The 41,705-nt window shown below is 50.0% G+C and carries 41 protein-coding genes and 1 pseudogene; 12 read left to right on the plus strand and 30 right to left on the minus strand.

Annotated elements, in window-relative coordinates; genetic code table 11:
- Window positions 1-45: 45 nt before the first annotated feature.
- Both ACQY8X_RS10470 and ACQY8X_RS10475 read right to left on the minus strand, forming a co-directional pair.
- A complete protein-coding gene (locus ACQY8X_RS10470) occupies window positions 46-900 on the minus strand; it encodes a PA4780 family RIO1-like protein kinase (RefSeq protein ID WP_428035086.1) in 855 nt (284 codons plus the stop codon).
- Between the two features lie 165 nt (window positions 901-1,065).
- On the minus strand, window positions 1,066-2,241 hold the full coding sequence (locus tag ACQY8X_RS10475; protein WP_428035087.1) for a p-hydroxyphenylacetate 3-hydroxylase oxygenase component: 1,176 nt from the start codon (window positions 2,239-2,241) through the stop codon (window positions 1,066-1,068).
- Window positions 2,242-2,625: 384 nt separating this feature from the next.
- On the opposite strand from ACQY8X_RS10475, the gene hpaA reads away from it, so the two are divergent.
- Complete coding sequence (gene hpaA, locus ACQY8X_RS10480) at window positions 2,626-3,552, plus strand: 4-hydroxyphenylacetate catabolism regulatory protein HpaA (RefSeq protein WP_428035088.1); 927 nt, start codon at window positions 2,626-2,628, stop codon at window positions 3,550-3,552.
- Between the two features lie 218 nt (window positions 3,553-3,770).
- The gene (locus ACQY8X_RS10485) at window positions 3,771-4,700 is read left to right on the plus strand and encodes a flavin reductase (RefSeq protein WP_428035089.1); all 930 of its coding nucleotides are present in this window, start codon (window positions 3,771-3,773) and stop codon (window positions 4,698-4,700) included.
- A gap of 85 nt (window positions 4,701-4,785) precedes the next feature.
- Here ACQY8X_RS10485 and ACQY8X_RS10490 read toward each other — a convergent pair whose 3' ends face one another.
- Both ACQY8X_RS10490 and ACQY8X_RS10495 read right to left on the minus strand, forming a co-directional pair.
- Window positions 4,786-5,625 (minus strand): class III extradiol dioxygenase family protein, encoded by an 840-nt coding sequence (locus tag ACQY8X_RS10490; protein ID WP_091355393.1) that lies wholly within the window; start codon window positions 5,623-5,625, stop codon window positions 4,786-4,788.
- Window positions 5,618-5,983 carry a protocatechuate 3,4-dioxygenase gene (locus tag ACQY8X_RS10495; protein ID WP_428035090.1) on the minus strand — a complete coding sequence of 122 codons (366 nt, stop codon included), beginning with the start codon at window positions 5,981-5,983 and terminating at the stop codon, window positions 5,618-5,620. The genes ACQY8X_RS10490 and ACQY8X_RS10495 overlap by 8 nt, the downstream gene beginning before the upstream one ends.
- Before the next feature lie 149 nt (window positions 5,984-6,132).
- On the opposite strand from ACQY8X_RS10495, the gene ACQY8X_RS10500 reads away from it, so the two are divergent.
- The 3 genes from ACQY8X_RS10500 to ACQY8X_RS10510 all read left to right on the plus strand — a co-directional run bounded on the left by ACQY8X_RS10500 (window position 6,133) and on the right by ACQY8X_RS10510 (window position 8,133).
- The gene (locus tag ACQY8X_RS10500) at window positions 6,133-7,020 is read left to right on the plus strand and encodes a helix-turn-helix domain-containing protein (RefSeq protein WP_428035091.1); all 888 of its coding nucleotides are present in this window, start codon (window positions 6,133-6,135) and stop codon (window positions 7,018-7,020) included.
- 132 nt (window positions 7,021-7,152) lie between these two features.
- The gene (locus ACQY8X_RS10505; protein WP_428035092.1) at window positions 7,153-7,560 is read left to right on the plus strand and encodes an immunity protein Imm33 domain-containing protein; all 408 of its coding nucleotides are present in this window, start codon (window positions 7,153-7,155) and stop codon (window positions 7,558-7,560) included.
- A 153-nt stretch (window positions 7,561-7,713) separates the two neighbouring features.
- On the plus strand, window positions 7,714-8,133 hold the full coding sequence (locus ACQY8X_RS10510) for an Hsp20 family protein (protein ID WP_428035093.1): 420 nt from the start codon (window positions 7,714-7,716) through the stop codon (window positions 8,131-8,133).
- Window positions 8,134-8,309: 176 nt separating this feature from the next.
- On the opposite strand, the gene ACQY8X_RS10515 is transcribed toward ACQY8X_RS10510, so the two are convergent.
- The 3 genes from ACQY8X_RS10515 to amrB are packed head-to-tail and all read right to left on the minus strand — an operon-like array spanning window position 8,310 to window position 10,144.
- A complete protein-coding gene (locus tag ACQY8X_RS10515) occupies window positions 8,310-8,801 on the minus strand; it encodes an O-acetyl-ADP-ribose deacetylase (RefSeq protein WP_428035094.1) in 492 nt (163 codons plus the stop codon).
- Entirely contained in the window at window positions 8,788-9,378 is a 591-nt protein-coding gene (gene amrA / locus ACQY8X_RS10520; RefSeq protein WP_428035095.1) for an AmmeMemoRadiSam system protein A, read from the minus strand. Before amrA ends, ACQY8X_RS10515 begins: the two co-directional genes overlap by 14 nt.
- The gene (gene amrB / locus ACQY8X_RS10525; RefSeq protein WP_428035096.1) at window positions 9,365-10,144 is read right to left on the minus strand and encodes an AmmeMemoRadiSam system protein B; all 780 of its coding nucleotides are present in this window, start codon (window positions 10,142-10,144) and stop codon (window positions 9,365-9,367) included. Before amrB ends, amrA begins: the two co-directional genes overlap by 14 nt.
- Window positions 10,145-10,203: 59 nt before the next feature.
- On the opposite strand from amrB, the gene amrS reads away from it, so the two are divergent.
- Together amrS and ACQY8X_RS10535 are read left to right on the plus strand one after the other, a co-directional pair.
- A complete protein-coding gene (amrS, locus tag ACQY8X_RS10530; protein ID WP_428035097.1) occupies window positions 10,204-11,292 on the plus strand; it encodes an AmmeMemoRadiSam system radical SAM enzyme in 1,089 nt (362 codons plus the stop codon).
- Between the two features lie 280 nt (window positions 11,293-11,572).
- Window positions 11,573-12,616 carry an IS110 family transposase gene (locus ACQY8X_RS10535; protein WP_428035098.1) on the plus strand — a complete coding sequence of 348 codons (1,044 nt, stop codon included), beginning with the start codon at window positions 11,573-11,575 and terminating at the stop codon, window positions 12,614-12,616.
- Window positions 12,617-13,073: 457 nt separating this feature from the next.
- Here ACQY8X_RS10535 and ACQY8X_RS10540 read toward each other — a convergent pair whose 3' ends face one another.
- The 23 genes from ACQY8X_RS10540 to leuC all read right to left on the minus strand — a co-directional run bounded on the left by ACQY8X_RS10540 (window position 13,074) and on the right by leuC (window position 36,789).
- Window positions 13,074-13,487: a hypothetical protein gene (locus ACQY8X_RS10540; protein ID WP_428035099.1), complete on the minus strand. Its 414-nt coding sequence runs from the start codon at window positions 13,485-13,487 to the stop codon at window positions 13,074-13,076.
- A 530-nt stretch (window positions 13,488-14,017) separates the two neighbouring features.
- Entirely contained in the window at window positions 14,018-14,230 is a 213-nt protein-coding gene (locus ACQY8X_RS10545) for a hypothetical protein (RefSeq protein WP_428035100.1), read from the minus strand.
- Between the two features lie 62 nt (window positions 14,231-14,292).
- Window positions 14,293-14,793, minus strand: a complete 501-nt coding sequence (locus ACQY8X_RS10550; protein WP_428035101.1) for a hypothetical protein — start codon at window positions 14,791-14,793, stop codon at window positions 14,293-14,295.
- Window positions 14,794-14,892: 99 nt separating this feature from the next.
- The gene (locus ACQY8X_RS10555; RefSeq protein WP_428035102.1) at window positions 14,893-15,771 is read right to left on the minus strand and encodes a toll/interleukin-1 receptor domain-containing protein; all 879 of its coding nucleotides are present in this window, start codon (window positions 15,769-15,771) and stop codon (window positions 14,893-14,895) included.
- A 118-nt stretch (window positions 15,772-15,889) separates the two neighbouring features.
- A complete protein-coding gene (locus ACQY8X_RS10560; protein ID WP_428035103.1) occupies window positions 15,890-16,363 on the minus strand; it encodes a DUF6998 domain-containing protein in 474 nt (157 codons plus the stop codon).
- 98 nt (window positions 16,364-16,461) lie between these two features.
- The gene (locus ACQY8X_RS10565; protein WP_428035104.1) at window positions 16,462-16,869 is read right to left on the minus strand and encodes a hypothetical protein; all 408 of its coding nucleotides are present in this window, start codon (window positions 16,867-16,869) and stop codon (window positions 16,462-16,464) included.
- A 98-nt stretch (window positions 16,870-16,967) separates the two neighbouring features.
- A complete protein-coding gene (locus ACQY8X_RS10570) occupies window positions 16,968-17,789 on the minus strand; it encodes a DUF3800 domain-containing protein (protein WP_428035105.1) in 822 nt (273 codons plus the stop codon).
- 446 nt (window positions 17,790-18,235) lie between these two features.
- On the minus strand, window positions 18,236-19,183 hold the full coding sequence (locus tag ACQY8X_RS10575) for a tRNA dihydrouridine synthase (RefSeq protein WP_428035106.1): 948 nt from the start codon (window positions 19,181-19,183) through the stop codon (window positions 18,236-18,238).
- A gap of 112 nt (window positions 19,184-19,295) precedes the next feature.
- Window positions 19,296-20,513: an O-succinylhomoserine sulfhydrylase gene (locus ACQY8X_RS10580; protein ID WP_428035107.1), complete on the minus strand. Its 1,218-nt coding sequence runs from the start codon at window positions 20,511-20,513 to the stop codon at window positions 19,296-19,298.
- Between the two features lie 45 nt (window positions 20,514-20,558).
- On the minus strand, window positions 20,559-22,073 hold the full coding sequence (gene purF / locus ACQY8X_RS10585; protein WP_428035108.1) for an amidophosphoribosyltransferase: 1,515 nt from the start codon (window positions 22,071-22,073) through the stop codon (window positions 20,559-20,561).
- Between the two features lie 54 nt (window positions 22,074-22,127).
- Window positions 22,128-22,637 (minus strand): CvpA family protein, encoded by a 510-nt coding sequence (locus ACQY8X_RS10590; protein WP_428035109.1) that lies wholly within the window; start codon window positions 22,635-22,637, stop codon window positions 22,128-22,130.
- A gap of 69 nt (window positions 22,638-22,706) precedes the next feature.
- Window positions 22,707-23,258: an SPOR domain-containing protein gene (locus ACQY8X_RS10595; RefSeq protein ID WP_428035110.1), complete on the minus strand. Its 552-nt coding sequence runs from the start codon at window positions 23,256-23,258 to the stop codon at window positions 22,707-22,709.
- A gap of 2 nt (window positions 23,259-23,260) precedes the next feature.
- Entirely contained in the window at window positions 23,261-24,553 is a 1,293-nt protein-coding gene (gene folC / locus ACQY8X_RS10600) for a bifunctional tetrahydrofolate synthase/dihydrofolate synthase (RefSeq protein ID WP_428035111.1), read from the minus strand.
- Window positions 24,554-24,626: 73 nt separating this feature from the next.
- On the minus strand, window positions 24,627-25,523 hold the full coding sequence (accD, locus tag ACQY8X_RS10605; RefSeq protein WP_428035112.1) for an acetyl-CoA carboxylase, carboxyltransferase subunit beta: 897 nt from the start codon (window positions 25,521-25,523) through the stop codon (window positions 24,627-24,629).
- A gap of 31 nt (window positions 25,524-25,554) precedes the next feature.
- The gene (gene trpA / locus ACQY8X_RS10610) at window positions 25,555-26,358 is read right to left on the minus strand and encodes a tryptophan synthase subunit alpha (protein ID WP_428035113.1); all 804 of its coding nucleotides are present in this window, start codon (window positions 26,356-26,358) and stop codon (window positions 25,555-25,557) included.
- Between the two features lie 23 nt (window positions 26,359-26,381).
- The gene (gene trpB, locus ACQY8X_RS10615) at window positions 26,382-27,569 is read right to left on the minus strand and encodes a tryptophan synthase subunit beta (RefSeq protein ID WP_428035125.1); all 1,188 of its coding nucleotides are present in this window, start codon (window positions 27,567-27,569) and stop codon (window positions 26,382-26,384) included.
- Between the two features lie 25 nt (window positions 27,570-27,594).
- Window positions 27,595-28,215 carry a phosphoribosylanthranilate isomerase gene (locus ACQY8X_RS10620; protein ID WP_428035114.1) on the minus strand — a complete coding sequence of 207 codons (621 nt, stop codon included), beginning with the start codon at window positions 28,213-28,215 and terminating at the stop codon, window positions 27,595-27,597.
- A 57-nt stretch (window positions 28,216-28,272) separates the two neighbouring features.
- A complete protein-coding gene (gene truA / locus ACQY8X_RS10625; RefSeq protein ID WP_428035115.1) occupies window positions 28,273-29,202 on the minus strand; it encodes a tRNA pseudouridine(38-40) synthase TruA in 930 nt (309 codons plus the stop codon).
- A gap of 59 nt (window positions 29,203-29,261) precedes the next feature.
- Window positions 29,262-31,676: a FimV/HubP family polar landmark protein gene (locus tag ACQY8X_RS10630; protein ID WP_428035116.1), complete on the minus strand. Its 2,415-nt coding sequence runs from the start codon at window positions 31,674-31,676 to the stop codon at window positions 29,262-29,264.
- 570 nt (window positions 31,677-32,246) lie between these two features.
- On the minus strand, window positions 32,247-33,362 hold the full coding sequence (asd, locus tag ACQY8X_RS10635; RefSeq protein WP_428035117.1) for an aspartate-semialdehyde dehydrogenase: 1,116 nt from the start codon (window positions 33,360-33,362) through the stop codon (window positions 32,247-32,249).
- A 188-nt stretch (window positions 33,363-33,550) separates the two neighbouring features.
- The gene (leuB, locus tag ACQY8X_RS10640; protein ID WP_428035118.1) at window positions 33,551-34,633 is read right to left on the minus strand and encodes a 3-isopropylmalate dehydrogenase; all 1,083 of its coding nucleotides are present in this window, start codon (window positions 34,631-34,633) and stop codon (window positions 33,551-33,553) included.
- 72 nt (window positions 34,634-34,705) lie between these two features.
- Entirely contained in the window at window positions 34,706-35,353 is a 648-nt protein-coding gene (leuD, locus tag ACQY8X_RS10645; protein WP_428035119.1) for a 3-isopropylmalate dehydratase small subunit, read from the minus strand.
- Between the two features lie 20 nt (window positions 35,354-35,373).
- On the minus strand, window positions 35,374-36,789 hold the full coding sequence (leuC, locus tag ACQY8X_RS10650; protein ID WP_428035120.1) for a 3-isopropylmalate dehydratase large subunit: 1,416 nt from the start codon (window positions 36,787-36,789) through the stop codon (window positions 35,374-35,376).
- 165 nt (window positions 36,790-36,954) lie between these two features.
- On the opposite strand from leuC, the gene ACQY8X_RS10655 reads away from it, so the two are divergent.
- The 5 genes and pseudogenes from ACQY8X_RS10655 to ACQY8X_RS10675 form a co-directional block, all read left to right on the plus strand.
- Window positions 36,955-37,836, plus strand: a complete 882-nt coding sequence (locus ACQY8X_RS10655; RefSeq protein WP_428035121.1) for a LysR family transcriptional regulator — start codon at window positions 36,955-36,957, stop codon at window positions 37,834-37,836.
- A gap of 49 nt (window positions 37,837-37,885) precedes the next feature.
- A complete protein-coding gene (locus tag ACQY8X_RS10660; protein ID WP_428035122.1) occupies window positions 37,886-38,821 on the plus strand; it encodes a poly(R)-hydroxyalkanoic acid synthase subunit PhaE in 936 nt (311 codons plus the stop codon).
- Window positions 38,818-39,891 carry a class III poly(R)-hydroxyalkanoic acid synthase subunit PhaC gene (gene phaC / locus ACQY8X_RS10665; RefSeq protein ID WP_428035123.1) on the plus strand — a complete coding sequence of 358 codons (1,074 nt, stop codon included), beginning with the start codon at window positions 38,818-38,820 and terminating at the stop codon, window positions 39,889-39,891. The genes ACQY8X_RS10660 and phaC overlap by 4 nt, the downstream gene beginning before the upstream one ends.
- Window positions 39,892-40,008: 117 nt before the next feature.
- Window positions 40,009-40,830: an adenosylmethionine decarboxylase gene (gene speD / locus ACQY8X_RS10670; protein WP_428035124.1), complete on the plus strand. Its 822-nt coding sequence runs from the start codon at window positions 40,009-40,011 to the stop codon at window positions 40,828-40,830.
- A gap of 404 nt (window positions 40,831-41,234) precedes the next feature.
- Window positions 41,235-41,573 (plus strand): annotated as a pseudogene (locus ACQY8X_RS10675) (DJ-1/PfpI family protein); the annotation flags it as partial.
- Between the last annotated feature and the right edge of the window lie 132 nt (window positions 41,574-41,705).

Below are 41,705 nucleotides of genomic sequence, written 5' to 3' on the forward strand. Positions count from 1 at the left end.
AACAGCCCGTAGAGGGTCGCTCTGCCGGAGACGGCTTAACGCAAATTACATCTCTTCGGCCTCTTTCAGCCGTTCCTGCCGCTCGCGTTCCTCCTGCATCACCGCTTTGATCTCCTCCAGTACCGAATCAACATCGGCACTATCGGCATCACCATCATAGAGGCCGGTCAGCTCAGTTTCAGGCTTCAGCTCCCCCTCTTCGTACAACGCCCACATCTCCTCACCATAGCGGGACAGGCTCAGTACCGGGGCAAACTGGGAGTAATAGCGGGTCATATTATTGACATCACGCAGCAACATTGCCCGCGCGCTGTTGTTCGCCGAGGCATCAACCGCCTGCGGCAGATCAATCACCACCGGGCCGTACTCATCCACCAGCACGTTAAATTCAGACAGATCGCCATGTACAATACCTTCACACAACATCAGCTTAACGTAGTGCATCATCACGGCATAATCTTCCAGCGCCTGCTCTTCAGTCAGCAACACATCCCCAAGACGAGGCGCAACATCGCCCTGATCGTCAACCACCAGCTCCATCAGCAGAACACCATCGATGCAACCATAGGTTTCCGGCACACGCACACCCGCCCGGTAGAGTCTGGCCAGCGCATCTACTTCGGCATTTTGCCAGATCTCTTCCTGCTGTTTACGACCGTAGGCAGAGTTTTTTTCCATCGCCCGGGCACGCCGGCCACTACGGACCTTGCGCCCCTCCTGATATTGCGCGGCATTTTTAAAGCTTCGCTTCACCGCATCTTTATAGACCTTGGCGCAACGAATCTGACCGGAGCAGCTGACGATATAGATATCCGCTTCTTTACCGCTCATGAGTCGGCTAATAACTTCGTCGATCAAACCTTCATCAATCAGTGGCAGAAGAGATTTTGGTGCTTTCATGCATACCTGTATTATAAAAAACCTGTTATTAGCCGATAGTGGCAAAACTAAGTTAGCAATACTAACACTTTTAAGATTTTTTTAGCCCGTATCCGGTCTTCATATTGATCATTATCAGACAAAAAAAAGCCCGCGAAATTCGCGGGCTTTTTAAAAAGTGGAAAATTACACCATGGTTGGATCAGGATCCATCCCCATTAGCGAGCGTCCCAGAATCTGCTTACAAACGTCGTAATCGGTATACGCATGGGCAGCTGTCATATTGCAGTCACGCCACAGACGCTGAATTTCGTTGTCGTGAATCCAGGTAGTACCACCCGCTACCTCGAACAGCCGGTTTACCGCCTCACAACACATCTTAATCGCATAGGCCTGATTGGTACGCCAGAAAGCCAGCTCGGCATCGGTTGGGTAGCGTTTCTGCTCACCAAACTCTTTATGCTCGTCCCAGGTTTTTTCCATAAACGCCCGCGCCGCAGCAACCTGATGAGTGGCCTCGGCCAGACGCATCAGCGGTGGAATCTCTTTGCCACTGCTGGCCAGTGTATAGGCACGGGTACGGTTTTTCGTCATCTCGGTATAAACCGTCAGCATCCGCTCTGCGATACCCAGTGCCATAGCCGCAAAGCCACAGGCGAAGTAAGGACGGTACGGGGTGTAATAGATCTTGCTGTCAGGGTATAAACCAAAGCCTGAAGACTGACCACTCATCATCGCCTTGGCGCGTTCAATACGGTGCTCAGGAATAAAAGTATTCGGTTTGATCTTCAACGTCTTAGTGCCTGAAGGCTTCATGCCCGCAGAGTACCAGTCATCTTCAATCTCATAATCACTGGATGGAACAACACCGAAACAGTAGTCTTTTTCACCGGTCTCTTTGTTGTCACGCAGGAAACCCAGAATGGCCCACTGAGCATGATCACAGCCAGAACTCCAGCGCATATCTCCGTTGAAGATAACACCGCCTTCACACTCTTCAGTTTTACCAAAAGGAGCAATTGAACTGCTGGCCACCGCATCCGGATTTTCACCCCAGAACTCATCCTGAGCCTGTTTTGAAAACATCGCCATCTGATGACTATGGGTAATCAACAGACTGAAAGCCCAGGCAGTACCGCCACAGGCACCGGCAAGTGCGGCAATACAATCGGTCACTTCAGGTAATGACAACTCCATGCCACCATAAGCCTTTGGCTGAAGAGCACGATGGAGATTAATTGATTTTAACAGGCGAATATTCTCATCCGGCACTTTACGCTCTTTTTCAGCCTGAACCGCATTTGCCGCGATAGCAGGAAGAATCTTTTTGAGCTCACCCAGCATTGGATTTGGTCTTTCCATTACTCATTACCTTTCTGATTATTGTTTTCGTAACAGCTGTTTTGCCTGAACTCCTTTTATCAGAGCACCAGAAACAACCCAGCGATCAAAAGCATGAATACATTATTGATGACAGGCAGGCAGAATAAAATGGATCTTTCATAGTCTAATTTGCACTTTCCATAGTTAACATATGAAGTATAATTAGATTTGGATTTATTCCAGAAAACAGTAAAAGCCTTATATTTAGTTGTTTTCACATAAACATGACAATATGCAGATCGATAGCTTTTGACATAGCTTGTACAAATCCATATACAAGCAACATTACTTTCATATCTTACATTAGTCACTATAGTTAAGTATTACTGAGTCACCAAGTCCATGACCGAGATAGCAGAAAAGATGAGTAGCAGATCCAGCCCACTCGCCCAAAGCGACACGGCATCCGCCGATATTCCCAATATCGATATCGGACAGGCGTACGATCAGCATTACATCGATGCTGAAATACATTATGAACACCTGGAAAAGCTGGCCGATTTCTTTGGCCGCAATATGCCGGTGCATCATCATGATCGCTTCTATCAGATTCATGTCATTCTTAACGGAACCGTTCGTGTACATCTGGATGAAACCAGCTACACCGTCGAGGGCCCGATGTTTTTCCTCACTCCGCCAACAATTCCCCATGCGTTTGTCACAGACAATGACGCCACCGGCCATGTGATTACGGCAAGGCAACAGCTTGTGTGGGAGTTGATGGGAGGCATGGGCCCCACCCGCTGGGGGAATAACGGCATTATGAACACCCCCCTGTGCGTAGCACTATTCCCCGAACAGGATGCTAATGCCAAACAGATGCTCTATCTGCTAAGTCAGATGGCGGATGAAAATGACCATAACAGCATCGAGCATACCCTGGCTTTAAAAGCGCTGTTACAGCTGGTACTGATAGATATCGCCCGCCTTTCGGATCAGACCCATCAGAAACAGAAAACCCGGAAGGAAGATGTACGTATATTTCACCGCTTTAATGAGTTAATTGAAAACCACTACCAGGATCATCTGGCCCTGGCCCAGTACTCCGATATGATCAGCGTCACCGAGGCGCGGCTGAATGAGATATGCAGACGCCTGGCCGGACTCCCTTCTAAACGCCTCATCATGGAGCGCCTGATGCAGGAAGCCCGTCGTTTGTTAACCTACTCCTCGGCCCCCATTACGGAGATCAGCTATCAACTGGGCTTTAAAGACCCGGCTTACTTCGCACGCTTCTTTCGCAGAAATGCAGGCATTACCGCAAGCCAGTACAGAGAAAATAAAAATTAGCTTTATTTTCAATAATATAGGTACTATATCTAGTGCAAGCAGCCATATACTCTAACTAATTTTCCTATGAAAAGTACAATTAAAGCAGTGGAAAATATATGTTTAATCACTCTATGCACTCTATAATTAGTTAACATATTAATCTTTGTCCTGCCTTCTTTCGAAGGCAGCTACAATAATAATTACAAAGATCCTCCATTCATCAAAGGTGACCCTCCATGTCTCAGTCTGCATTCGACCCAAAAGATTTTCGCCGCGCCCTCTCTCAGTTTCCAACCGGCGTAACGGTAATTACGACTCTGGATGCTGATGGCAAGCCAGTTGGCGTTACGGCAAGCAGTTTTAACTCAGTCTCTATGGATCCCGTGCTGGTGCTCTGGAGCATCGATAAAGGCGCACACAGCCTGCCTGCCTTTGAAAATGCCAAGCATTTTGCGGTTAACGTCTTAGGTAAGGATCAGGTTTCCACCTCGAATAACTTTGCCAGCCGGGGAGAAGACAAGTTCGCCAACGCAGCTTACACCGCAGGCCTGGGCGGCTCACCGATTCTGGATGATTATGCAGCTCAGTTTGAATGTAAAACCTGGGCCGTCTATGAAGGTGGCGATCATCTTATCTTAGTTGGCGAAGTGGTTAATTACCGTTACAACGACAGCGTTGAACCACTGGTCTTTGCCCGGGGTAGCTATGCAATCTCGTCTCAACACCCGGAGATGAACATTTCACAAGCGTCATCATCACAGGAAGATGATTTCGTCGGCAGCTACCTGCTTTACCTGCTGCGCGTTGCTTACCAGGGGTTTAGCTCCGAACTCTACCCAAAACTCAAGCAACACCATGATATTACCCCTGAAGAGTGGCGTATCCTTGCCCGCATGGTCTCTTCTCCAGAGATCGACACCCAGGAACTTGCAGAGCGGGTTATGCAGCCTGAAGTAGCCTTCAATCAGACTATCAGCTGGATGGCAGAAAAGGGACTTGTTGAAGTGTCGGGAAGCACTGCGCGGATCACAGCTAAAGGCTCTGAGGTCGGTGAAAAGATGAAGCAGTTGGCACTGGCTGAAGAAGCCCGGTTACTGGCTTCAATACCTTCTGATCAGACCGAGCAGTTAAAACAGAATCTCAAGACTCTGATTTCCAAGCTGTAAACTTAAAACGAATATTTCAAAACTAAAAAAAGCCCTGATATACCATCAGGGCTTTTTTATTTCCGTTAAACGGCAAACAACAGACTTAGTCGTTGATCAGTAACTGAATACCAGCCGCCGTATTGGAGATCGGAGCGATCAGATTACGATACCCCTCGGTTACTTTGCCAGTCAGACAACCGCGCATCGCCATCCACATATTCAGCTCAACGCCCTGACCACCGGCCAGCTCGACAATATCTTCTAGACTGTATTTAGTCAGCGCTTCCGGATCAGATACCATTTTGTCCAGACACTCTGTGTCAAAATCGGTGTTGATAATACCTGCACGCTCACCATCTAACTGATGAGACAGACCGCCAGTTCCCATGACAACAACCTTCTGATCACCACCGAAGGATTCAACCGCACGACCAACCTGCTGACCAAATGCATAGCTGCGAGACAGCTTAGGCATTGGGTGGCGTTCACAGTTGATGCAGATAGGGATAACCTTAACCTTGGAGTAATCCTTGCCAGGATACATCAGCGTCAGCGGCACGGTCAGACCGTGATCAACTTTGATCTCCTGACACACGGTTGGATCGAAATCGTTCTCAACCAGCTCATTGACAATATGCCAGGACAACTCAGTCTCGCCCCGTACCGGAGGAATAGGGTTGATACCCCAGCCTTCGTCGGCATTTTCATACTCGGGGGCTGTACCCACGGCAAAGGTAGGTTTCTTATCCAGAAACATCTCCAGACCATGGTCGTTATAAAAAATAATCAGAATGTCTGGATCAACTTCGTTAAACCACTTTCTCAGCGGCACATAGCTTTGAAAGAAGTCGCGCCAATATGGCGTGTCTTCCAGACCTTTATCCATGGCAACGCCAATGGCTGGAATATGAGATGAACCGATACCGCCTACTATTTTAGCCATTGTTTTTACCTATCCCCTGACTGTCCAGATATGCTTGAAACTCTTCGGTGGTTTGTCCAGTCTGTAAACCACCGAAATCCTGTACATTCAGACCCAGAATCGGTCCGATTTTAGCGAGGTAATAAATACTCCCCCCTTCACGAATCAGGCCCAGAACATCACGATCACGCACGCACTGCTTCTGAGCGTCATTCAGCTTAAATTTTTCCATGTAAGCCTCTTCATCGGCGACAAAGGCATCACGGCCCTCCTTCGAGTTGAAGGAGTAGAACATTTTATTCACGGGATAGCCCTTCGTGGACATCGGTCCATCGAAGAAAGTAGTGCCTGGAATAGCACGCATTTTTTTTATAGTCATAGTGACTCCATTGAGTTGCGGGACTACCAAAACCCTAATACAAAAATATAGGCGCTTTCTACAAGTTGTATATTACGCGTATCCACACTGGATAAAATGCAAATTTCATGCTTTATTATTGTACAAAACATGGATTAAACGATATCAGAATGACAACTAACCACTCACACCACCCTATTCCTATCACCGATTTCTATGGTGAATCCACGGCCTGGCCGGTAGAGGATATGGTTCACTGCGAACAGTTAAGTCTGCGAAGTGCCCGTTATGACTGGCAGATCAAACCCCACCGACACCGGGATCTGATGCAGATGTTCTTTGTCCTTGAAGGACAGGGTTCAGCCCAGGTTGATAGTCGCTCACTGCTGATAAGTGCCGGCGATCTGCTGGTCATTCCCGAACAGTGTGTTCACACATTTCGCTGGGAGTCCGGCTCCAACGGCTATGTACTCGCGGTCGCCCGCCCCCTGCTGAAAAAACTGGAAAAAGTACTCGATGACCCTTCGTGGACCCACGGTACTGCGACCTCTTTCTCAACCGGAGCCGACCGAAACTACCTTAATGACCTGCTCTCCTCGCTTAACGAAGAGTGCGCAGGAAAGGAGATCTACCGCCACCTGCTGATGGAAAACAGAGTGCTCTCCCTGGGGATCTGGATTACCCGTCAACATCTGCTCATGAGCGAAGCGGATGCACTCCCCAAAAGCCGCTCAGAACAAAGATTAAAACGATTTACCGATCTGCTTGAAAGCCATTTTGATCAGGCACACAGCGTCGACTGGTACGCAGATAAGGTGGGCGTTACCGCAGCCCATCTGAACGAGATTTGTAAAAAACTGCGGCAACAAACAGCACTCAGCCTGATTCACCAGCGCATCCTCACCGAAGCGCAGCGTAACTTAATCTTTACCGGTAAATCCGCTGCAGACATTTCACACTTGTTGGGATTTTCCGATCCCGCCTACTTCAACCGTTTTTTTAAACGGCTGTGCGGTGTGACACCGAAGCAGTTCAGGCAATCAAAAATGCAGGATTAAGCAGCCAGTGTGTATACCCTGCCCGCCTGGATCGCTTGTCATCCATCAGAAAAGGGCTATTTCTCGCTAAACTTTGGCCCCAAAAATGCGTAGAATACCGCCTTCGTAACAACACATTGAACCGGAGCTGTCATGAGTCTCGATGATATCGATAAGCCTTTAAGCAAAGAAGATGAAACTGCCCAAACGAAAAATGGCTTTCTGGCACTTGTCTCAAAAATGGTCTTCGAGGAAAAGTTACCGGTGCGCTTTATGTACAAAACCGTGCCTGCCCATCTGAATGACACCGGCTGGCGGATGTTTACCGGCTATGAAACACCGGAATTTCTTGAAGATGAGATAACCAACCTGATTCCGGTCGCCGTCGAAAAGATGACAAAACTGGATCCGTCACTGACTGAACTGGTGGAATATAACGCAGGTACCGTGTGGGAGCGTACTCCCGAATCCGAAGGCTGGGAGCGGGTTTATGACTTTAAGATTCCCGCAGACAGGGTTGAAGTCGAGATCACCAACGATATTGATGAGTTTAAACATTAAGCGTTAAAAACTTTTACTTAAAAAACAGCCTTTCCCTTGAAAGGCTTTTTTTTGTCCTTATAAAGTAGATTAACGGAGGCTCAGAAGAGCTCCGTAAACCGCCTGATCATTGTGATAGGCAACTAAAACATATTGCTCTATGAGGATATTACTATGCGTCAATTTGACCTGGCTCCACTCTACCGTTCCGCCATCGGCTTTGATCGTCTGGCATCGATGATCGACAACGCGACCCGCAACGAACAGGCCCAGAACGGCTATCCACCCTACAATATTGAACTGATCAGCGAGCACGCTTACCGCATTACGATGGCGATTGCCGGTTTTGATAAGTCTGAAGTGTCTATTAATACCGAGCACGGCATGCTGACAGTCACCGGCCGTAAGAATGCCGACGAAACTGAGCGCAAATACCTGCATCAGGGGATCGCGGCCAGAGGATTCGAACGCAAATTCCAGCTGGCAGACCATGTGCGTGTCACCGATGCCTCTATGGAAAATGGCCTGCTCCATGTCGACCTTGTTCAGGAGATACCTGAAGCGATGAAGCCGCGCACTATCGACATCAACTGATCCGTCATTAACCCGACAGATAGCAGATAACAGGGAGCCTGAAGCTCCCTGTTTTAATTTATGCGTTACTCTCTGCTCAGCTCTCTGTTCTACTCTCTGTTATGATAAGCAACTAACGGCCCGATGCCAGCCCTTGTTGCTAAAGCCGGTTTATAGAGCTTGTTTATAGAGCTTGTTTATAGAGCCTGTATATAAAGCCCGGCCATCTCCTCATCAAAACAGCAAAAGATAACCTCTTCCAACCCACATTTTTTATAAGCTGTCGATACGGCGCGGGTGGCGATTGCGACCGCCTCGGCTTTGGGATATCCGTAGATGCCGCAACTAATAGCAGGGAAAGCGATGCTTTTAATGTGATAAGCCGGACAAAGCTTTAAACAACTAAGATAACAGGACTCCAGCAGCCGGGACTCGCCTCTGTCCCCGCCTTGCCAGATCGGACCTACCGTATGAATCACATACGGTGCGGGCAACTCATAGCCCCGGGTAATACGAGCTTCGCCGGTAGGACAACCATCAATAGTCCGGCATTCAGCCAGCAACCCGGGACCTGCCGCACGATGAATCGCGCCATCAACACCGCCGCCACCCAGCAATAAACTGTTGGCAGCATTAACGATCGCGTCAACATTCAGCGTCGTAATGTCCGTTACCTCAACCCGAATCACTCTCAACTTCCCCAATTTTAATGGCCTGATAGATCCAGCACTGTACATCATCGCTCCAGTAATCCGCAGCAAGCCCAGCCTTTTGTCGTAACTGATTCAGAAAATTCTTTGGCTGATTTAACTGCTCCCACACCGACGGCAGAAAGGTAGAGCGGTGCCCTTCAGCTTCGAACAACAAACCATCAATACCCGGCCGGATCTTAGCCAGCAGATCAGCTTCACTACTGACTGGCAAGGGCACCATTGGCGTCAGCACCGAGATCTCATACTGCAGCTTTGCCAACTCAGCTGCAGACACCGGATCAAAACGCTGATCCCGGAATGCGGCCAGATAACTGTTACGCAGCACCGCATCAACCAACGAACTGTTCGCTTCCAGATTGCCAATACAGCCACGCAACCGCCCATCTAGCTTCAGGGTAACAAAGCAGGCTCGCGACCTCTCCACCCCCTCAGGAATATTCTCGGCTGAGGGGCGTTGAGGCTCCAGACCCGACACCCCACGGGCAACCGTTTCCCGGGCAAGCTGAAGCAGAAACTGCTGCTCGGTCGCACTGTAACGCTCAATAGAATGCATAGGATGAATACCCCACTACCCGGCTTTGATCACCGGCGGTGTCCCCGGAATTACAGTACCCCAGAAGCTCGGCCTCCAGCCGCTGTTCTGCTGCATAGGCCAGCATACCGTTCAGGGCGTTACAGCCGCAGGCTTGTTGCGGTGTAATGTTTGTCGCAAGGTGGCTAATCTGCTGCAACGTTGCCCGGTCGATCTGCTGTGCTTCTGCGTAAGGGTGAAAATGACTCAGGTCGCTACTGATCACCAGCAGCGTTTGCGGCTCCCGCAGTACCCGGCTGATCAGTGCAGCAACATCCTCTGATGGCGTTTGCCCCACCAGCACCGGCAACACCTTTAATGCACCATCCAACAGCTGTAAAAAAGGCAGCTGTATCTCCAGACAATGCTCCTGCGCATGCGCAGTATCGTTGACTACCGCCAGCCCGTCATCAACCAGCTTATCTCCGAGCTCACGATCGATCTGAAGTGGCCCCAGCGGGGTTTGCCACACCTCAGCCCCGATCACTGCCATCCCCCGCAACGGCACCCGATGCGCGGGTCCCAACAGCACAACCCGGCTGATCACGTTCAGATAGGGACGGATGCGGTTATAGGCTTTGGCGGCAATCCCTCCCGAATAGATCAGGCCCGCATGGGGCACCTGAATAGCCACCGGCCTGCAACCCTGTTGCGGGTTATCTGCCAATAACTGACTGACCATCAGCGCAAGTTCATCAGGATTATCCGGGTAGAACATGCCAGCAACAGCAGACTGCTTAATTCTCATATACACTGATCCTTAGATAGCAAACGTACTCATACGCTCAGTATAGGTCATCAGCCCCAATGCAATCAGTCAATCCACAGCATCCAACCCACTACTGGCATCGTTCTGAAGATGGGCGCACCCAGTGTGATGTTTGTCCACACCGGTGCAAACTGCAAGAGGGTCAGCGCGGACTCTGCTATGTCCGGGGCTGCGAAGCAGGCGAAATTGTACTTTACAGTTACGGACGCTCCAGCGGTTTCTGCATCGATCCGATTGAGAAAAAACCACTCAACCACTTTCTGCCCGGCACCCCGGTGCTCTCCTTTGGCACCGCGGGATGCAATCTGAGCTGCAAGTTTTGTCAGAACTGGGATATGAGCAAATCACGGCAGATGGACACCCTCGCCAGCCAGGCAAGCCCGCAGATGCTCGCCGATGCCTGCGTCAAAACAGGCTGCCGCTCAATCGCTTACACCTATAACGACCCGGTTATCTTTATGGAGTATGCCGTTGACGTCGCCCAGGCCTGCCGGGAACAGAACATCCACTCTGTCGCGGTCTCGGCAGGCTTTATCCTGCCCGACCCCAGAGCTGAATTTTTCCGCTATATGGATGCCGCTAATATCGATCTGAAAGGCTTCAGTGAACGCTTCTATCACAAACTCTGTGGCGGCCACCTGCAACCGGTACTCGACACCCTGATCTATCTGGTACATCAGACCGACTGCTGGGTCGAAATTACCAACCTGATCATTCCCGGTGAGAATGATGATCCGGATGAAATCAGCCAGATGTGTGAATGGATATACGAAAAACTGGGCCCGCGGGTGCCTCTGCACTTTACCGCCTTCCATCCCGATTACAAAATGCAGGACAGGCAGCGCACACCACTGCAAACCCTTGAAAATGCGCGCAGCATCGCACTCAGTTGCGGGCTGAAACATGTCTATACCGGCAATGTTGCCGCAACCGACAGCGGCTCAACGTACTGCAGCCACTGCGGCCAGTTATTGATAGAACGCTGCCAGTACCAGTTAGGCGAATGGAATCTCGATAAACACGGTTGCTGCAATCACTGCAAAACACCGCTGGCAGGAAAGTTTGAGGCCCAACCCGGGAGCTGGGGAGCACAGCGGCAGGTAGTTCGTTTTAAGAGCAGTGGCTAGAGCGCTTTGAAAGCAGTGGCTAGATCGCGGCTTCGCCGCTGGCTAGTGGTTAGAACGTCGCTTCGCGACTCGCTAGAAAAAGCAAAAATAACAGCGGTAGCCACGATAATACAGAGGGGACATAAACGCCGCAAATCACCGGCAGCAAAAAGCAGAGCGAGGAACGAGCGGCGCTTTTTGACGTCCGAGTGCATTTGCCTTGATACTCATAGAGCCTTCTCCCCCAGCTTACTGTTTTCACACTAAGCTGGAAGGCGACCAAACCAAAAGGAGAAGACCCATGAGATTTTACACCAACAAACATCCTTTTTACTGCGGTATCGACTTGCATGCACGCTCCCTGTACGTCTGTATCTTAGACGATGATGGGCAAACCGTGCTTCATAAAGAGATTAAAGCCAAGCCTGAACCCTTATTCGATCTTCTGACTCCTTATCTCGGCAATGTTGTTCTCGGGGTCGAATGTATGCATTGCTGGTACTGGATTTCCGATTTCTGTCATGAACATAACATCGATTTTATTCTGGGTCACGCCCTGTATATGAAAGCGATCCATGGAGGAAAAGCTAAAAATGATCGGATTGACTCATACAAAATCGCGCACTTAATTCGTGGCGGAAACTTTCCCTTAGCCTATGTGTATCCCGCTGAAATGAGGGCGACCCGTGACCTGCTACGTCGACGGACTCGCATTGTCAGACACGGTGCCGATCTGAAAGCCCATGTCAAAAACACCACCAGTCAGTACAACCTGCCACCTAACAACCTGAATCTGCGCTACCCCAATGCCCGGGAACAGATGCGCCAGAAGTTTGCAGATGAATCCGTGCAGAAAAATATCGACCTGGATCTGAATATTATCGAGTTTTATCACCGCCAGCTCAGTGCTATCGAATGCTATATCGAAAAGCACGCCAAACATCACAATGGGCGGGATTACCATATATTAACCAGCGTACCTGGCATGGGACGCATACTGGCACTCACTATTCTGTATGAGATCGGCGATATTACACGCTTTGAAAACGTTCAGAAGTTTGCATCATACAGCCGGTTGATCAAATGCAGGGCTGAGTCCGCAGGAAAAATATACGGTACTCAAGGCAATAAAATTGGTAACGCACATTTGCGATGGGCCTTTGGTGAAGTTGCCGTCGGTTATCTGAGAGGGAATGAGAAGGCTCAGTCATATCTGGCCCGATTACATAAACGTATGGGCAAAGCGAAGGCACTGACCGCCCTGGCTCACAAGTTAGGACGCTGTGTTTACTTTATGCTTAAGAATCAGCAGGTATTTGATGAACAGCGATTTTTAACCGGGTAAGTCACGCAGTGAAGTGAGCTGAACGTCTAACTGGAAATAACAGAGACCGTTGAAGGCCTGGTAACCCTTATTAAATTTAACAGGTCTTGTGGTCCGGGCACATTAGCCCCTGGCCTTGATTAGACGCTTCACTGGCGTGCATTAACAATCAGTAAAGCGGTTTGCACCTGAACTGAGCCTGATACTAACTGGAAATCTATTCCACTGTTTTGAATAGCGCCTTTCTCAGGTTAACCGATGAATGTCTAGTACCCCTACTCACATCAGGGATGACGTATTGGTAGGCACCCGTTGAGCACGGGGTAAGTAGAGTCTCAATATGTGTTTGTTGCAAACTCGTTTTGGCAACGACAATGACAGACGAAGAAAACTGGCTGACTGATTAATTAAAAAACTGACCGCTTCGCGGCCAGATAAGAGCGTTATATTCTATTGACTCCGAGGCGGCTCATATGTGTTATACATTTTTAGCTGCGTGAACAATTAAGCTTTCAGTGTATGAATACCCATACCCGTAACCATAACTTGCGCCGCCTTTAACAGCTTCAGTATCACTTAAAAAGCGAGGAGAACTTGTAATGCCCTCTGCTTGATATTGATAATTATATGCACCTGACAAAATTGAAGTAATTGATTTTATGGAATACCCTTCCTTATTAAGAGCCTCGATTGTTCTTTGTAAATCCTCAGTCAATCTTTCTCCGTCTATCTCACAGTCAGACCAGCCTGTGCTTTTCCACTGCTTTTCTTTACGTGTTATCTGTTTTTCACCACCAAACATTCCTTTTTTGGTTTCACCAGTTGGAACATTAACAGTGATCTCTTTACCTATAGGTCGAAAATATGCTTTTACGTACACCACTTTATCCATTGCTCAATCCTATTCATTCTATGATGGCTAACGCCCGCAACACCGGGCAATTTGGAGCGAAGCGGAAAATTATTCCGAGTGCTTGCGCTTGTGTACGCCCAGCATGGACATGAACTAATGAGGTGAAAGTCCTCTGTAGGAAGGTCACCATCCATAGCGATTTATAATCGTTATTAGATGTTAACTACTACCGAATGGCAAGGGCTTAACCGCAAGGTTAGGTCTGGAGGAGTCAGAGCGAAGCAGAGACCATGAGCCGAAGGCGAAAGCAACCGAAGGGCGCGATAACCCGCTAGCAAAACTGCGTGCTGATGAACAAAAACATCATATGAGGCGCAGGCTGAAGGCGAGTTGGCACAAGACGACGAAGCCATGTGATCTAACGGCCACCGTAAATGATGCAGCAGTGCAGCGAAAGTTCAGGAATCCCGGGGGCAGGTCTTGTATTTTGCACAAGAGTTAATCCTATTTTCTTAACCCTGCAAAATGCAAGACCTGACCCCAATTTCACATCATTCATTAAAATTTATTTAGTAATTTTCTCTAATCCTTTTTTGAGCTTTCTTTTTTTGTGAGAAATCCACAGTTTTTTTAATCATTTCTCGTATAAAAATAAGAAGAAAAACATGTGCCAAAACTATAAAAGCACCACCAGCTATCATCACATAAAAGTGAAAATCTCCTACTATTAATACAAGCCCAATAATTACCGAAAAAATTCCTAATAGTCCATTCTTTAGCATTAAGGTTTCCTTAGTGTTTTTTTGATCCTAGCGCTAAGCTAAGTGGCACGTAAAGCGCCTCATTACTTAAGCGCCTTGTTATGATTTTTATTGAAGAACTTTGTCATTTGCTCAGCAAAGCTATAACGCAGATTTTCACCTAAGAATTCATCAATTTTTTCGATAGGAATAAACAATTCAATATCCAATTCTAATGGCGACAAAGTTTTGTTTTTGTCGAAGGGGCAAGAACCTTGTTCAGAAGTGACTGCAATGTTTAACTGTACTCCCTTACTACTGTAATTCATTTCAAGTTGGTAGCTTTTTAAAGGCCAATAGTTGCGTTCGTTATCACCTGGGTGACCTAGTGGGCCTTCAGAAAAATTCCCTATACCGTTTCCTTCAATACGATACGAAACTCCTTTCACAGACAAATTTCTTCTGATGAAGTATTCATAGAAAAGAGGAATATCTAAGCACTTTCTGTCTCCATTAATGCTGATTCCTCCAAGAATTGAAATATGTGCAGATATACTCGGTATAGTTTGTTTTTTATTGATAACTAGCTGGCCTTCAACTTCCATTTTGAGTACTCCAGTTCTAAAATATCAACGTCGGCCTTCAGCGGAGCAGACGCGATAGCGACTGCGTCCGCTGGAAGGCATTGTTGGGCGAATATTGCCTCATGCATTAATTTCCGCTTCGATTATTTGGGAAAGTCTGTCCCATATAACTTCTTGCTCTGATTCATTCATGCCATGCACCGGTTTATCTGGTTGATTCAGAGCCTGAAATCTAGACAGATTGGCGTCGCGTGAAAATCTACAAGGCTTGAGTATGACTGGAACGATCTTTGTTCCGTCAAGTTGTGCTTTTTCCAATATCGGAGGAAGTTCGTTGTCAACAATAAAATCTGACGCGAGAAAATCAGCACTGACAATCAGAACTGCAATTGCAGCTTGATGAAGGGCGGTTTCTATTTCTTTCTCCCAGTGATCCCCCACCTTTATTTTGGTGTCATCCCATACGTCTACAATCCCCAGTTTTTCTAACGGCTTCAAATGGACTCTAAGACGCTCAAGATGTGCGGAGTCTTTATGTGAATAACTAATGAATACCTTTTTCGAATTATTGGTTGTCAAGTGTTCACTTTTATTGCTTTGGTTTTCTATTGGCTGAATCCTTCGTAGAAAAACTCTACCTCCAGTTCCAATTGTGGATTTCCACGCACCGTCAAGATTCGAGGCATCATGGAGCTTTGCATTCACAGTTACGACTCCATGGCCAGATGCTGGGTCTAGCTTTACAGTCACGGTCTGACCGTTCACGTCGAGTGTCTGATACTTCGGTTTATCGAAAAAGTTCATGTCTGGATGAAGCTCCGCTTGTAGCGTTTCCCCTGCGACCGATCCCGAGACGATGTAAACGGCAGTGCCATGAACGGGATCATTAATCCGCGCACTTCCGGTTACTTGAACTCCATTTTGTTTAAATTCAACAAACACATTTGCATTATTCGTCCCTGCGATATGGCCGGACCATTCTCCAGATACATCAATCATTTTTAATCCTTATCTTTGAGACAGCGTGCTTTAGGCGCCCAACGCCGCCAGCACAGGCCGAGCGTAGCGAGGTCCAGTGCAATGCGTTTTTTGCATTGCACGATTGTGCTTGGCCTTGTTAGCTGCATATCACCTGCTTTATACATTTAACTCTAGGGTCACTAAGAATTGGCCCTTTGAGGATTAATATATGAGCATTTACATGCTCTCGAAATGAGGCATATTCACCCACAACCTCGTGCGGGATTAGTAATGCCTCAATGACATTAAAGTCTTCGTCGTAAATTACCGCAGCCAATTCGTCGAAGTCTTTTTCACTGTACTTTCTGATTGCACTAAGCTGCCGCGAATTATTGGTGGGAGTGACTCTACGACCTTTAATTTGAATGCGTACTCCATTCGAGTCCATGCCGTCGTAACCTGCTTTTGAGTTCGCCTCAAGCTCAAGATTTAGAGCGTTAGCAACCAGCCACTCAGTGTAATCTCCAAGGGGATTATTCTGAGTTCTCACGACCCCACGATTTTTAAGCTCTTTGGTAATTGAAGCTTGCAGCCTCAACAACTCTTTTACTTCCATTTCTGTGAGATTCACGCGATTCCTCTTGGGCAGCTAACGCCTTGCTAATGGGCCGCGTTGTTGCGAAGCAACGCTTCTAGCGGTCCAGCCGCAGGCGTTCATTGAGCAACTTGTTAAGAGACTATGGCACTGCTTGCGGTATTTATAGCTAACGATATTAATGTGCCTACAGCCTCTGACCCTTTATTTTTAGAAAACTCTACCAGCCTTTCGCCTAAGGACTCACTTCCTTGGAGCGAATCAGGGACTTTACGCAAAGATTGAAGGCCCTTCTGAGTAAGAACAACTTCATAAGATTTACCGTCCATCGACGAAAAATCTGCGGTGATACGAATATATCCCTCTGCCACCAGCCAGTCTACGGTATGCCAGAAGTACTCTATAAAATTAAAAGAGCCTTCTTCGTCATCTTGATCTATGACGTCATCTAAGAATGAATCGGCATTAAGTCTAACTGGCTCCGGAAACTCCAGAAAAAGCCTGCTGAAAATCAAAGCAACTAATGTATCGAATTTTTGCACGAACTCTCCTAAGGGCTCTTAACGATTAGCTTGAGGGTCCGAGCGGCAGCGAGGTCCCTGCGCCGAAGGCGCAAAACTCAAAGCGCTTGTTATGTGTGCTAACCATTATTATCCTCTGGTAGCGTTAATCCCATCACGTCTTGATTACTCTCGGTTACAAGCGCATGCCTTATAAATGCCTTAATTCTGCTTGCTTGATACCTAAAAACTTCATGGTTGTGTTTTTTACTATGTGCATGAGCGAATATGTAAGCAATTGCATCCGCGAGTTGCAAAAAGCTGTTTCTACTTGCCTCCTCATAAATTGGCTTAAGACGCACGTAGCTACCAGGAATAAATGGATTGGAAGTGGGAATGAGTAGTTCAGATAAGAAGTGCGCCTGCCTTCGCGGACTTGATTTTGAAATCCTAGCTTTTGTTTTATCTTTAGATATATAAACTTGAAAATCATTTACCGAAAAGACCTGTTGTCCGTTCTCTACATATGGAACGAAACAAGCTGAAGCCATTTGATGGAGGATTGCCTTTCTATCCTCAATGATCTGAATCTGATCTGTTGGAGAGTTTTCTGGTAAAAGTTTTCCCGATTCAGGAATAAGCGCATAGCTGAATCTAACTATACATTTGTTGCGATTAACAAGATTAACGATCTTTCGGAAAAAAATATTCTGTCGAGAACGACAGAACCCCTCAATACCATGTTTTGCACGATACTGCCCACTAAGAAGGTTTCTTACATGAATTGGAATCTCTGCTGGGATTCCGAATTCATTTTTTAGTAACAGAATCCCCTTCTCCAGGCTTGGCAAATTCTTACGCTTGCAAATAACAAATGCGTACACTAGCACATCGTCATACTCAGAATCGTCCCCAAAAGCCAAGTAGGGTGAATTGGGATCGTTGCCGGATTCTGTAATCATAGATTCACATAACATTTTAATACTACGCCGGTACATATGCATGCGGGGCTGAATTCATTAAAGGCAAGGTAACTATCAGATAATAAATAGGAAAAAACCGACATCGCGTTCTCCTTTAAGACAAAAACGAGAATGCGCAGTTGCATTCCGGACCCGGCGTAGTATTCCGCCAGCGTTTCAACTACCCCTTTGTTCTCAGACGTTTTACTAACTCATCAGGCAGCAAAACGAGCCTTGATATAACGATAATCTGAGCATAACCGCAAGCAAAATAAAATAGACTGTAAAATTGTCGCGATTCAATATAAAAGAATAACCGAAGCCCCTAACCGCTCTGAATCTTTGCTTTTTCTAGCAAGGAAACGAAGTTTCCGTCTAGCAACTAGTAGTCGCGTAGCGACGTTCTAACCACTAGCCAACGGCGTAGCGGCGATCTAGCCACTGTATCAAGAATACTCATGCAAAAACTGCCGCACCTCGGCCACCTGTTTCAGAGTGCGCATCTGTTGCAACATCTGCATCGCTTCGGGGTATTCACGGGACATCATTTTCAGCCACTGCTTGATCCGGCCGTGGACATACTTAGGTGCCAGCTGCTGTTCCACCATTTCGAGAAACTGTTGCAGCAGAATCAGCATCTCAGCCCAGCTCAGGTGGTCCGGATCATCGCCCCGTTGCAGTGCTTTAATCCGTAAACCCAGATCAGGTGCTGCCACTAAGCCACGCCCAATCATCACATCATCACAGCCGCTCACCTCGCGGCAGCGCTGATAGTCCTGCCAGTTCCACACTTCACCGTTAGCCGTCACCGGTATCGAGACATGTTCTCTGATACGGGCGATCCACTCCCAGTGGGCTGGAGGCCGGTAACCTTCCTCTTTGGTTCGGGCATGCACCGTGAGACCATTGGCACCGGCATCGGCAATCGCTGCGGCGTTGTCCAGTGCCTGGGACTTATCGTGATAACCTAAACGCATCTTCGCGGTAACCGGAATATGCTCAGGCACCGCCTGGCGCACCCACCAGACGATCTTATGCACCAGTTCAGGCTCGTTCAGCAGAATTGCACCGCCTTTACTTTTATTAACGGTTTTTGCCGGGCAACCAAAGTTGAGGTCGATGCCGCGGGCACCAATACTCACCGCTTTACGGGCATTACCGGCTAAGATCTGCGGATCACTGCCAAGCAGCTGCAGGATCACCGGGGTACCCGAGCTGGTATAGCTGTCATTAAACAATTCCGGGCAAATTTTACGGAAGACTTTGGCAGGCAGAACCCGTTCAGAGACACGGACAAACTCCGAGACACACTGATCGATCCCGCCAATACGGGTGAGGATTTCCCGCATGGGGGCATCAACCACCCCTTCCATTGGTGCCAGAACTATCTTCAAATCAACCCTTTAAACCAATAAGTAACATTTAGTAAACGTTTCAACTATATGAAATAAATAATAAAATGCCCGCTCCGATCTTCACCGGGCGGGCATCTTCGCAAGACCCGGCTTAGATTGCAGCCAGCCCCCGTTGCAGATCGAGTTTAATATCCTCCAGCGATTCAAGCCCCACTGACAGGCGGATAAGATTATCTTTGATACCCGCTTTAGCTTTGGCCTCTGCGCTCATCCGCCCATGAGTGGTAGTGCCCGGGTGGGTAATGGTGCTTTTCACATCGCCCAGATTACCGGTAATGGAGATCATCTGCGTTGCATCGATGAAGCGCCACGCAGCCGCTTTATCACCACTGACTTCAAATGCCAGCACGCCGCCAAATGCCCGCTGCTGTTTTTTAGCAAGTGCATGTTGAGGATGCTCTTCCAGACCTGAGTAGTATACTTTGTCGATACCCGGTTGCTGTTGCAGCCAGAGGGCCATCGCCAGTGCACTGGCACTGTGAGCCATCATCCGCAGTTCGAGTGTTTCCAGGCCCTTCATAAAGACCCAGGCATTAAACGGGCTGAGACAGGCACCACCGGTACGGATAAAACCGTAAACCTCTTCCATCTCTTTGTCGCGACCGACAACCACGCCACCCACACAGCGCCCCTGACCATCCAGATATTTGGTTGCTGAGTGCACCACGATGTCCGCGCCCTGCTTCAGCGGCTGTTGCAGTGCCGGAGTGCAGAAACAGTTATCGACCACCACCAGCGCATCATGTTCATGCGCCAGCTTAGAGACCGCTTCGATATCACCCAGTTCTGCCAGTGGGTTGGAGGGGGTTTCGAGAAAAAACATCCGCGTTGCAGGGGTAACCGCCTCAGCCCAGGCGTTGATATCGGTAGGGTCAACGTAGGTGACGCTGATACCGGTACGGCTGAGATACTTATCAAACAGAGAGACGATAGAGCCAAACACACTGCGGGAACAGACCACATGGTCACCCTGCTGCAGCAGAGACAGGCAGGTACTCAGGATTGCAGCCATCCCTGACGACGCCGCAACAGCACGTTCAGCGCCTTCCAGAGCAGCCATTCGGCGCTCAAACGCATTGACCGTAGGATTGGTAAACCGGGAATAGATATTCCCCTCTTCCTCGCCACCAAAGCGGGCAGCCGCTTCCCGGGCACTGGAATAGACAAAACTGGAGGTGGGGTAGATCGCATCATTATGCTCTCCCTCATCACTCCGGTGCTGCCCCGCACGAATCGCCAGAGTGCTGAACTCATAGTCAGCATCTTCAAACTGGATCCGCTCAGGACGTTCAAACCTGGACTTAGACATCAGCCATCGTTCCCATTAATTCAATCATACAGTCCGGCTTATCCGCTATATGGTTGCGTGCAGATCAGCATTCTGGTTAGTTGAAGATCGCTTATCACCGCTTTTGGCAACATCGTTACGTTCAGCATCGATGCGACTGAGATACGCCTCATCGATATCTCCGGTAATATACTTTCCATCGAACACTGACGCATCAAACCCTTTTACCGAACTGTTACCTGCCAGCAGGCAGTCTTTCAGGTCATCCAGATCCTGGTACAACATCCAGTCTGCGCCGATCTCTTTACCCACTTCGTCATCGGTACGCCCATGGGCAATCAGTTCGTTAGCCGATGGCATATCGATGCCATAGACGTTAGGAAAGCGCACGGCGGGGGCGGCAGAGGCAAAGTAAACCTTCTTCGCGCCCATCTCACGTGCCATCTGCACGATCTGCTGCGAAGTCGTACCGCGCACGATAGAGTCATCCACCAGCATCACTACCCGGTCTTTAAATTCAAGCTCGATCGGGTTGAGTTTACGCCGAACCGATTTAGTCCGCTGTGTCTGGCCCGGCATAATAAAGGTCCGGCCGATGTAGCGGTTTTTGATAAAGCCTTCGCGGAACTTAACGTTCAGATGGTGAGCCATCTCCAGGGCAGCGGTACGGCTGGTATCCGGAATCGGAATAATAACGTCGATATCATGGTCCGGACGCTCACGCTTCACCTTTTCAGCCAGCTTAACCCCCATCCGCATGCGGGACTTATAGACGTTAACTTCATCAATGATTGAGTCAGGACGGGACAGATACACATATTCAAACAGACAAGGGTGCAACTCCGGATTCTCAGCACACTGCATGGTGTGAACATCGCCATCCTGAGTGATGAAGATCGCTTCACCCGGGGCTACATCGCGGATCAGCGTAAAGCCGGAGATATCCAGAGCAACAGACTCCGATGCCACCATATATTCTGTGCCTGCGTCAGTATCACGCATACCATACACCAGCGGGCGGATACCATGTGGGTCACGAAAGGCAACAATGCCATATCCGGTGATAACCGAAACCACCGCATAACCACCCCGAACCCGCTTATGCACGGACTTAATCGCGGAAAAGATATCATCCGCAGTGGGAATGAGCTTACCAATCTTCTGCAGCTCATGGGCCATAATATTCAGCAACACCTCAGAGTCAGAGGTGGTGTTAATATGGCGCAGGTTTTCTTTGCGCATCTGCTCGCGCAGCTCGGCAGTGTTGGTCAGGTTGCCATTGTGTGCCAGCGCGATACCGTATGGTGCGTTAACATAGAACGGCTGCGCTTCAGCGGAACTGGAGCTACCTGCGGTAGGGTAACGTACATGACCGATCCCCACATTGCCCATTAAACGTTTCATATGACGGGTACGGAAGACTTCGTTTACCAGACCGTTATCTTTACGCATAAAGAACCGATCTGCTTCACATGTCACCATACCAGCGGCATCCTGGCCACGGTGCTGTAGCACTGTCAATGCATCAAAAATCGTCTGATTCACATTAGATTTGGCTACGATGCCAACTATACCGCACATTAAGGCTACCTCAGGTATTTAGTTAGTTACAGCAAGTATAAATGAAAAATTGGTTTAGCTATTCCGCCCACTGAGATTCCAGATCATCTGGCCAATATCAGCCGCAGTATCCCGTGTCCAGGATTCCATTAGCAAGAAGTGGGGAATCAGTTGTGACTCAGCCCACCAGCTATCTTCAGTTACCGGTGAACGCACCAGTAACGCAGTAATAACAATAACGATCAGACCGCCCCGGACAACACCAAAACCAATCCCGAGAATCCGGTCTGTACTACTCAGCCCCGTTGCCTGAACCAGCATATTGATAAGATTATTGATCACCGCGCCCACCATCAATGTCGCGATAAACAGCAGTATAAACGCAGCACCGAGACGCAGTGAAGGCGTCTGTAGAAGGCCTTCCAGTAAAGTACTTAATGAGGGAGCAAACAGCCGGGCGACAATAAACGCGGCCACCCAGGTAACCAGCGACAGTGCTTCTTTCATAAAACCGCCGCGCAGGCTGTATAATCCGGAAATTGTGATGATGCCGATAATAGCCCAATCGGCCCAGTTTAGTTGCATACTAGAAATCTACTTCAGGATCTGAATCAAGGGCAGAATTCTACCAGAGCTGTTAGCTTAACCCAACGTTTATCGTGTCGTGAAACGGACTATAATACCGTCCAGACCAAACTCTTTCTGAATACTGACCTGTAATGCAGTCAACCGGGTTTTCTGAATATCCGGACCGACAAAGACTTTCACCAGATCACCCGTTTTCCGGATATACACCTTATAGCCCGCTTTGATCAGCTTAGAGCGCAACCCTTTAGCGTTATCTTCATCCTTAAAACTCGCCAGTTGCAGACTCCATGCGACCGGCACCCCTTCCTGATCCAGCGCTGGCGGGTCATCCCGTTCTTCGATAACCGGCTGCTGCCTGGCCACTTCATCCGCCAGCTGTTGCGGCATCACCGCAACCGTCACCGGTTCAGCAGGGGCCGCAGGGGTTGTTGTGTCAGGCAGCGGCTTATTTTCCGGCGTGATCGTCACCAGCTGCGGTTCAACTGGCGGCGGAGGAATCGCACTCTCTAACTGGCGCTCCCGATACCCGGCACCATCAAAAAAGATCGGCAACAGAATTGCCGCTGCCACAATCAGAATTGCCGCTCCGGCAAGACGCTGCTTAAAGCCGTCATTCACTGTTATTTACCATCCATATTCAGTGCGATTAATGCATCACTCACGGTAAAAAAGGAGCCGGCGATGATCACCCGATCAAACCGCCCCACCTCTCGCTTCACCATGTTCAGCGCATCCGCAACAGTATCACAAGCTGTCTGCAGAGTAACGGCCACTCCCAGATTCGTCAGTTTTTCCGCCAACACCTGTGCCGACTGGCCACGGGCACCTTTCAGACTCACCAGATACCACTGATCGATTACCGGATGCAGCAGACTCAGCACCTGATCTATATCTTTATCAGCGAGCATCCCCAACACCATCAGGGTGCGCCCCGCAACGGGTTTATCACGCAGCTGACCGGCCAGATACTCCGCCGCTTCGGGGTTATGGGCAACATCGAGGATATAATCCGTCCCGGCAACATTAATCTGCTGCATTCTGCCGGTCAGCGAAGCCTTCGCCAGACTCGCTTTAAGCTGATGAGGCGCGGGCATCATGCCCAGCAGACTCAGCACCTGTATAACCGTGGCGGCATTCGCTTTTGGCAGTGTCAGTTCAGGCAAACCTGAGATAGTCAGCAGGCTACCCTCCGCTTGTTCGCCCTGCCAAAGCCAGTTATCGTCATCCACTTGCTGCCAGTTAAAATCCCTGCCCCGCTGATACAGCCGGGCACCGATCTCATCGGCATAACCGGTTAACCTCTCCGGCGGATTCGGGTCACCACATACTGCGGGGCGCCCAGCACGATAGATACCCGCTTTTTCATAACCTATCTGCTCCCGGTTATCACCCAGCCAGTCAATATGATCGACCGATACTGTGGTGACCACAGAGATATCCGCATCGATAATGTTGATCGCATCAAGACGACCACCCAAGCCTACTTCCAGCAACATCACCTCGGGCTGCTGTACAGAAAACACATGCAACGCCGCCAATGTATTGTATTCAAAGTAAGTCAGGCGAACATCACCCCGGGCCTGCTCGATCGCCTCAAAGGCACGAACAATAAGCGCATCACTGACCGGCTGGCCTGCAAGCTTAATCCGCTCGTTATAGCGCAGAAAATGGGGCGAGGTAAAACAACCAACCGTTATTCCCTGGTCACGCAACACCTGATCCAGCATCGCAATGGTTGACCCCTTACCGTTAGTGCCACCAATGATAACGGTCTTACTGCCGCTCAGGTCTAACGACATCCGCTGGTAAACGATGCGCAACCGGTCAAGGCCCAGCTCGATCAGGTCAACCGGGTGATTATTTTCAATCCATTCCAGCCACTGCTGCAGGGTAGTAAAGTGTGCTTCAGGCATATCGATTTCAGTTTATTTCAGACAATAAAAAGGCCGCTCAATAAACCACAGCGGCCTTATCACAGAGTATTGATCAGAGCATGACAGCGTCTGATTCAACCACCGTATCAGTGACGCTGGGCAACCCCTGCATCATGCGCAGCACTGCAGAGAGACGATCGCGCAACTGCCCCCGGGAGATGATCATATCGATCTGACCATGCTCCAGCAGAAACTCACTACGCTGAAACCCTTCCGGAAGTTTTTCACGAACAGTCTGTTCGATAACCCGGGGGCCAGCAAAGCCAACCAGAGCACCGGGTTCACCCACATTCAGATCACCCAGCATCGCCAGCGACGCAGAAACACCTCCATAAACCGGATCAGTCAGTACCGAGATATAAGGCACGCCCGCTTGCTTCAGTCGCTCCAGTGCAGCGCTGGTTTTAGCCATCTGCATCAGGGAGAACAGCGCTTCCTGCATCCGCGCACCACCACTGGCAGAGAAACAGATCATCGGAATCCCCTCTTCCAGTGCGATGTTAGCTGCGCGTACAAAACGCTCACCAACAACCGCCCCCATAGAACCGCCCATAAATTTAAACTCATAGGCGACGGCAACAACAGGCAGGCCTTTAACATCGCCACGCATAGCGACCAGCGCATCTTTCTCGCCAGTCTCTTTCTGCGCAGCGACCAGACGGTCCTTATACTTCTTGGTATCGCGGAACTTCAGATGATCAACCGGCTCAACTTCGGCACCGATTTCACGGGTTGTACCTTCATCCAGAAAAGCATTCAGACGCACCCGCGCAGTCAACCGCATGTGATGATCACATTTAGGACAAACATTCAGGTTTTTTTCCAGCTCCGGGCGATACAACACAGACTCACACTTTGGACACTTCTTCCAAAGCCCTTCCGGAATATTGTTGCGCTTCTTCTCAGAGCGAACCAGAGAAGGAACAATTTTATCCAGCCAGTTACTCATTAATTACTCCAGCTTCTGCCTGTGGCAGCCTTTATTTATCCATGGCCTGACGCATGCTTGCAGTAATCGCTGCAACCGCCCCAGGAATCTGTTCCTGATTGCCGGCAAGCTCGGCAATCTTATTAACCAGCACACTGCCGACGATAACGCCATCAGCCACTTCAGAAATCGCCCTGGCAGAGGCATCATCACGGATACCAAAGCCCACACCGACAGGCATATCGGTATATTGGCGAATCATCTGCAGCTTTTCCGCAACTTCTGCGACATTCAGCGAGGCCGACCCGGTGACGCCTTTAACCGATACGTAGTAGACATAACCACTACCAGCCGCACAGATCTGCTTAACCCGCTCCACCTCAGTGGTTGGTGCAAGCAGGTAGATCACATCGATATCAGCAGCTTTCATCAGCCGGTTAAATTCGCTGGCTTCTTCCGGTGGCAGATCAACGGTGAGAATACCGTCCAGTCCTGCCGCTTTAGCTTTATCAGCAAAGACCGAATACCCCATCACTTCGATAGGGTTCAGATAGCCCATCAGCACGACAGGCGTAGTCTGGTTGGTTTTGCGAAACTCAGCCACCATATCCAACACATCAACCAGACGTGTACCGTGCAGCAAAGCGCGTTCACAGGCCAGTTGAATAACCGGGCCATCGGCCATGGGGTCAGAGAACGGAATTCCCAGCTCAATGATATCTGCACCAGACTCAACCAGCGCATGCATTAGCGGCAGGGTTACTTTTGGCTCAGGGTCACCCGCAGTCACATAGGGGATCAATGCTTTGCGACCCTGGCTTTTCAGATTTTTAAAACACTCTGTAATACGACTCATCTTAATCTTCACTCAGTCAGGGCTTAAAAGTTAATACCGTCAATTTCTGCAACAGTATGGATATCCTTGTCGCCCCGTCCTGACAGGCAAACCACAATGATCTGATCCTTGTCCATCGTTGGCGCCATCTTCATCGCCTCAGCTACAGCATGGCTGGACTCCAGTGCAGGCATAATGCCTTCAGTCAGTGTCAGATGACGGAACGCATGCAATGCTTCATCATCGTTAATGGCCGTATATTCCGCCCTGCCAATATCTTGCAGGTAAGAATGTTCAGGCCCTACACCCGGATAGTCCAGACCCGCTGAAACAGAGTGAGTACCAATCACCTGACCACCCTCATCGGACATCAGGCAGGTACGATTACCATGCAAGACACCCGGGCGGCAATGCGAACTCAAGGGAGCTGCATGCTGACCAGTTTCAAGCCCATAACCACCCGCTTCCACGCCGATCATACGCACACCGGCATCTTCGATGAATGGATGGAATAAACCGATAGCATTAGACCCACCGCCAACACAGGCAACCAGCGCATCCGGAAGCTTACCTGTCTGTGTCAGACACTGCTGCCGGGCCTCGCGACCAATAATGGACTGAAAGTCACGTACCAGTTTAGGATACGGATGTGGACCGGCGGCAGTGCCAATAATGTAAAAGGTATTATCAACATTGGTCACCCAGTCACGCATCGCTTCGTTCATCGCATCCTTCAGCGTACGGGTACCGGAGGTGACCGAGACAACTTCAGCACCCAGCAGCTTCATGCGGTAAACGTTCAGCGCCTGACGACGAATATCCTCTTCGCCCATATACACAGTACATTCAAGACCCAGTCGGGCAGCAACCGTGGCCGTCGCAACACCGTGCTGCCCTGCACCGGTTTCTGCGCTAACCCGGGGCTTACCCGTGAACTTAGCTAACAAAGCCTGACCAATGGTGTTATTCACCTTGTGCGCACCGGTATGGTTCAGGTCTTCACGTTTCAGGTAGATCTGTGCACCGCCCAGCTCACGGGACAAACGTTCCGCGTGGTACAACGGTGATGGCCGGCCTACATAGTGGGCAAGGTCATAGTCGAACTCAGCCTGAAACTGTGGATCCCGCCAAAGCTTTTCGTAGGTCTGCTCAAGCTGCTGGAGAGCAGCCATCAATGTTTCAGACACATAACGGCCCCCAAACTGGCCAAAATGACCACCTGTATCGGGCATCTGCTTTGCGATCGCGAGATCTTCTTTAGTTAGCACGAGCTACCTCATTCATAAATGATATTAGTTTTGAACTATCTTTAAGGCCTTTAGCCGCTTCCACCCCGCCGCTGACATCAACAGCATAGGGCTTCACCTGACATATTGCCTTTGCCACATTGTGCTGATCGAGCCCACCTGCAAGAATAAGTGGTTTATCGATATCAGCCGGGATGCGGTCCCAGTCGAACGCTTCACCTGTGCCCCCCGGCACTCCTGGACGATACGCATCCAGCAGAATCGCCCGGGCAGCGACAAAGCGTTCAGTTTCAGCGACTACATCAATATCCGGAGACATTCGCAGCGCTTTAAAATAAGGGTGATTAAACTGTTCGCAGTAGTCCGGCGACTCATCACCATGAAACTGCAACAGATTGATGCCCGTCTGATCCAGAACCGCCCTGACCTGTTCGGGAGATTCATTGACAAACAACGCCACCGTGGACACAAACGGCGGCAGCTGTTTAATAATAACCTCCGCGACAGCGGGCTCAACATACCGGGGACTGGGCGGATAAAAAACAAACCCCAGCGCATCAGCACCCGCGTCTATCGCCGCCAGTGCATCTTCCAACCGGGTAATTCCACAGATTTTTACGCGGGTTCGCATCACTTGGATCAGACTAATTAGAAAGAACCCAATAGTAACAGATAGCAGGGCCTGAGGTTAACCGTTTTGCATCAGGAAATATGGCCCCAGCTCCGATTTTGGCAACTCATAGCGGTCTGGATATTTAACATCCACAAAATACAGACCGTACGGCGGTGCAGTCACGCCTCCCTGGGTACGGTCCTGGGCATCCAGTACCTCTTTCGCCCAGACTGGCTCCGCCTCACCAGCTCCGATTTTCATCAGCACCCCGGCAAAATTGCGGATCATATGATGCAGAAAAGCATTAGCCCGCACATCGATAACGATCAGCTCTCCGGCCCGATAGATATCCATCGCCCGTACTTCGCGTACCGGGCTTTTTGCCTGACAACCAATCGCCCGGTATGAGGTAAAATCATGTTCGCCAATCAGATAGTTCGCCGCAGCCTGCATCCGCGACATATCCATCGTTTTATGCGTCCAGGTCACCCCCCGGCTCAGCAACCCAGGTTTCACCGGGGCAGAGTAGATCAGGTAGCGATAACGCCGCTCCAGCGCAGAAAAGCGCGCATGAAAACTATCATCAACCCGCTTAGCCCAGCGAATCGCGATATCATCCGGCAGCTTGGTATTGGTACCCATCACCCAGGCCCGCTCAGGGCGCTGCGCAGCCGTATCAAAGTGGATAATCTGGTAGGTACCACTGACACAGGCATCGGTACGCCCTGCGCAGATAACCTTAACCGGTTCATTAGCGATTGCAGAGAGCGCCAGCTCTACAGTCTCCTGTATGGAAGCGACATCTTTCTCTTTTTGGGTCTGCCAGCCGCGGTAGGCAGCACCGGCATACTCCACACAGAGCGCATAGCGCTGAAGCGGACGCACCGGCTCCTGACTCTGTAACTCAAAATACTCAGGCTCTGAGGTTGCACTGGCCGCCTCATAAGAAAGGGCGACCGAAGTCGCCCCTTGCTGATGTTCAATCTGGGTTTTATCCCGTTGCATAATCAATTATTTCTCGGAGATTAATCGAAACCGGCCAGGTGCACACCTGGCCTGCTGTTTCAGCTAATAGAGCTTAACAGGCTATTTGCCTCAGCTCGCTGCGACTCACTACCCTCTTTAACGATCTCTTCGAGGATATCTTTGGCACCATCCAGATCTTCCATATCGATGTAGGCACGTGCCAGGTCAAGCTTGGTCTCAACCTCGTCAGCACCTTCAAGAAGATTCAGACCGTCAAGAGAATCGTCTTCGCTGTCATCAGTCATATCCAGGCTGAGCTCATCACTGCCTGCATCACTCAACAGCATTTCCAATTCAGAATCCAGCTCTGCATCAAGATCATGGCCAAGTGGAGAATCATCTTTCTGTGGCGCGGTAAACTCTTCCTCATCCAGCACAACTTCATCATCAGCACCATCCAACAGCGCCTGAAGATCAGCATCCAGATCATCATCCTGAGTGTCAGCTACTTCCAGCTCTTCAACATCGGCTTCGCCAACACCGGCCAGCAACGCATCGAGCTCGGCATCAGAAGTGTCATCCTCTGCGACCGGAGCAGCCTCATCTTCACCCAACAGCGAATCAAGATCAGCAAACTCTTCATCTTCATCGCTGACAGAATCATCCATCATCAGATCAAGTGACTCATCCTCATCGACGCCAACATCCTCTGCGTCAGCGACCTCAAGATTAAAATCAAGATCCAGATCATCATCCAGCTCTTCAGCCGGTTCTGCGACATCACTGATATCAGCCAGAGGCTCAACATCAAATTCAAGATCGGCATCGTCAACAGCGTCAACGTCTTCTTCAGCGTCACCAGCAGCCAGAAGATCTTCAATGCTATCGGCCTCAGGCTCTTCAATCTCCTCAGACAAAGGCCCCAGATCATCAACTACGGATGGACCTGCCAGATCATCCAGATCAAACGATTCGGCATCTTCTCCCAGAATTGAATCGAGAGCATCATCAACTTCCTCTTCATCCTCCATCGCAACAGCAGCTGCAGGGGGCTGACCGAAGTCCTCATCAAAGCCGAGATCAAACTCCTGCTCATCAATATCATTGGATTCCGCGACATCAACCTTATCGAGATCCATGTCCAGATCCAGGTCCAGATCATCAAGATCCGTCTCTTCAGCAACCGTCTCATCAGCCTCAACAGTTTCAGATGCAGCAACAACTGCAGCAGCTGCCGCAGCGGCGGGGACAACAGTTGCATCGTTATCCTCAACAATCGTCTGCCCCGGTACAATCGTTTCCGCAGAATCCTCTTTTTTACCGCGACGCATAAACAACAGGGCCAACAGGAAGGCTACGATAGCGCCCCCAGCGGCTCCGATATAAAGACCAAACTCTTCCAGCAGGCTTTTCGGCTTGACCTGCGGCTCGACAACAGGAGCAGCCGGAGCCGCAACGGGTTGTTTCTTCGCCGTTTCCAGCTCAGCCTGCAGATCGGCCAGCTGCTGATCTTTCAGCTCCAGCATGCGCTGTAACGTTTCCATCTGCTGCGCCAGGGCATCTACACGCCCGGTCAGCTCTGCATTTTCACGCTGAATCTGATCCACACTTTCCAGCGCTGACGCCAGATCGGTTTCAAGCTGTTTGTTCTTTTCCAGAAGAGCTGAGTCTGCCTGACTCATATCTGCGTCGGCCGCCTGGTCTGATACCACACTGCTGTCCGCCTTGGTATCAGGAGAAACGATCTTCAGTTGCCCCTGGGCCGACCTGGCTGCAACCTCCTCACCCTTTTTTTCAGTGGCTGCCGCTTTATCTGCACTACCCTCATTACCTGAGGTATCCATCTGTTGTGGCTGAGCCGCAGGCGTAATACCCTGCTTCCACATCTGCGTTTGCCGCCAGAACTCTTCATTGGCCTGTTTCTGATTCAGCGCCTGAACCTCTTCCAGCGTAGGAAGATTCATCACAACACCAGCTTTCAACTGGTTGACGTTATTATTACGAAAAGCATTCGGGTTTTTACGCTGTAACGCCAGCATCATCTGGGCTTCAGAAACTGAGTTGCTGGGCTTATGCCGTTTAGCGATATCCCAAAGCGTATCATTCACATCCACATACACCTGACCATCAGTCATACGGGTGCGGATATTATTCACCGGGGCCTGAGACGCCATAGGTTGTGACTCTACAACCGCTGGCGCACTCACAGCAGACGAGCGTGCAGGCTGTACTGCTACAGGAGCGGGTGCCGGATCATAAATAGGCGGATCCAGCAGCACGGTATATTCGCGAACCAGACGTCCGCTGGGCCAGTTAACCTCTACCAGAAAGTTGAGGAACGGCTCTTTCACCGGCGCTGAGGAGGTCAACACAATGGTGCCCCGACCAGCAGAGCCAGGTTTCACCTCAAATTTAACATCAGAGAGGAAACGTAACTTCTCTATACCCGCCAGAGCAAATTCATCAACGTTGGCCATTCTTGGCAGAATCTGTTGCGGATCGACGGACCGCATCTGTAACAGCTGTATCTCAGCTTTTAACGGCTCGTTCAATGCGGATGTAATTCTAATTTCACCGAGGCCAAGCGCATTTGCATTTGAGGTTCCTAGTGCACCTGCAATTGCCAAACTTAGGGCTAATTTGCGCAGCATATTTTCGCTTCCTTAATTTCCCCTGGTCCTGAACACTACAAAAGTCGTCAATATTCAGAAAGTTACGTATCCAGTTTTATTGGGCAAAGTATTCATTAAAACCTATGTTTAATCAACAACCCAGATCGGCCATAAATAGCGAAACTTCAGTATTTAAAACCGCCGTTCTCACATCAGAGATCATTCCTTGTCATCAAAACGTTTTCAATATTAAAAATATCTCCTTTTATTTCATAATGTTAAGACCAACAGATAAAGTAAAACCCAACTAAAACATAAAATCAACAAGCCACCGAATACTCACTACCTAAGTTGGTGACTGCGCTTAACAACATGATTGAAAACCATTTATATCGGTTTCGTTGACCTGAATCACATCAGCAGATATAAAAAAACCGGCCTGTCAGCCGGTTATATCTATACCAATGAGCATCAGCCCTGCAGCAGGATCCGCAGCATCCGACGTAACGGCTCTGCCGCACCCCACAACAGCTGGTCACCCACACTAAAGGCGTTGAGAAACTCATCACCCAGGTTCATCTTCCGCAGCCGCCCCACAGGCACACTCAGAGTACCAGTAACTTTGGCCGGGGTCAGATCGCGGGCGGTGATATCACGCTCATTAGGCACCACACTCACCCAGTCGTTCGCTTCCGCGATCATAGACTCGATCTCATCCAGCGGTACGTTCTGTTTCAGTTTGATAGTGAACGCCTGACTGTGACAGCGCATCGCACCGATACGCACGCAGGTGCCGTCAATCGGTACCGGATTAGCGGTCAGCCCCAGAATCTTGTTAGTTTCAGCATAGGCTTTCCACTCTTCACGACTCTGCCCATTATCCAGACGGGTATCGATCCAGGGGATCAGAGAGCCCGCCAGCGGCACACCAAAATTATCGGTTGGCATGGCATCGGAACGGATAGTCGCGGCAACCTGGCGGTCGATATCCAGGATAGCGCTGGCAGGGTTTGCCAGATCAGCCGCCACAGAATCCTTGATCACACCCATCTGCGAGATCAGCTCACGCATATGACGCGCACCACCACCCGAAGCGGCCTGATAGGTCATGGAGGTCATCCACTCAATCAGACCTGCATTGAACAAGCCACCCAGCCCCATCAGCATCAGAGACACTGTACAGTTACCGCCAACATAGGTTTTTACACCATTTGCCAGGCCATCTTTAATGACATTCATGTTAACCGGGTCAAGCACGATGATGGCATCATCTTCCATACGCAATGAAGATGCCGCATCAATCCAGTAGCCATCCCAGCCTGCTGTTCGCAGAGCACCATAAACCTGTTTCGTGTAGTCGCCGCCCTGACAGGAAATAATAGCATCCATCTGTTTCAGTTCATCAATGGATGTTGCGTCTTTCAAAGCCGGAATATCTTTACCGATATCCGGACCTGGCTGACCTGCCTGGGACGTTGTAAAGAAGACCGGCTCTTCGATATGATCGAAATCACCCTCTTCTATCATGCGCTGCATCAGCACGGAACCAACCATTCCGCGCCAACCTACAAAACCTACACGCTTCATCTGTTCCACCAAATATTCGAACCTGCTAACAGATTCCTGAGAATAAAAACAACAAAGCTGCCACAAAAGTCTGCAGCAGCCTACTATGACTCCGGACGCTCCGGAGCCCTTTAATTATGCAACAATTTAGTCACATAGACTATCTGATTCAGAGCATTTTATGACCAACTAAAGTCATACAGCCCGGTTTACGCCTGTAAAGCAGCGATAACCGCATCGCCCATTTCAGTGGTAGACACCTTCTGCATCCCTTCAGACCAGATATCGCCAGTACGCAGGTTCTGATCCAGCACCTGACTCACGGCCGCTTCAATACGATCAGCCGTTTTACCCGCATTCAGCGAGTATCTCAGCATCATCGCAACCGACAGAATCGTTGCCAGTGGGTTAGCCATATTCTGCCCGGCAATATCCGGTGCCGAACCGTGGCATGGTTCGTACATCCCTTTACCGTCAACATCCAGAGAAGCCGAAGGCAGCATGCCGATGGAACCGGTCAGCATCGCCGCAGCGTCAGAGAGAATATCGCCAAACATATTACCGGTCACCATAACGTCAAACTGCTTTGGCGCACGCACCAGCTGCATCGCCGCATTATCAACGTACATATGACTCAGCTCGACATCCGGATACTCTTTTGACAGCTCTTCCATGATTTCACGCCACAGCACGGTCACTTCCAGTACGTTAGCCTTATCGACAGAGCAGAGACGCTTATCACGGGCACGGGCGGCTTCAAACGCCACACGACCAATACGACGGATCTCATTTTCGTCGTAAACGTACGTGTTATAGCCCTCGCGGACATTGCCCTCTTTCAGACGCACACCACGAGGCTGACCAAAGTAGATACCGCCGGTCAGTTCACGCACAATCAGAATGTCCAGACCGGATACCACTTCAGGTTTCAGGGTTGAAGCGTGAGCCAGTTGCGGATAGAGAATCGCCGGACGCAGATTACCAAACAGACCCAGACTGGAGCGGATACCCAGCAACCCTTTTTCCGGACGGATCTGAAAGTCAGGGTTGGTGTCCCATTTCGGACCACCCACAGCACCCAACAGAATCGCATCAGCAGCACGGGCAGCTTCAAGTGTTGCCTCAGGCAGCGGCACACCATCAGCATCAATAGCAGCGCCACCCACCAGTGCTTCAGTCAGTTGCAGATCCAGACTATCCTGCTGGTTAACCAGTTCCAACACGCGACGCGCCTGCGCAACAATCTCAGGGCCAATACCATCGCCCGGTAAAATCAATACATTTTTAGACATTACTCTGTTTCCTCAATCTGGGCTGCAGAGTCTGCTCTGCAGCCGGAAATTCATCTATTTTCTGGATGACGATTACTTAATCGCATCAAACAGCCAGGGGGCCTGCTGCCGCCGACGATCCTCATAAGCACGGATATCTGCTTCGTTCTGCAGCGTAATACCGATATCATCCAAACCATTCAGCAGGCAGTGCTTGCGGAAGCCATCAATACTGAAGGTCAGCTCCTCACCGGATGGGGTGATGACCAGCTGGCGCTCCAGATCGATACTCAGCTGATAGCCTTCGGTCGCTGCTACCTCTTTGAATAGCTGATCCAGCTGTTCATCACGCAGTACAATCGGCAACAGACCGTTCTTAAAGCAGTTATTGTAGAAGATCTCAGCAAAGCTGGGCGCAATCACGCAGCGGAAGCCATAATCATCCAGCGCCCAGGGCGCGTGCTCCCGACTGGAACCACAGCCAAAATTTTCCCGGGCTAAGAGAATGCTGGCACCCTGATAACGGGGCTGATTAAGAACAAACTCGGTATTCAGCGGACGCCCTTCGCAGGACTGATCCGGCTGACCTTCATCCAGATAACGCAGCTCATCAAACAGGTTTTTCCCAAAGCCGGAACGCTTGATCGACTTCAGAAACTGTTTGGGAATAATCATATCGGTATCGACATTAGCCCGATCCAGCGGTGCAGCGATACCTGTGTGCAGTGTAAACTTATTCATCTCGCTCTCCCGATACCTTATTAAATCAATTCACGTACATCGATAAAGTGACCGGTCACTGCAGCCGCTGCAGCCATTGCCGGGCTTACCAGATGCGTACGACCACCGAAGCCCTGACGGCCCTCGAAGTTACGGTTGGACGTCGATGCACAGTGCTCACCATTACCCAGCTTGTCCGGGTTCATCGCCAGACACATGGAGCAGCCCGGTTCGCGCCACTCAAGGCCCGCTTCGATAAAGATCTTATCCAGCCCCTCCTCTTCTGCCTGAGCTTTCACCAGACCAGAACCCGGCACCACCAGGGCCTGAATAATGTTGTCAGCAACTTTACGGCCCTTAACAACTTTGGCGGCATCGCGTAGATCTTCAATACGGGAGTTAGTACAGGAACCAATAAATACCCGATCCAATTGGATATCAGTGATCTTCTGATCTGCCTGCAGCCCCATATATTTCAGTGCACGGTTAATACCATCCACCTTCACCGGATCTTTCTCGTTGGCAGGGTTAGGCACCTGACCAGACACGCCCACCACCATCTCTGGAGAGGTTCCCCAGGTCACCTGTGGCTCGATATCGGCTGCGTTAATCTCAACCACCGCATCAAACTCGGCGTCGGCGTCAGAAACCAGCCCCCGCCATTCGGCAACCGCAGCATCCCAGTGATCGCCTTTCGGGGCAAACGGGCGGCCTTCGAAATAATCGATGGTGATCTGATCAACCGCCACCAGGCCGACACGTGCACCGGCTTCGATAGCCATATTGCAGACCGTCATCCGTCCTTCCATCGACATCTTGCGGAACACGTCACCACCAAACTCTATCGCATAGCCAGTGCCGCCCGCAGTACCGATAACACCGATCACATGCAGGACAACATCTTTTGGCGTCACCCCAACACCCAGCTCACCATCCACACGCACCAGCATATTCTGCATCTTCTTGGTGATCAGGCACTGAGTTGCCAGCACATGCTCCACCTCAGAAGTACCAATACCGTGTGCCAGCGCACCCAGTGCGCCCAGCGTCGCCGTATGGGAATCACCACAAACCGCAGTAGACCCCGGCAGAATTGCGCCCTGCTCCGGTGCCATAACGTGGACGATCCCCTGACGGTGATCGTTCATCTTGAATTCGAGAATACCGAACTCGTCGCAGTTGGCATCCAGGGTTTTCACCTGAATTTTAGACACCGGATCAACGATCAGATCAACACCGCCGGAACGCTCCGTAGTGGGGACGTTATGGTCCGGCGTGGCGATATTGGCATCGATGCGCCACGGCTTACGACCCGCCAGTCGCAGCCCCTCAAATGCCTGCGGTGAAGTCACCTCATGCAGCACCTGACGATCAATATAGATCAGCGAACTGCCATCCTCATTGGTCCGCACCAGATGCGAATCAAACAGTTTGTCGTATAACGTTTTTCCAGCCATTTGAGGTTACCTCACTACGTCTTTTTACCGGCGATTGTTCAGCCAGCTCTCTTATATGCAGCAATCCTAGTGCACGCAGTCGCAGAAAACAAATTCATATTTTTTATACTTTGCATTCCAATTTGGAATAGATAGACTAACAGCAACAATAATAGGGTAGATTGCATGGATACCAACTCGTTACAGGCCTTTGTCGCGGTTGCCGAAAGTGGCTCTTTTTCCCGGGCAGCGGAACAACTGTTTCTCACCCAGTCGGCGATGAGTAAGCGCATTCTGATACTGGAACAACAACTGAATAGCCGACTGTTTGACCGTATCGGACGCACGGTGGGACTGACCGAGGCGGGTCGGGAACTGCTGCCCAGAGCACAACGCATTCTGCTGGAACTGGAAGACGCCCGCCGTTCCCTGAGCAACCTCAGCGGTGAAGTCAGCGGCACCTTGTCGGTTGCGGCCAGCCATCATATAAGCCTGCACCGCCTGCCCCCGGTTCTGCGCCAGTACATCCACGCGTTTCCAGAGGTGAAACTGGATCTGCGCTTTGATGAATCGGAGATCGCCTATGACAATGTGCTGCGGGGTAATCTGGAGATCGCTCTGATCACCCTCTCTCCTCATCCTGATCCGAGCATTCACTCCCGGGCGATCTGGCGCGATAAACTCAATTACGTGGTGGCAACTGATCACCCGCTGGCATCGCTTGAGCGGGTGACACTGGAACAGCTGTGTGATTATCCGGCCATCCTCTCCGGCAGCGCCACCTTCACCCGGCAGTTGGCTAATCTGCAATTCTCGCAATTAGGACTGCAACCGGATACAACGATGTCAACTAACTACCTGGACACCATCAGAATGATGGTGCAGATCGGACTTGGCTGGTCGCTATTACCCGAAACCATGACCGAGAACAGCCTTAAAGTGCTCAATGTCGATGTTCCTCCGGTGACCCGGGAACTGGGATACATCACTCACAAAGAGCGCACCCTGAGTAATGCAGCCCGTCACTTTATACTCCTTTTGGAGCAAGCCGCAGAAAAGGGTTCATAATCTTCACCCGCTTCATTAATATGTTAAGACAGATAACCATTAGGCACTGATGATGACTGAAACCTCGGGTAGCGGCACTGACAACTGGCTACAGGAACAACTGCAGCGCTGGCAGGAGATGGCTGGACAATTAACGTCTGCACAACCTGAAAAGTGGCAACAGTTTCTCGACAGTTTTCAGGGGGGCCCGACCACCGATTTCAGTGATCAGCAGGCCAACCTGTTGAACCTGGTTAAGTCCCAGGCGGCACAGTTCAGTCAGTTTGCTGATTCACTGCGTGATAAGAACAGCGACAATCTCAGCACCGATCAACTGGTGCAACAAATGCAGCACTATATGCAGCAGCAGTGCAATGAGATGCTCAGTCGCCAGTGGAATCTGCCAGAACCCTTTGCCACGCTGATGAAAGACGCCCTGCTGAATCCCGAGGCCCTCTCACAGACGCCTTTTCGGGAACTACTGGAACAACTGGCAAAATCCCCGGAGATCGGTAATGGCCCCTACAGCCCGGCACAGATTCGTTCACTGGCCCAGGCAGTCATCGATTATCAGGACTCGCTGCATGATTATCTACAGCAGTATGACCAGATTTTTAACCAGACCGGTGTTGGCCTGAAACAACTGCTGGAGCAACGAGAAGACGATATCGACAGTGTTAAAGTCCTGCAAAATCTTTGGGTTGAGTGTTATGAAAAAGCCTACCGCGAAACGGTATTTACCGATCAGTATCAGGCGTGTCATGGCCGCATCAGCAACAGCCTCAACCGGGTGCGTCAACTAGCCTTTAACAACCGGGATAAAAAACTTAAAGAGTTCGGACTGGTTACCCGCGAAGAGCTCGACAGCACCATCCGCACGCAACATCTGATGCGTAAACAACTGCGGCGACAGCAACAGGAGATCAACGAGCTACGAACGCTGATCGCCACGCTGCAGAAGCCACAGAGCACGGCACAACGTCGCAGCCGGAGCAAAGCTGAATGAGCGGTTTCAAATTCAGCCCGGAGAAAATCATTTCAGAACTCTGCCAGTTCAACGAGCACCTGTTACAGAGCGTAAACACGCTGCAGCACCTTGAAGAGGTCTGCGTCGGCCAGACGCCTAAAGAGATCATCTATCGTGAAGATAAACTGCAGCTGTTCCGCTATCAAAGCGAGAAGACGCCCCGCAAGAAACGCTGCAAAACCCCACTGCTGATCTGCTACGCGCTGGTTAACCGCCCCTATATGGTCGACCTTGACCAGGAGCGCTCATTCGTTAAGCGACTATTGGAACTCGGGCTGGATATCTACCTGATCGACTGGGGTTACCCCGATGCCGCTGATCGCTATCTGGATATGGATGACTATATCAACAGTTATATCGCCAACTGTGTCGATCAGGTATTACAGGATTCCGGCCAGAATCAGCTTAATCTGCTGGGAATCTGTCAGGGGGGCACGCTGAGCCTGTGCTATACCGCGCTTAACCCCGACAAAGTCAAAAATCTGGTCACCATGGTGACCCCGGTTGATTTTAAGACACCTGACAATATGCTAAGCCACCTGGCACAACAGATCGATATCGACCTGGCCGTTGAAACCTACGGCAATATTCCCGGCGCAATGCTCAACGATGCCTATAACGCCCTCATGCCGATGCGCCTGGGGCTGCAAAAAAATCTCAACACCCCCCGACAGCTGAAAGACCAGGCCTCGGCGCTGAGCTTTCTGCGGATGGAAAAATGGATCTATGACAGTCCGGATCAGGCGGGCGAAATGTTTCGCCAGTTCCTCACCACCTTTTTCAAAGAGAACGGTTTCATCAACAACTCAGTTGTCATCAGCGACCGGGCTGTCGACCTGAAGCAGATCACCCAGCCCCTGCTCAACGTTTATGGCAGCTCTGATCACCTGGTCCCCCCGTCGGCTTCCCGCGCCCTAACGGGGCTGACAAACAGCCGGAACTACGCAGAGTATGAGGTTGCATCCGGACATATCGGCGTATTCGTTTCCGGCAAATCACAAACGGAGGTCGCCCCGCGCATTGCCGACTGGTTAAAACAACAGGAATAGCAGGAAGATAATCCCGGCTTTTTTTAAAAATTCCCTTTTTTCCTCCGGGTTTCTCATCTAAAATCCGGCCTTTCTTTTGTCGTTAACCAAAAACCGTTTGGTTTTTAGCCGGAGTTTATGACGTTGCCATCTAACGGGAAAATCAAACTGCAGGGTTTCAACAACCTGACCAAAAGCCTGAGCTTCTGCATCTATGATGTCTGCTATGCCAAGACTAAGGAGCAGAAAGCTGAATATATCGAATATATTGATGAGCAGTACAACGCTGACCGTCTGACAGAGATCCTCACAGAAACCTGCGATATCATCGGCGCTACTGTCCTCAACGTTGCCCGCCAGGACTACGACCCTCAGGGTGCCAGCGTCACCATTCTGGTGGCAGAAGAACCGCTCAAAGACTCAGCGAATGTCGACACCACTGAAAAACCGGGCCCGCTGCCCGATTCGGTGGTTGCTCACCTGGATAAGAGCCACATCTGCGTGCACACCTACCCGGAAGCGCACCCCGATGATGGCATCTGTACCTTCCGTGCCGATATCGAAGTATCTACCTGCGGTATTATCTCACCACTGAAGGCACTCAACTACCTGATCCATAAGCTGGACTCCGATATCGTCACCATCGACTACCGGGTGCGCGGCTTTACCCGTGACATCAACGGTGTAAAACATTACATCGACCACGATATCAACTCGATTCAGAACTTTATCAGCCAGGATATTCGTGATGAATACCAACTGATGGATGTTAACGTCTATCAGGAAAACATCTTCCACACCAAGATGATGCTCAATGATGTTGACCTCAACACCTACCTGTTCGGCACTACCACCGCCGACCTGACCGGCCGTGAAATCGAAGAGATTACCGAGCGCCTCTACCAGGAGATGAACGAGATCTTCTACGGGCGGAACATGCCGGATATGAAGGGGAAGTAAACACTTAGAACGGCGCTGCGCGCCTGCTAGTCGCTAGTAGTTAGACGTCGCTTCGCGACTTGCTAGCAAAAGCCACTCGTTCCCACGCTCCCGCGTGGGAATGCATACCTTAGTTCACGTACTCTCCCCCCCCAAAAAAAATTCAACCGTTTCTGCATAATCGTTCTAATCAGTGAGACGGAATCATTGAACGCGCTATCCTTAGCGTTATCGATCTTCCTTAAATATATCTGTCCCCTTTATTTGACGGTCTTTCCCAACCGAAAATCCGCACAATTCGATTGAACCATAGCAAGAAGCCATCTGTAGTATTCATCTAATACCCACTGCTGCGCTGAGGCTGCTACCTTGTAACCCGTACCTTCTGAGATATAAAAACAATCAGCAACCGCTAGGAGTACGTGATGAGTAATAAGAAGATTCTGATGATCACCGGGGATTTCACCGAAGACTATGAAACCATGGTGCCCTTTCAAACCCTGCTGACGGTGGGTCACCGTGTCGATGCGGTTTGCCCGGATAAAGTCAGTGGTGATTCCGTTGCCACCGCCATTCATGATTTTGAGGGCGACCAGACCTATAGCGAAAAGCGGGGCCATAACTTTACCCTCAATGCCACCTTTGCAGAGATCGATCCTGCTGACTATGACGCGCTGATTATTCCCGGGGGGCGTGCGCCGGAATACCTGCGTCTCAACCCCACTGTGTTAACCATGGTGCGTCATTTCTTTGAGACGAATAAAATGTCGGTCTTCAATATCTTGTGCAAACTCAAGGTTTAGTACTTTGAGATGGTAATACCTTGCCTAAGTAAGAATAGAACAGCATTGCATCAAAAGTTAATCACACAGGACTAACATATCAAAGCATAATGA

The organism is Amphritea sp. (genome assembly GCF_050300915.1).
GTDB lineage: Bacteria > Pseudomonadota > Gammaproteobacteria > Pseudomonadales > Balneatricaceae > Amphritea.

What these genes read in the sequence shown, in the direction of transcription:
- ACQY8X_RS10475 (WP_428035087.1), bottom strand. Translation starts at nt 2,241, where the DNA reads ATGGAAAGACCAAATCCAATGCTGGGTGAGCTCAAAAAGATTCTTCCT.
- asd (WP_428035117.1), bottom strand. Translation starts at nt 33,362, where the DNA reads ATGAAGCGTGTAGGTTTTGTAGGTTGGCGCGGAATGGTTGGTTCCGTG.
- amrS (WP_428035097.1), top strand. Translation starts at nt 10,204, where the DNA reads ATGCAATCAGTCAATCCACAGCATCCAACCCACTACTGGCATCGTTCT.
- ACQY8X_RS10590 (WP_428035109.1), bottom strand. Translation starts at nt 22,637, where the DNA reads ATGCAACTAAACTGGGCCGATTGGGCTATTATCGGCATCATCACAATT.
- ACQY8X_RS10540 (WP_428035099.1), bottom strand. Translation starts at nt 13,487, where the DNA reads ATGGATAAAGTGGTGTACGTAAAAGCATATTTTCGACCTATAGGTAAA.
- leuB (WP_428035118.1), bottom strand. Translation starts at nt 34,633, where the DNA reads ATGTCTAAAAATGTATTGATTTTACCGGGCGATGGTATTGGCCCTGAG.
- trpA (WP_428035113.1), bottom strand. Translation starts at nt 26,358, where the DNA reads ATGAGTCGTATTACAGAGTGTTTTAAAAATCTGAAAAGCCAGGGTCGC.
- ACQY8X_RS10505 (WP_428035092.1), top strand. Translation starts at nt 7,153, where the DNA reads ATGAGTCTCGATGATATCGATAAGCCTTTAAGCAAAGAAGATGAAACT.
- ACQY8X_RS10580 (WP_428035107.1), bottom strand. Translation starts at nt 20,513, where the DNA reads ATGTCTAAGTCCAGGTTTGAACGTCCTGAGCGGATCCAGTTTGAAGAT.
- ACQY8X_RS10550 (WP_428035101.1), bottom strand. Translation starts at nt 14,793, where the DNA reads ATGGAAGTTGAAGGCCAGCTAGTTATCAATAAAAAACAAACTATACCG.
- ACQY8X_RS10570 (WP_428035105.1), bottom strand. Translation starts at nt 17,789, where the DNA reads ATGATTACAGAATCCGGCAACGATCCCAATTCACCCTACTTGGCTTTT.
- hpaA (WP_428035088.1), top strand. Translation starts at nt 2,626, where the DNA reads ATGAGTAGCAGATCCAGCCCACTCGCCCAAAGCGACACGGCATCCGCC.
- ACQY8X_RS10630 (WP_428035116.1), bottom strand. Translation starts at nt 31,676, where the DNA reads ATGCGGTCCGTCGATCCGCAACAGATTCTGCCAAGAATGGCCAACGTT.
- ACQY8X_RS10535 (WP_428035098.1), top strand. Translation starts at nt 11,573, where the DNA reads ATGAGATTTTACACCAACAAACATCCTTTTTACTGCGGTATCGACTTG.
- ACQY8X_RS10620 (WP_428035114.1), bottom strand. Translation starts at nt 28,215, where the DNA reads ATGCGAACCCGCGTAAAAATCTGTGGAATTACCCGGTTGGAAGATGCA.
- ACQY8X_RS10500 (WP_428035091.1), top strand. Translation starts at nt 6,133, where the DNA reads ATGACAACTAACCACTCACACCACCCTATTCCTATCACCGATTTCTAT.
- purF (WP_428035108.1), bottom strand. Translation starts at nt 22,073, where the DNA reads ATGTGCGGTATAGTTGGCATCGTAGCCAAATCTAATGTGAATCAGACG.
- ACQY8X_RS10510 (WP_428035093.1), top strand. Translation starts at nt 7,714, where the DNA reads ATGCGTCAATTTGACCTGGCTCCACTCTACCGTTCCGCCATCGGCTTT.
- truA (WP_428035115.1), bottom strand. Translation starts at nt 29,202, where the DNA reads ATGCAACGGGATAAAACCCAGATTGAACATCAGCAAGGGGCGACTTCG.
- leuD (WP_428035119.1), bottom strand. Translation starts at nt 35,353, where the DNA reads ATGAATAAGTTTACACTGCACACAGGTATCGCTGCACCGCTGGATCGG.
- speD (WP_428035124.1), top strand. Translation starts at nt 40,009, where the DNA reads ATGACGTTGCCATCTAACGGGAAAATCAAACTGCAGGGTTTCAACAAC.
- amrA (WP_428035095.1), bottom strand. Translation starts at nt 9,378, where the DNA reads ATGCATTCTATTGAGCGTTACAGTGCGACCGAGCAGCAGTTTCTGCTT.
- folC (WP_428035111.1), bottom strand. Translation starts at nt 24,553, where the DNA reads ATGCCTGAAGCACACTTTACTACCCTGCAGCAGTGGCTGGAATGGATT.
- ACQY8X_RS10495 (WP_428035090.1), bottom strand. Translation starts at nt 5,983, where the DNA reads ATGACTATAAAAAAAATGCGTGCTATTCCAGGCACTACTTTCTTCGAT.
- ACQY8X_RS10490 (WP_091355393.1), bottom strand. Translation starts at nt 5,625, where the DNA reads ATGGCTAAAATAGTAGGCGGTATCGGTTCATCTCATATTCCAGCCATT.
- accD (WP_428035112.1), bottom strand. Translation starts at nt 25,523, where the DNA reads ATGAGTAACTGGCTGGATAAAATTGTTCCTTCTCTGGTTCGCTCTGAG.
- ACQY8X_RS10545 (WP_428035100.1), bottom strand. Translation starts at nt 14,230, where the DNA reads ATGCTAAAGAATGGACTATTAGGAATTTTTTCGGTAATTATTGGGCTT.
- ACQY8X_RS10655 (WP_428035121.1), top strand. Translation starts at nt 36,955, where the DNA reads ATGGATACCAACTCGTTACAGGCCTTTGTCGCGGTTGCCGAAAGTGGC.
- phaC (WP_428035123.1), top strand. Translation starts at nt 38,818, where the DNA reads ATGAGCGGTTTCAAATTCAGCCCGGAGAAAATCATTTCAGAACTCTGC.
- ACQY8X_RS10555 (WP_428035102.1), bottom strand. Translation starts at nt 15,771, where the DNA reads ATGATTGATGTATCTGGAGAATGGTCCGGCCATATCGCAGGGACGAAT.
- ACQY8X_RS10660 (WP_428035122.1), top strand. Translation starts at nt 37,886, where the DNA reads ATGATGACTGAAACCTCGGGTAGCGGCACTGACAACTGGCTACAGGAA.
- amrB (WP_428035096.1), bottom strand. Translation starts at nt 10,144, where the DNA reads ATGAGAATTAAGCAGTCTGCTGTTGCTGGCATGTTCTACCCGGATAAT.
- trpB (WP_428035125.1), bottom strand. Translation starts at nt 27,569, where the DNA reads ATGCCCGATACAGGTGGTCATTTTGGCCAGTTTGGGGGCCGTTATGTG.
- ACQY8X_RS10485 (WP_428035089.1), top strand. Translation starts at nt 3,771, where the DNA reads ATGTCTCAGTCTGCATTCGACCCAAAAGATTTTCGCCGCGCCCTCTCT.
- leuC (WP_428035120.1), bottom strand. Translation starts at nt 36,789, where the DNA reads ATGGCTGGAAAAACGTTATACGACAAACTGTTTGATTCGCATCTGGTG.
- ACQY8X_RS10470 (WP_428035086.1), bottom strand. Translation starts at nt 900, where the DNA reads ATGAAAGCACCAAAATCTCTTCTGCCACTGATTGATGAAGGTTTGATC.